General features: G+C 71.0%; 47 protein-coding genes, 2 tRNA genes and 1 pseudogene (1 of these 50 running past the window's edge). 17 read left to right on the top strand and 33 right to left on the bottom strand.

Annotated features, from left to right (window positions below; translation table 11 throughout):
- Positions 1-636, top strand: the 3' portion of a protein-coding gene (locus tag ABZS54_RS11010; protein WP_355533467.1) for a carboxyl transferase domain-containing protein. It extends 810 nt beyond the left edge of the window; the window shows 636 of its 1,446 coding nt (coding positions 811-1,446); the start codon falls outside the window, past its left edge; its stop codon occupies positions 634-636.
- A 161-nt stretch (positions 637-797) separates the two neighbouring features.
- Here the strand turns inward: ABZS54_RS11010 and ABZS54_RS11005 are convergent, their stop codons facing one another.
- Entirely contained in the window at positions 798-1,292 is a 495-nt protein-coding gene (locus ABZS54_RS11005; protein WP_026218798.1) for a DUF3145 domain-containing protein, read from the bottom strand.
- Positions 1,293-1,659: 367 nt separating this feature from the next.
- Between ABZS54_RS11005 and ABZS54_RS11000 the strand changes: the two genes are divergently transcribed.
- Positions 1,660-2,592, top strand: a complete 933-nt coding sequence (locus tag ABZS54_RS11000) for an SGNH/GDSL hydrolase family protein (protein ID WP_355533408.1) — start codon at positions 1,660-1,662, stop codon at positions 2,590-2,592.
- Positions 2,593-2,758: 166 nt separating this feature from the next.
- Here ABZS54_RS11000 and ABZS54_RS10995 read toward each other — a convergent pair.
- A tRNA-Ile gene (locus ABZS54_RS10995) sits at positions 2,759-2,832 on the bottom strand.
- A 385-nt stretch (positions 2,833-3,217) separates the two neighbouring features.
- On the opposite strand from ABZS54_RS10995, the gene ABZS54_RS10990 reads away from it, so the two are divergent.
- Positions 3,218-4,162 carry an NADP-dependent oxidoreductase gene (locus tag ABZS54_RS10990; RefSeq protein WP_355533405.1) on the top strand — a complete coding sequence of 315 codons (945 nt, stop codon included), beginning with the start codon at positions 3,218-3,220 and terminating at the stop codon, positions 4,160-4,162.
- A gap of 33 nt (positions 4,163-4,195) precedes the next feature.
- Here ABZS54_RS10990 and ABZS54_RS10985 read toward each other — a convergent pair whose 3' ends face one another.
- Positions 4,196-5,170, bottom strand: a complete 975-nt coding sequence (locus tag ABZS54_RS10985) for an LLM class flavin-dependent oxidoreductase (RefSeq protein WP_355533402.1) — start codon at positions 5,168-5,170, stop codon at positions 4,196-4,198.
- Positions 5,171-5,277: 107 nt separating this feature from the next.
- On the opposite strand from ABZS54_RS10985, the gene ABZS54_RS10980 reads away from it, so the two are divergent.
- Entirely contained in the window at positions 5,278-5,814 is a 537-nt protein-coding gene (locus tag ABZS54_RS10980; protein WP_355533400.1) for a nuclear transport factor 2 family protein, read from the top strand.
- Positions 5,815-5,875: 61 nt separating this feature from the next.
- On the opposite strand, the gene ABZS54_RS10975 is transcribed toward ABZS54_RS10980, so the two are convergent.
- Positions 5,876-5,948: transfer RNA gene (locus ABZS54_RS10975), tRNA-Asn, on the bottom strand.
- Between the two features lie 162 nt (positions 5,949-6,110).
- Between ABZS54_RS10975 and ABZS54_RS10970 the strand changes: the two genes are divergently transcribed.
- Positions 6,111-6,401, top strand: a complete 291-nt coding sequence (locus ABZS54_RS10970; protein WP_355533397.1) for a YtxH domain-containing protein — start codon at positions 6,111-6,113, stop codon at positions 6,399-6,401.
- A gap of 148 nt (positions 6,402-6,549) precedes the next feature.
- Here the strand turns inward: ABZS54_RS10970 and ABZS54_RS10965 are convergent, their stop codons facing one another.
- The 18 genes from ABZS54_RS10965 to rpsP form a co-directional block, all read right to left on the bottom strand.
- Positions 6,550-8,022: an FGGY family carbohydrate kinase gene (locus ABZS54_RS10965; protein ID WP_355533394.1), complete on the bottom strand. Its 1,473-nt coding sequence runs from the start codon at positions 8,020-8,022 to the stop codon at positions 6,550-6,552.
- Between the two features lie 41 nt (positions 8,023-8,063).
- Positions 8,064-9,191: an RNA polymerase sigma factor gene (locus ABZS54_RS10960; RefSeq protein WP_355533391.1), complete on the bottom strand. Its 1,128-nt coding sequence runs from the start codon at positions 9,189-9,191 to the stop codon at positions 8,064-8,066.
- 125 nt (positions 9,192-9,316) lie between these two features.
- Positions 9,317-11,251 carry a DNA primase gene (gene dnaG / locus ABZS54_RS10955; protein WP_355533388.1) on the bottom strand — a complete coding sequence of 645 codons (1,935 nt, stop codon included), beginning with the start codon at positions 11,249-11,251 and terminating at the stop codon, positions 9,317-9,319.
- Between the two features lie 52 nt (positions 11,252-11,303).
- A complete protein-coding gene (locus ABZS54_RS10950) occupies positions 11,304-12,611 on the bottom strand; it encodes a deoxyguanosinetriphosphate triphosphohydrolase (RefSeq protein ID WP_355533385.1) in 1,308 nt (435 codons plus the stop codon).
- Positions 12,612-12,676: 65 nt separating this feature from the next.
- Positions 12,677-13,525 (bottom strand): RNA polymerase sigma factor WhiG, encoded by an 849-nt coding sequence (gene whiG, locus ABZS54_RS10945; protein WP_020553224.1) that lies wholly within the window; start codon positions 13,523-13,525, stop codon positions 12,677-12,679.
- Between the two features lie 746 nt (positions 13,526-14,271).
- The gene (gene dprA, locus ABZS54_RS10940; RefSeq protein ID WP_355533383.1) at positions 14,272-15,441 is read right to left on the bottom strand and encodes a DNA-processing protein DprA; all 1,170 of its coding nucleotides are present in this window, start codon (positions 15,439-15,441) and stop codon (positions 14,272-14,274) included.
- Positions 15,438-17,048, bottom strand: a complete 1,611-nt coding sequence (locus tag ABZS54_RS10935) for a YifB family Mg chelatase-like AAA ATPase (protein ID WP_355533380.1) — start codon at positions 17,046-17,048, stop codon at positions 15,438-15,440. The genes dprA and ABZS54_RS10935 overlap by 4 nt, the downstream gene beginning before the upstream one ends.
- 2 nt (positions 17,049-17,050) lie before the next feature.
- Positions 17,051-17,446 (bottom strand): YraN family protein, encoded by a 396-nt coding sequence (locus ABZS54_RS10930; protein ID WP_355533464.1) that lies wholly within the window; start codon positions 17,444-17,446, stop codon positions 17,051-17,053.
- 185 nt (positions 17,447-17,631) lie between these two features.
- Positions 17,632-17,958 carry a DUF2469 domain-containing protein gene (locus ABZS54_RS10925; RefSeq protein WP_020553228.1) on the bottom strand — a complete coding sequence of 109 codons (327 nt, stop codon included), beginning with the start codon at positions 17,956-17,958 and terminating at the stop codon, positions 17,632-17,634.
- A 145-nt stretch (positions 17,959-18,103) separates the two neighbouring features.
- A complete protein-coding gene (locus ABZS54_RS10920) occupies positions 18,104-18,673 on the bottom strand; it encodes an NUDIX domain-containing protein (protein ID WP_355533377.1) in 570 nt (189 codons plus the stop codon).
- A gap of 86 nt (positions 18,674-18,759) precedes the next feature.
- Complete coding sequence (gene lepB, locus ABZS54_RS10915) at positions 18,760-19,764, bottom strand: signal peptidase I (RefSeq protein WP_355533374.1); 1,005 nt, start codon at positions 19,762-19,764, stop codon at positions 18,760-18,762.
- A 140-nt stretch (positions 19,765-19,904) separates the two neighbouring features.
- Positions 19,905-20,885 (bottom strand): signal peptidase I, encoded by a 981-nt coding sequence (gene lepB, locus ABZS54_RS10910; protein WP_355533461.1) that lies wholly within the window; start codon positions 20,883-20,885, stop codon positions 19,905-19,907.
- A 130-nt stretch (positions 20,886-21,015) separates the two neighbouring features.
- Positions 21,016-21,906, bottom strand: a complete 891-nt coding sequence (gene lepB, locus ABZS54_RS10905; RefSeq protein WP_355533371.1) for a signal peptidase I — start codon at positions 21,904-21,906, stop codon at positions 21,016-21,018.
- Positions 21,907-22,175: 269 nt separating this feature from the next.
- On the bottom strand, positions 22,176-22,535 hold the full coding sequence (gene rplS / locus ABZS54_RS10900) for a 50S ribosomal protein L19 (RefSeq protein WP_355533368.1): 360 nt from the start codon (positions 22,533-22,535) through the stop codon (positions 22,176-22,178).
- Positions 22,536-22,688: 153 nt separating this feature from the next.
- The gene (trmD, locus tag ABZS54_RS10895; RefSeq protein ID WP_355533365.1) at positions 22,689-23,507 is read right to left on the bottom strand and encodes a tRNA (guanosine(37)-N1)-methyltransferase TrmD; all 819 of its coding nucleotides are present in this window, start codon (positions 23,505-23,507) and stop codon (positions 22,689-22,691) included.
- The gene (gene rimM / locus ABZS54_RS10890) at positions 23,504-24,223 is read right to left on the bottom strand and encodes a ribosome maturation factor RimM (RefSeq protein ID WP_355533362.1); all 720 of its coding nucleotides are present in this window, start codon (positions 24,221-24,223) and stop codon (positions 23,504-23,506) included. Before rimM ends, trmD begins: the two co-directional genes overlap by 4 nt.
- Positions 24,224-24,396: 173 nt before the next feature.
- Positions 24,397-24,636 carry an RNA-binding protein gene (locus ABZS54_RS10885; protein WP_020553237.1) on the bottom strand — a complete coding sequence of 80 codons (240 nt, stop codon included), beginning with the start codon at positions 24,634-24,636 and terminating at the stop codon, positions 24,397-24,399.
- Positions 24,637-24,638: 2 nt separating this feature from the next.
- Complete coding sequence (rpsP, locus tag ABZS54_RS10880) at positions 24,639-25,106, bottom strand: 30S ribosomal protein S16 (protein ID WP_020553238.1); 468 nt, start codon at positions 25,104-25,106, stop codon at positions 24,639-24,641.
- Between the two features lie 261 nt (positions 25,107-25,367).
- Between rpsP and ABZS54_RS10875 the strand changes: the two genes are divergently transcribed.
- A complete protein-coding gene (locus ABZS54_RS10875) occupies positions 25,368-27,074 on the top strand; it encodes a proline--tRNA ligase (protein WP_355533358.1) in 1,707 nt (568 codons plus the stop codon).
- 69 nt (positions 27,075-27,143) lie between these two features.
- On the opposite strand, the gene ABZS54_RS10870 is transcribed toward ABZS54_RS10875, so the two are convergent.
- The 8 genes from ABZS54_RS10870 to ABZS54_RS10835 form a co-directional block, all read right to left on the bottom strand.
- Positions 27,144-28,046 carry a LysR family transcriptional regulator gene (locus tag ABZS54_RS10870; RefSeq protein ID WP_355533355.1) on the bottom strand — a complete coding sequence of 301 codons (903 nt, stop codon included), beginning with the start codon at positions 28,044-28,046 and terminating at the stop codon, positions 27,144-27,146.
- A gap of 114 nt (positions 28,047-28,160) precedes the next feature.
- A complete protein-coding gene (locus tag ABZS54_RS10865; RefSeq protein WP_355533352.1) occupies positions 28,161-28,292 on the bottom strand; it encodes a hypothetical protein in 132 nt (43 codons plus the stop codon).
- Between the two features lie 70 nt (positions 28,293-28,362).
- Positions 28,363-30,081 (bottom strand): alkyl sulfatase dimerization domain-containing protein, encoded by a 1,719-nt coding sequence (locus tag ABZS54_RS10860; protein WP_355533349.1) that lies wholly within the window; start codon positions 30,079-30,081, stop codon positions 28,363-28,365.
- 26 nt (positions 30,082-30,107) lie between these two features.
- Complete coding sequence (locus ABZS54_RS10855) at positions 30,108-30,671, bottom strand: GNAT family protein (RefSeq protein ID WP_355533346.1); 564 nt, start codon at positions 30,669-30,671, stop codon at positions 30,108-30,110.
- Between the two features lie 79 nt (positions 30,672-30,750).
- Complete coding sequence (gene ffh / locus ABZS54_RS10850; RefSeq protein ID WP_355533343.1) at positions 30,751-32,319, bottom strand: signal recognition particle protein; 1,569 nt, start codon at positions 32,317-32,319, stop codon at positions 30,751-30,753.
- A 269-nt stretch (positions 32,320-32,588) separates the two neighbouring features.
- Complete coding sequence (locus tag ABZS54_RS10845; protein WP_355533340.1) at positions 32,589-34,919, bottom strand: [protein-PII] uridylyltransferase; 2,331 nt, start codon at positions 34,917-34,919, stop codon at positions 32,589-32,591.
- Positions 34,920-35,049: 130 nt separating this feature from the next.
- Positions 35,050-35,388 (bottom strand): P-II family nitrogen regulator, encoded by a 339-nt coding sequence (locus ABZS54_RS10840; protein WP_355533337.1) that lies wholly within the window; start codon positions 35,386-35,388, stop codon positions 35,050-35,052.
- Positions 35,385-36,698: an ammonium transporter gene (locus tag ABZS54_RS10835; RefSeq protein ID WP_355533334.1), complete on the bottom strand. Its 1,314-nt coding sequence runs from the start codon at positions 36,696-36,698 to the stop codon at positions 35,385-35,387. The genes ABZS54_RS10840 and ABZS54_RS10835 overlap by 4 nt, the downstream gene beginning before the upstream one ends.
- Before the next feature lie 614 nt (positions 36,699-37,312).
- Between ABZS54_RS10835 and ABZS54_RS10830 the strand changes: the two genes are divergently transcribed.
- From ABZS54_RS10830 to ABZS54_RS10790, 9 genes are all read left to right on the top strand, one after another.
- On the top strand, positions 37,313-38,263 hold the full coding sequence (locus tag ABZS54_RS10830; protein WP_355533331.1) for an ABC transporter permease: 951 nt from the start codon (positions 37,313-37,315) through the stop codon (positions 38,261-38,263).
- On the top strand, positions 38,260-39,186 hold the full coding sequence (locus tag ABZS54_RS10825) for an ABC transporter permease (RefSeq protein ID WP_355533328.1): 927 nt from the start codon (positions 38,260-38,262) through the stop codon (positions 39,184-39,186). Before ABZS54_RS10830 ends, ABZS54_RS10825 begins: the two co-directional genes overlap by 4 nt.
- A gap of 132 nt (positions 39,187-39,318) precedes the next feature.
- On the top strand, positions 39,319-40,386 hold the full coding sequence (locus ABZS54_RS10820) for an ABC transporter ATP-binding protein (RefSeq protein ID WP_355533458.1): 1,068 nt from the start codon (positions 39,319-39,321) through the stop codon (positions 40,384-40,386).
- Positions 40,383-41,840, top strand: coding sequence for an oligopeptide/dipeptide ABC transporter ATP-binding protein (locus tag ABZS54_RS10815; RefSeq protein ID WP_355533325.1), 1,458 nt, complete (start codon positions 40,383-40,385; stop codon positions 41,838-41,840). Before ABZS54_RS10820 ends, ABZS54_RS10815 begins: the two co-directional genes overlap by 4 nt.
- A gap of 208 nt (positions 41,841-42,048) precedes the next feature.
- A complete protein-coding gene (locus tag ABZS54_RS10810; protein WP_355533322.1) occupies positions 42,049-43,650 on the top strand; it encodes an ABC transporter substrate-binding protein in 1,602 nt (533 codons plus the stop codon).
- Between the two features lie 338 nt (positions 43,651-43,988).
- Positions 43,989-45,608, top strand: coding sequence for an ABC transporter substrate-binding protein (locus ABZS54_RS10805; RefSeq protein WP_355533319.1), 1,620 nt, complete (start codon positions 43,989-43,991; stop codon positions 45,606-45,608).
- Between the two features lie 255 nt (positions 45,609-45,863).
- Positions 45,864-47,426 (top strand): ABC transporter substrate-binding protein, encoded by a 1,563-nt coding sequence (locus ABZS54_RS10800; protein WP_355533316.1) that lies wholly within the window; start codon positions 45,864-45,866, stop codon positions 47,424-47,426.
- A 149-nt stretch (positions 47,427-47,575) separates the two neighbouring features.
- Positions 47,576-49,162: an ABC transporter substrate-binding protein gene (locus ABZS54_RS10795; protein WP_355533313.1), complete on the top strand. Its 1,587-nt coding sequence runs from the start codon at positions 47,576-47,578 to the stop codon at positions 49,160-49,162.
- A gap of 347 nt (positions 49,163-49,509) precedes the next feature.
- Positions 49,510-51,054, top strand: a complete 1,545-nt coding sequence (locus ABZS54_RS10790) for an ABC transporter substrate-binding protein (protein ID WP_355533310.1) — start codon at positions 49,510-49,512, stop codon at positions 51,052-51,054.
- 58 nt (positions 51,055-51,112) lie between these two features.
- Here the strand turns inward: ABZS54_RS10790 and ABZS54_RS10785 are convergent, their stop codons facing one another.
- Positions 51,113-52,630 (bottom strand): hypothetical protein, encoded by a 1,518-nt coding sequence (locus ABZS54_RS10785; RefSeq protein WP_355533307.1) that lies wholly within the window; start codon positions 52,628-52,630, stop codon positions 51,113-51,115.
- A gap of 287 nt (positions 52,631-52,917) precedes the next feature.
- Between ABZS54_RS10785 and ABZS54_RS10780 the strand changes: the two genes are divergently transcribed.
- Positions 52,918-53,610, top strand: coding sequence for a bifunctional DNA primase/polymerase (locus ABZS54_RS10780; protein WP_355533304.1), 693 nt, complete (start codon positions 52,918-52,920; stop codon positions 53,608-53,610).
- A 71-nt stretch (positions 53,611-53,681) separates the two neighbouring features.
- Here ABZS54_RS10780 and ftsY read toward each other — a convergent pair whose 3' ends face one another.
- The gene (ftsY, locus tag ABZS54_RS10775; protein ID WP_355533301.1) at positions 53,682-54,866 is read right to left on the bottom strand and encodes a signal recognition particle-docking protein FtsY; all 1,185 of its coding nucleotides are present in this window, start codon (positions 54,864-54,866) and stop codon (positions 53,682-53,684) included.
- A gap of 201 nt (positions 54,867-55,067) precedes the next feature.
- Between ftsY and ABZS54_RS10770 the strand changes: the two genes are divergently transcribed.
- The gene (locus ABZS54_RS10770; protein WP_355533298.1) at positions 55,068-56,063 is read left to right on the top strand and encodes an LLM class flavin-dependent oxidoreductase; all 996 of its coding nucleotides are present in this window, start codon (positions 55,068-55,070) and stop codon (positions 56,061-56,063) included.
- A 106-nt stretch (positions 56,064-56,169) separates the two neighbouring features.
- Here the strand turns inward: ABZS54_RS10770 and ABZS54_RS10765 are convergent.
- Positions 56,170-57,671: pseudogene (locus tag ABZS54_RS10765) on the bottom strand (chromosome segregation protein SMC); the annotation flags it as partial.

Raw genomic sequence — 57,671 nt, 5'->3', positions numbered from 1 at the left:
CCCAAGTGGGCACCGAACATCGTCACCACGCTCGGTCGGCTCGGCGGGCGCACCGTCGGCCTGGTCGCGAACAACCCGTTGCGGCTCGGTGGATGCCTGGACTCGGCGTCGGCCGAGAAGGCCTCCCGCTTCGTGCGCATGTGCGACGCGTTCGGCGTGCCACTCGTGGTGGTCGTGGACGTGCCCGGCTATCTGCCCGGCGTGGGCCAGGAGTGGGACGGCGTGGTGCGCCGCGGCGCGAAGCTGCTGCACGCGTTCGGCGAGTGCGTCGTGCCGCGCGTGACCATGGTCACGCGCAAGGCGTACGGCGGCGCGTACATCGCGATGAACTCGCGCTCGCTGGGCGCGACTCGGGTGTTGGCCTGGCCGACCGCCGAGGTCGCGGTGATGGGCGCGGTCGCCGCCGTGCGCATCCTGCACCGCCGCCGGCTCGCCGAGGTTCCGGACGAGCTGAAGCCGCAGGTCGAGTCGGAACTGGCGGCCGAACACGAGAAGGTCGCGGGCGGCTTGGACCGGGCGATCGAGATCGGCGTCGTGGACGAGGTGATCGACCCGGACGAAAGCCGGATCGCGATCGCGAAGGCGATCGCCGCCGCCCCGCGGACCCGCGGCGCGCACGGCAACATCCCGCTCTAGGACCGCACTCGGCACCAGTACTCCCGCGGGCCCTGATAGGTCCGAAGGCGGAGACGCGAGGGGCCCCTCCGGGATGATCCGGAGGGGCCCCTCGCGTCGGTATGTCTATACGTATGTCTTCTCCCCGGCGGCTCCGGCCGCCGCCGACTCGCCGGCCACCCTCAGACCACCTGGTGCAACCAGCGCACCGGCGTGCCCTCCCCCGCGTAGCGGAAGGGCTCCAACTCGTCGTCCCACGGCTTGCCGAGCAGCTTCTCCACCTCGGAGCGCAGATCGACCTCGCCGCGCGCCGCACGGCCGAGCACCGCGCGCAGTCGATCCTCGGGGATCAGGATGTCGCCGTGCGCCCCCGTGACCGCATGGAAGATGCCGAGGTCGGGGGTGTTGCTGTAGCGCTCCCCCTCGGCGTTGGCCGAGGGCTCCTCCGTGGCCTCGAAACGCAACAGGTGCCACCCGCGCAGCGCCGAGGCAAGGCGCGACGCAGTACCGGGCGCGCCCTGCCAGGACAGTTCGGCCCGCAACATGCCGGGCGCCACCGGCTGGCGGACCCAGTCAAGACTCACGCGCACGCCAAGAACGCCCGCTGCGGCCCACTCGACGTGCGGGCACAGCGCACGCGGCGCGGAGTGCACGTACAGAACTCCACGTGTCGTCACCGGGACCTCCAGGCTTCAAGGACGAGGTTCGCCTTCCCCAGCGGCCTCAACCCTTGTCTCGGGCTGCCTGTTCGGATCCCGGTCTTCCATTGTGCCCCACAGACCACGGATGTACCACAGGCACCAGTTGCTGTCCGTAATCACATGTGGGCAATTGTCCGATGTGAAGGAACAATTCGTTACTCACCGTCTCGGAATGGTGAGCCACTGCACTCAACGTGCCCGGCCGCCGACGGCGCCACTCCCGGCAATGTCGGCCTTCACACGAAGGAGTGACGTACCGTCGATGGACATCGTCGTGTCGATGCTAGGGGTCGGAGGGGGCGGCGTGGGTGGGAAACGACGAGTAGGGGCGGCAACCGCAACGATGGTCGCAGCGTTGTTGACGCTGTCCTCCTGTAAGGACTCGGACGGCGGAAAGAGTGCCGCGCCGGCCGCGGTCGGGGCCAACCAGGCGGCCGAGTCGAGCGGGAGGCAAACCGGGAAGCCCGGCAACCCGAGCGCGGCCGAACAGCCCAACTCGAAGGCCCTGATCCCGACTCCGGATGCGCCGGCGACCGCGACCACACCACCTCGGCCGCGCTCGATGGCGGCCCTGGGTGACTCGATCACCCGCGGCTTCGACTCGTGCTCGCCGCTGCAGGACTGCCCGGAGAAGTCGTGGGCCACCGGCACCTCGGCCGATGTGAACAGTCACGCCAAGCGGCTGGGGCTGCCCGCGGACGCGGTGTTCAACAACGCCGAGACCGGCGCCCGGATGTCGGATCTGGCCGGTCAGGCCCGCGAGGCGGTCCGAGAGCGGGCCGACTACGTGACGATCCTGATGGGCGCCAACGACGCGTGCCGCCGCACCGAGGCCGAGATGACCTCGCCGGGCACGTTCGAGAGCCAGTTCCGCGACGCGCTGCACGTGTTGCGCGAGGGACTGCCGCACACGCGCGTGCTCGTGGTCAGCGTGCCGGACCTGGGCCGGATGTGGGAGACGGGCCACGACGAGATGTTGGCCCGCACGGTGTGGTCGGTGGCGAACGTGTGCCAGTCGATACTCGAGGACCCGCAGTCGGCCAAGCCCGCCGCGTTGGACCGTCGACAGCGGGTGCGTGATCGGGTGACCGCCTACAACGCGAAGCTGCGCGAGGTGTGTTCGACCTGGTCCAACTGCCGCTACGACGGCGGTGTGGTGAACACCCAACGATTCGGCAAGAACGACGTCAGCCACTGGGACTGGTTCCACCCCAGCGTGGCCGGTCAGCGCACGCTCGCGGAGGTGACGTCCCGCCAGGGATACACATGGGGATAGCCCGTACGAGTGATTTGCCTCCCGGAACCCCCGGGAGGCCCGCTAAGCTCTCACTTGACTACGGAAAAGAGTCGCCCAGCCACACACAGCGACGAAGCTTACTGACGAAAGCAGCCGACCGAGACACAACACAGGAAGCACACTGCGCGACGCCGACCTGAATAGGTGGGGCGGGTGGGACTCGAACCCACGGCCAGAGGATTATGAGTCCCCTGCTCTAACCAGCTGAGCTACCGCCCCTCGCCGTCCGCTGCCGGACAACCTGAGGCAGCATAACCGGTCAGGCACGACCATCGCCCGGGGGGATCCTCGCGAGCGTGGTCTCTTCCTGCCCGAAAGTGTTCGCATCCCGCCGCCGGGTCTCGGCGGGGCCGGCGCCCGCCACGCCCGCGGTCGCTGGGGCGACCGTCGCGATTCGCACACTCGCTCGCTCCACCGCGCCGGCCTGCTTCACGACATGCGCCGGCGTCCGGCCGTGGTGTGCCGAGCGCCGTACCGAGTCCCGTCGTCGTGCGCGGCACCGCGATCACGTCCACCCCGGCCCGGGCCGCCGGTCGTTTACGACGCCTCGCGCGCGGTCACTCGGGTGATCCCGGTCATCCGTCACTTGTGCGAGGAGAACACCATGCGCGCCGTCGCCGTGAACGAGTTCGGAGGCGACCCCAAGGTCGTCGACGTGGCGAAACCGACACCCGGCAGGGATGAACTGCTGGTCGAGGTCGCCGCGGCGGCCGTCAACCCGTTCGACTGGAAGGTCGCGGACGGCATGCTCGCCACGTCCATGGAACACACGTTCCCGCTCGTGCTCGGGATGGACTTCGCCGGCACCGTGGTCGACCGCGGTGCGGACGCGGCGCAATTCTCGGTCGGCGACCGGGTGTTCGGCTCGGTACTGCGCGCACCCGTGGGCGCGGTGGGCGCGTACGCCGAATTCCTGACCGTGCCCGCGGCCGGCCTGGTGGCCTCGGCCGCCGGCCTGGACCCGGCCCAGGCCGCCGCGTTGCCCACCGCCGCCGGCACCGCGCTCGGCCTGCTCGAGGCGGGCGGCATCCGGGCCGATCAGACCATCCTCCTGGTCGGCGCGGCCGGTGGCGTGGGCACCTTCGTGACCCAGCTCGCGGCGGCCCGCGACGCCCGGGTGCTCGCGGTCACCCGGGGCGTCGGCGCGGCCGGGATGGGTGCGCTCGGCGCGGCCAAGACCTACGACGCGACCGGTGGCATCGTCGTGGATCGGGTGCGCTCGGACTATCCCGACGGCGTGGACGCGCTCGTCGACCTGGTCTCCGACGCGACCGACTTCGCCGCGTACGCCCGGCTGATCCGGGACGGCGGAGTGGCCCTGTCCACCCAGTTCGTCGCCGACCCGCAGGAACTCGCCGGTCGTGGGGTCGAGGCGATCAACCACAACCAGCGCTCCACGGCAGAGCTGTACGACCGGCTCGCCGACGAGCTGCGCGCACACCGGATCACCGTGCCGATCGAGGCTCGTCTGCCGCTGACCGACGCTGCCGGCGCCATCGCCCGCAGCCGCCTGGGCGGCGCCCGCGGCAAGACGGTGATCCTGCCGTAACCGCTCGCCCGGCGGCGGCGGCCGGACCGCCGGTCAGGCCAGCAGCGGCGCCAACCGCGAGCACAGCGTGGTCACATGGGTGCGCACCATCTCCTCGCCCATGCCGCTGAGCGAAGCGAAGAACCACACCGTCTCGATCGGCGTATCGGCCACGTACGCCCGAATCTCCCGCGCCGCCTCCTCGGGCGTCGCGTGCAGGAAGTGGCCGGGCGCGGCGGACAGTCCCCGCGCCCGCCACCGGTCCGGGTCGATCGGACGCGGCGGCGGCGCGTCGGTGCCCTCGACCGCGTACCGGTGATAGCCGTCCCACTGGTGCGCGAGGTGCCGGGAGACCACCGGCCAGTCCCGTTCGGGGTCCTCGGTGATCCAACCGTTCAGCAGGCCCGCCATCCGGGCGGCCGCCGGGTCGTGGCCCGCCTCGCGCAGTCCGTCCAGGTAGGGCGCGGCCATCGCCGGGTTCGCGGTGAGCAGTGATTCACCGAGCAGCCCGGCCCGGCGCGCGCCCTGCGGCCCCTGGTAGCCGAGCCAGATCCGCGGCCGGCGCTGGACCGGCGACGGCGTGATGGTCCCGCTCTCCCACAGCCGGCGGATCTCGCGGGCGCTCGCGTCGGTTGCCGCGAACCGGGTCCTGAGCGACTCGGTCCGGTCGAAGAGGTCGTACTCGGGCTGCCGGTATCCGGTGCCGATGCCCAGTTCCAGCCGGCCGCCGCCGATCAGGTCCACGATCGCGGCCTCCTCGGCCAGGTGCGCCGGGTGGCGCAGCGGCGCGATGGTGACGCCGGTGCCGATCCGGGCCCGCCGGGTGCGGGCGGCGATCGCGGCGGCCAGGGTGAGCGGCTGGCTGAGGTAGCCGTCCTCGAAGCCGTGGTGCTCGGTGGTCCAGATCGAGTGCACCCCCAGCCGATCCGCCTCCTCGCACAGCTCCAGGGTGAAGGCGTACAGCCGGGACCAGTCCTGCCGCCACTCGACCGGATTGCGCAGGTCCAGGTAGATGCCGACGTTGACCATGCGACGCTCCCCACGGGTGGGTGCCCGGATCGGCCGACCCGGGGCGTCGCCTCGGCCGGTCATCTGACACGGTGATATCTGACTGACCGTCAGCTTACGGAGGCAGCATGTCCGACCCGATCACCGCCCGGCTCGATCGCCTGGAGGCACACGAGCAGATCCGCCAACTCGCCGCCCGCTACGCGCTCGCGCTGGACAGTCGGGACGTGCCGGCGCTGGCCGCGCTGTTCGTGGACGACGTGCGCACGGGTGACGGCGGCGTCGGCCGGGACGCGCTGGCCCGGTGGTTCGACCCGGTACTGCGTCCGTACGGGATCACGTTTCACCTGATCGGGAACCACGTGATCGATCCGGTGGACGAGGACCACGCCACCGGCGTGGTCTACTGCCGCCCCGAACACGAGGTGGGGGACCTGTGGGTGGTGATGCCGATGCAGTACCTGGACCGCTACGAACGGCGAGACGGGCGGTGGTACTTCCGCAGTCGCAAGCCCCGGGTGTTCTACGCGGCGGACGTCCTGGAGCACCCGCTGTCCGTGCCCGACCGGTTCCACTTCCCGAACAACCCGATGATCACGGACGCCCAGCTGCCGCAGGCGTGGGCCTCGTGGCGGGAGTTCTGGGCTCGTTCCGGGAGCGAGTGAGCCGGCATCGATGCGCAACGCACGAGCGCCCGCCGGATGACCCGGCGGGCGCTTGTGAAGGCTCCCGCAATTGGACTCGAACCAATAACCTGCCGGTTAACAGCCGGCTGCTCTGCCAATTGAGCTATGCGGGATTGCGTCGGACCGTTTGGCGGTCGCTGCGTGGAATACATTAGCGCATTCCCGGGGGTGGCCCGCACCAGGGTTTTTCCGGTAGGACCTCACAGGTTGCCCACGCACCGCGCCCGGGTAGGCGCTGACGTGCACGGGCGGGACACACGACCGCGGAGGACATCATGATCAACAAGCTCACCTTCGTCACCGGCCTCGCCATCGGCTACGTCCTGGGGACGAAGGCCGGGCGCGAGCGGTACGAGCAGATTCGGAAGTTGTCCGGCACGGTGGCGGGCAGCCCGCCCGCTCGCAAGGCCGGGCACGCGGCGGCCGGACTCGGCCGCGAGGCCGGCGTCAAGGCCGGTCGGGCCATCGGGGACCACCTGCCCGAGCGGGTGGGACGGCACCTGCCGGACCGGTTCGGCAAGAACGGCACGTCGGTGACGACCTCGCGCTACGGACAGGGTCTGTAGCGGCCCGCAGCGGCCTGTGGACGGGCTGCGGACAGGGCTCTCGGCGGCACCTGGCAGCCCGTGGAGGTTTCGAGCACCCACGGTCGGCGGCGTCGACCGGGTGGGCCGGACATCGGCCCACCCGTCGACGGCGGCGTCCGTGGCCCGGTCACCCCCTGCGGTGACGTCCACCCAGCTCCACGCCCTCGCGCGGCGGCGCTACCGCGCCCGGGTGCAGCCGATCGCGCACCTCGCGATACTGCGCCCGGACCGCGTCGCCGAGCGCGAGTTCCTCCTCGGCGGGTTCCAGGAAGGTGCCCACTCCCGAGGACCACGCCGGCAGCGCCCCGAACAGCGCCCATGCGGCCTGTCTTGCCGCGCCCTGGGCCACGTAGCGTCCGGCGAGCGGCGCCGCGGGCACCGCGGTGGGCAGCCCGAGCAGGGCCGGCGCGACCGCGGACACCGCGGCCGAGCGGGCACCGGGACCGACCAGGATCACCCGGTCCACCGCCACGTCCCGGTCGCGCAGCACGTCCAGCGCGTCCGAGATACCGCACAACATCCCCTCCACCGAGGCTCGCGCGAGCGCCGCCGGGGTCATGCTCTCCTGGCGCAGCCCGGTGAGCGTGCCCGCCGCGTGCGGCAGGTCGGGGAGCCGCTCGCCGTCGAGGTAGGGCAGCAGGACCAGTCCGCACGCGCCGGGCGTGCACTCCAGCGCGACCCGGTCGAACTCGTCGGCGTCCAGCCCCAGCATCGACGCGGTTCCGCGCAGCACCCGGGCCGCGTTGAGGGTGCGGGTCAGCGGCAGGTGGCGCCCGGTGGCGTCGGCGTGGAAGGCGACCACGCCGGTGGGATCGGCCACCGACACCGGGTGCTGCGCGAACGCGGTGCCGGTGGTGCCGATCGCGACCACCACGTCGCCGTCGGACAGGCCCGCGCCCAGCGCCAGCGCCGCCTCGGCGCCGGTGCCGGCCGAGACCAGCACCCCTTCGGGGGTGTGCCCGGCGGCGCCGCCCGGCGCCAGCACGATCGGTGTGCGCGGCACCCGACCGATGGCCAGGTGCAGCAGGTCCTCACGCCACTCGCCCGTGGTGGCGTAGTAGCCGGTGGTGGAGGCGTCCGCGCGGTCGGTGACCGGGTCGGGCGGACAGCCGAGCAGTTGCCAGGTAACCCAGTCGTGCGGCAGCAGCACGGAGGCGATCCGGGCCACCGCATCCGGTTCGAAGCGGGCGAATCGGCGCAGTTGGGCGATCGCCGACGACGAACCCGGCACCGCGCCGGTCGCCGCGGTCCACGCGGCCTTCCCGCCGAGCGCGTCCACCAGGTCCGCGGCGGCTCCGGAGGCGCCGGGGTCGTCCGCGGGCAGCGGATGCCCCAGGACCACACCCTGTGCGTCCAGCGGGACCGCGCCGTGGTTCTGCGCGGCCACCGAGATCGCCGCCACGCCGTCGAGGAGGCCACCCGCCGCGGCCTCGCCGAACGCCCGCAGCCACGCGCCGGGCGTGGTCGCGGCGCCCTCGGCGTACGCGGCGCGCCCCTGGCGCAGGGGCGTACCGGTCGCGGCGTCGCAGACGAGGATGCGCACCTGGCGCGCTGAGCAGTGCACCCCGGCGACGAGGGTGGGTGTCGGGCTTGTCGGCATGGGCGAATTCTGACAGCACCAGGACACCGGAACGGTAGGGATCAGTCGAGATATCCCCGCAGTTGCTCCGAGTAGGACCGCTCGCGGAGTCGGGACAGGGTGCGCGACTCGATCTGGCGTATGCGCTCGCGGGTCACCCCGAAGACCCGGCCGATCTCCTCCAGGGTGTGCGGTTCGCCGTCGGCGAGCCCGTAACGCAGTTGCACCACCCGGCGCTCGCGGTCGCCCAGCGTGGACAGCAGTGCCTCCAGGTGTTCGCGCAACATCAGGGAGGCGGCGGCCTCGGCCGGGGAGGTCGCGTCGGTGTCCTCGACGATGTCACCGAGCAGCACCTCGTCCTCGCCGACCGGAGTGTGCAGGGACACCGGCTCCTGGGCCAGTCGCAGGATCTCGGTGACCCGCTCGGCGGTCAGGTCGAGCACCTCGCCGACGTCCTTGGCGGTGGGCTCCTCGCCGCGTTCCTGGAGCAGTCGGCGCTGCACCCGGATGACCCGGTTGATCAGTTCGACCACGTGGACCGGGACCCGGATGGTGCGGGCCTGGTCGGCCAGCGCCCGGCTCATCGCCTGGCGGATCCACCATGTCGCGTAGGTGGAGAACTTGTAGCCACGGGTGTAGTCGAACTTCTCCACCGCCCGGATCAGGCCCAGGTTGCCCTCCTGGACCAGGTCGAGCAGGCCCAGGCCGCGCCCGATGTAGCGCTTGGCGATCGAGACCACCAGGCGCAGGTTTGCCTCGATCAGGCGGCGCTTGGCCCGTTCTCCGTCGCGGACCAGGGTGGCCAGCGCGTCGTGGACGGCGGGGTCGGTGGGCGGGTCGCCGAGCAGGCGTTCCTCGGCGAACAGGCCGGCCTCGACCCGACGGGCCAGGTCGACCTCGTCCGCGGCGCTCAGCAGCGGCACCCGGCCGATCTCGCGCAGGTATTGGCGCAGCAGGTCGGCGGACGAGCCGCCGGACTCCACCGTGCGCGGGGCGTCCTCGGGTTCGCCGTCGGCGGCCGGTCGTTCGACGCCTTCGGCCGCGGCCGGCGCGGATGGTGTGGGTGGCGCGGTTCCTGGGGTGGCGTGCTCCGTGAGGACGGTGGCCGGGCCCGGTTCAGGCTCATCCGTCCGATCCGTGTGGGTGGGGTCACCGCCGGGCGTTTTCCCCCCTCTGGTGTGCCGATGCACCTTCCCCAGTCTGCTGTACGAGGGGGCCTGTAGCCGAGAGTCCGGCGCGGAATTCTCGCCGGCCGGCGGCGGCTGGGGCACACCGACGTGGCCGGACCGGGCGGGGTCGGTTTCCCGCCGTCGGGTCAGCCGCCGGGGGCGTACAGCGCCTCGGCGCCTCGGTCGAGCAGGGCGCGCTTGTACGTCTCCAGGGTGGTCAGCTCCTGCCAGACCAGCGCGTATTCGTCCGCGTCGCGGACCGGATCGATGCGCAGCAGGCGGGACTTGGCGTCCGCGATCCGGCGTTCGGCGGAGAACACCCGCAGCCGGACCAGGTTGCCGTCGGCGTAGGCCCGGTCCGGGTCGGCGGTGCGGTGCAGGCTCTCCACGGCGAGTTCGGTGACCATGTGCCGGACGGTGTCGTCGGGTGCGGCCGTGCGCACCTCGGCGACCCAGTTCGGGGTCTGCGCGAGCTCGCAGCACACGCCGCCGGCGACAGCGATCGCCGCGCGCACGGCCGCGTACGGCGGCGCGGTGAACTCGTCGACCTCGTAGTGGTCGAACGCCGGCGCCACCAACGCGGGAGCCTGCAACGCGAGCTTGAGCACCTCGCGTTGCACGGCCTGGCACATGTCGCGCGGATCGGGCCGGAAGCCGGCCGGTCGCTGCGGGGCCTGCGGTTGCCGGCCGGGCTGCGCCGGGACCTGGCCCTGCTGAGTGCCCCGCTCGCCGCGTGCGGCGCGCTCGCGCTGCCACCGGTTGACCTGGGCGACCCGGGCGACCACGAATCTCTCGTCCAGGAAGCCGAGCATCGAGTCGAGCCGGACCGCGTAGGTGTGCCGCAGGGCTTGGTCCTTGATGCCCGCGATGACCGGCGCGGCCGCGTCCAGAGCGGCCACCCGGCCCTCGGCGGTGGACAGGTCGTGGCCCTCGATCCGGGACTTGATGGCGAACTCGAAGAGCGGGACGCGTGCGTCGATCAGGCCGAGCACGGCCTCGTCGCCCTGCTCGAGCCGCAGGTCGCACGGGTCCAGGCCGCCCGGCTCGACCGCGACGAAGGTGCGGGTGACGAACTTCTGGTCCTCCTCGAATGCCCGCAGCGCGGCCTTTTGGCCCGCCGCGTCGCCGTCGAAGGTGAAGATCACCTCGCCGCGGAACTCGCCGGAGTCCATCAGCAGCCGACGCAGCACCTTGATGTGCTCGTCGCCGAAGGAGGTGCCGCACGTGGCGATCGCGGTGCCCGCGCCGGCGAGGTGGCAGGCCATCACGTCGGTGTAGCCTTCGACGATGACCGCCCGGCCGGACTTGGCGATCTCCTTCTTGGCCAGGTCCAGGCCGTACAGCACCTGGGACTTCTTGTAGATCGGGGTCTCGGGGGTGTTCAGGTATTTGGGGCCGTTGTCGTCGTCGTAGAGCTTGCGCGCGCCGAAGCCGATCACGTCGCCGGTGATGTCGCGGATGGGCCAGATCAACCGGCCCCGGAAGCGGTCCATCGGGCCGTTGCGGCCCTCGCTGGCCAGGCCGCCCTCGAGCATCTCCTGCGGGGTGAAGCCCTTGCCGCGCAGGAAGCGGACCAGGTTCTCCCAACCCTTGGGCGCGTAGCCGAGCGCGAACCGTTCGGCGGCGTCCTGCTCGAAGCCGCGGTCGGCGAGGAACTGGCGGGCGGTCTCCGCCTCGGGGCTGCCGAGCTGATCGGCGAACCAGCGCGCGGCGATCTTGTGCGCCTCGACCAGGCGGGTGCGTCGGCCCTGCTGGCGGCCCGGCGTGTAGCCGCCCTCCTCGTAGCGCAGCTCGATGCCGTACTGCTGCGCCAGCCGCTCCACGGTCTCCGAGAACGTGGTGTGGTCCAGGCGCATGACGAAGTCGAGAACGTCGCCGCCTTCGCCGCAGCCGAAGCAGTACCAGAGGTTCTTCGCCGGGCTGACCTGGAAGGACGGGGACTTCTCGTCGTGGAAGGGGCACAGCCCCTTGAAGTTTCCTCCGCCCGCGTTGCGCAGTTGCAGATGTTGTTCGGCGATCTCCGCGATGCGTGCCGTCTCGCGGACCCGCCTGACGTCTTCCTCACGGATACGGCCGGCCACGATCGTCGAGTCTACGGGTCCGCGCGGTGCGCGTCGGCGGCGGCCGGGCGGCTCACCGCGAGCTCAGCGCGGCGTGCAGGGTGATCGCGGCGCGGTCGGTGAGCGAGGCCACCTGGTCCACGACCACCCGCAGCCGGGCCGCGTCGTCGGCTGCCCGGTCCCAGTCCTCGCGCAGCGACGCGTCCAGGACCTCGGGGCCGCCGGCCACGAGCAGTTCGACCAGCTCGGTGATCACCGCGCGCTGGCGCTCGCGCAGCCGGTCGGCACCCTCGCGGGCCATCACGTAGCGCGCGGTGACCGCCTTGAGCACGGCGCATTCGAGGCGGATGTCGCGCGGGACGATCAGGTCGGCGGCGTAGCGGGTGACCGGGTCGGTGCCGTACAGCTCGCGGGTGGCGTGTTCGGCGGCCAGGCAGAAGCGGCCGATCAGGCCGCTGGTGGCGTTCTTGAGCCGGGCCTGGGCCCGGCGCGAGCCGTCGTAGCCCACCGGCCAGAAGTCGAGCGCGAGCAATCGGTCCAGCGCCTCGCCGAGTTCGTCGGCCGCGCAGTCGGGGCGGTAGCGGCGCACGGTGAGGTCGAGCAGCTCGCGCCGTTCGCCCGGGTCGCGCAGCCGAACCAGGTCGAGCCGGTGCGATTGCACCGCGTCCTCCAGGTCGTGCACCGAGTAGGCGACGTCGTCGGACCAGTCCATCACCTGGGCCTCCAGGCAACGGCGGTTCGGGTCGGCGTCGGCACGCACCCAGTCGAAGACGGCCCGGTCGTCGTCGTAGGCACCGTAGGAATGTGTGTCCCGGCGGCGCGGCCACGGGTACTTGAGCACCGCGTCCAAGCCGGCGCGGGTCAGGTTCAGGCCCACGCTGCGGCCGTCGGGGCCGAACGTCTTGGGTTCGAGCCGGGTGAGCAGGCGCAGGCTCTGTGCGTTGCCCTCGAAGCCGCCGCAGGTCTTGGCCGCCTCGTCGAGGGCACGTTCGCCGTTGTGGCCGAACGGCGGGTGGCCGAGGTCGTGGGCCAGGCACGCGGTCTCCACCAGGTCGGGGTCGCAGCCCAGGGCCTGGCCCAGCTCACGGCCGATCTGGGCGCATTCGAGCGAGTGGGTGAGCCGGGTGCGCGGGCTGTCCTGGCCTGCGGCGGCGGTCTCGCCGGGGACCACGACCTGGGTCTTGCCCGCGAGTCGGCGCAGCGCGGCCGAGTGCAGCACCCGAGCCCGGTCGCGCTCGAACGCCGTGCGCCCGGGCCGCTTGTTGGGTTCGGGAACCCAGCGGGCGAGGTCCTCGAAGCCGTAGTGGCCCTGTCGGGTTCGATCCTTTGCCCCGGGCCGAGACGCGGGAAGTCCTGTCGTGCCTGCCGTATTGCTGTCCACTTGTCCACATTAAGGAATCGCACCGACATTCGACGAAGGCCGGGCCGCGAACAACGGGGGAACCTTCACCGCGCGTCGGACAACTTGCCGCGCAGTTGGAGCACCGCCTTGGTGTGGATCTGGCAGGTTCGGCTCTCGGTGACTCCGAGCACCTGGCCGATCTGGGACAGGGTCAGGCCCTCGAAGTAGTAGAGCGTCACGACGGTCTTCTCCCGTTCGGGCAGCGCGTTGACCGCCCGGGCGAGCAGGTGCCGCATCTCTCGGCTCTCGGCCACCTCGACCGGGTCGTCGGCGGTGGTGTCCTCCAGCGTGTCCACCAGGCTGAGCCGATCGCCGCCGTCCTGCCCGGTGTGCAGGAGTTCGTCCAGGGCCATCACATTGATCAGCGAGAGCTGGCTGAAGATCGCGTGCAGGTCCTCCAGCGCGATGCCCATCTCGCGGGCGACCTCGACCTCCGAGGGCGTGCGATTGAGCTTGGCCTCCAGGCCCGCGTAGGCCAGTTCGACCGCGCGGGCCTTCTGCCGCACGGACCGGGGGATCCAGTCCAGCGCGCGCAGTTCGTCGATGATCGCGCCTCGGATGCGGCTGATCGCGTACGTCTCGAACTTGATCGCGCGGTCGAGGTCGAACTTCTCGATCGCGTCGATCAGGCCGAACATCCCGTACGAGACGAAGTCTGCCTGGTCCACGTTGGCCGGAAGGCCGACGCCGACGCGCCCGGCGACGTACTTCACGAGCGGCGAGTAATTCAGGATGAGGCGTTCCCGCAGGGTGGGATCGCCCGAGCGCTTGAAGTCGCTCCAGAGGTTCTCCAGCGCGCGGTTGGAAGCGCCACCGTCCTCGACGGTGACGGCCGGTCCGTCCTGGGACGCGGCCGCGGTGGCGCTCTTACGCCCTGGGGTTTGCTTGGGCATACGTGGCCTTGAGTCGTTCCACAAAGACGTGCGTGCAGATCTGGGTCTTCGCGAGCGTAGCGTGACCTGACGACTCCCGAGCGCTACGAATGGCTTGCCCGGCCCGGGTCGGCCGGGTCGCGGCGGTGCGGCCGGGGGCGCGCGGATCACCCCCGGCGGATTCGGGCGGGCGCGCGAAGGCGGCCTCCCCGAGGGCCCGGAGCGACGGTCGGGGCGGCCGGGCCGGCGGTTCGACCGGACGGCGGGCGGTGCGCCGGATTCGGCCCGCGCGGTGCCGCCCACCGGCGATGATCCACCGATCGAGGGGGTACCGGACGCGGCCGGCCCGGGGCGGCGTGCGCGTGTGCCCGACCGTGCTCGGAGTCCGCGCCGTGGCGCGCCCGTGCACGGCGATCGTGCCGGCCCGAACGGGCGTACCCGCCGCACCGGGTGCCCGCTCGGACGTCGACGCGGCCACGAGGTCGCGGGCCGCTACGGGCGTGTCGTCGAACGTCGCCGAGATCGACCGGGCACGCGCGTTCGAGCGGACCGGGGGCGATCTCGTGCCGGGTGCGCGCGAACCGGCCGAACCGCGGTGACCGGTCGCGGTCCGGTCGGGCAAGCGCGGCCGGCTGCGGGGCGATCCGGTCGGGGCCGCGGATGTCCCCTTCCTCGGCCGCAGCCTCGGCCACGTTCTCCTCGGTCACGGGGTATGGCACCTCCTCGATTGGGCCTCCCCTCACGGTGATGATCGCTGCCGCCCCAGGTCAAGCACCGCCACGGCGACGCCACCCCTTCGAGGTGCGATCGACCAGTTCGCGGGCGGCCAGGACGTCGAGATGGCGGCGGGTGGCTGCGGGTGCAACGCCGGCCTCGCGGGCGATCTGCGCCGTGGACGACGCGCCCCGGGTCGGCACCGTCTCCAGGATCCGGCGCGTCGCCGGCGCCAGATCGTCGCCCGGCCGGACCGGGCCGGACAACACCGGCGCGAGGTCGTCGCCGATCAGGCCCACCTGTTCGATCACCTCGGCCGCCCGGGTGATCAGCACCGAGCCCGGCTCGCGCAGCAGCGCGTGCACGCCGGCCGAACTCGGCGAGCCGACCGGCCCCGGCACGCCCATCACCTGGCGGCCCAGCCGCGCCGCCCGGCGCGCGCTGATCAGGGCACCGCTGCGCAGCGCCGCCTCGACCACCACGGTGCCCCGGGTCAGCGCCGCGATCACCCGGTTGCGCTCGACGAAGCGGTATCGGGTGGGATGCGCCCCGGGCGGCAGCTCGGTGACCAGGGTGCCCTCGTCGGCGATCCGGGCGAGCAGCCGTTCGTGTCCGCGCGGGTAGTTCACGTCGATTCCGCACGCGAGCACCGCGACGGTGGGGCCGTCCACCACGAGCGCGCCGCGGTGTGCGGCGGCGTCCACCCCGTAGGCGCCGCCCGAGACCACCGTCCAGCCCGCCTCGGCCAGGTCGGCGGCCAGCGTCGCGGCCACATGCGTGCCGTAGTCGGTGCACGCCCGCGCGCCCACCACCGCCACCGAACGCAGCGCGGCGAGCCGCAGCGGCGCCGCACCGCGCGCCCACAGGCCCAGCGGCCGGGCGTCCCCGAGGTCGTCGAGCTGGGTGGGCCAGCCAGGATCGCCGGGGACCACGAAGGCACCGCCGAGCCCGGCGATCCGCGCCAGATCCCGCTCCGGGTCGTGCCCGCCCAGTCGGACCCGGTAGCCGGCCGGATCCCGCCGGGCCAGCTCGACCGGCAACGCGGCGCCCGCCCGCAGGTCGGCCAGCAGCCGGGCCGCGCCATGGGTGCGCACCGCGCGGCCGAACGCCGCGTCACCCGGCTCCACCAAGCGGGTCAGCGCCGCCCGGGCCACCCGCTCCGCCGCGGCGTCCCGGGCGAGCGGGTCCCACTCGCCCCAGGGCAGCGGCTCCGGCCCCGTCACGGCGCGGGCTCGTCGTCGCCGGCCGAGTCGCCCCGGACGATGCCGGTCCGCAGTTCCAGGGCCGCGTCCACATCGGCCCGGCCGGGCCGCTCGTGCCCGCGCAGGTCGGCGACGGTCCAGGCGACCCGCAACACCCGATCCAGGCCGCGGGCGGTGAGCAGGCCGCGCTCCATGTCCCGGGCGGCCCGATCCAGCGCGTCCGGATCGACGCGCCAGCGGGTGCGCAGCTCGCGCCCGGGCACCTCGGCGTTGACCGCCCACCCGGTCCCGGCCAGCCGCCGTGCGGCCCGCTCCCGGGCCGCGAGCACCCGCGCGGCCACCACCGCCGACCGCTCCCCCGACCCCTCGGGCGCGAACAGCTCGGCCCGGGAGACCGCGTCCACGGTGACCCGCACGTCGATCCGGTCCATCAGCGGCCCGGACAATCGGGAGAGGTACTTGTGCCGCATCAGCACCGAGCACGTGCAGTCCAGGCCGCGCCCGGAGAACCGCCCGCACGGACACGGGTTGGCCGCCATCACCAGCAGGAACCGCGCCGGGAAGCACAACATCCCGCCGCTGCGCGCGACCGTGACCGTGCCCGACTCCAGCGGCTGCCGCAGCGCGTCCAGGACCCGGCCGGCGAACTCCGGGCTCTCGTCCAGGAACAGCACGCCCCGATGGGCGAGAGAGACCGCGCCCGGGCGGGGCAGGCCGTTGCCGCCGCCCACGATCGCGGGCATCGTGGCGCTGTGGTGCGGCGCGCAGAACGGCGGCGTGGTCACCAGCGGCAGGTCCGAGCGCAGCGTGCCGGCGATCGAGTGCACGGCACTGACCTCCAGCGAGGCCGGGCCGTCGAGCGCGGGCAGGATCCCGGGCAGCCGCTCGGCCAGCATCGTCTTGCCCGCTCCCGGGTTGCCGAGCAGGAACAGGTGGTGTCCGCCCGCCGCGCACACCTCCAGCGCCCGCCGGGCCCGGTCCTGTCCGGCGACGTCGGCCAGGTCGGCCGGCCGCGCACCGGCCGGCGCGGGGCCGGCGGCCAGGGTGCCGACCACGGCCAGGGGGTCCGGTCCCAGGCCGATGTCGGCCACCGCGTGTTCCGGCGCGGGCACCGGTTCGCCGCGCAGCAGCGCGAGCAGGTGGCGCAGCGAGGTCACCCCGCACACGGTGATCCCGGGCACCAGTTCGGCCTCCCCGGCCACCACGGCGGGCACCACGACCCGCGCGCAGCCCGCCGCAGCGGCGGCCATCACCGCCGGCAGTACCCCGCGCACCGGCCGCAGGCGCCCGTCCAGGCCCAGTTCGCCGACCATCACCAGGTCCTCGATCACGCGGGGGTCGAGCACCCCCGCCGCGGCCAGCACGGCGGCCGCGATCGGCAGGTCGAACCCGGATCCGGTCTTGGGCACGGTCGCGGGTGACAGGCCCACCGTGAGCCGCCGCTGCGGCCACTCCTCCCCGCTGTTGACCAGCGCGGCGCGGACCCGCTCCCTGGATTCCACGAGGGTCTTGTCCGGCAGGCCCACCAGCGTGAACGTGGTCACCCCGGGCTCCAGGTCGGCCTGGACCTCGACCACCACGCCGTCCACGCCCAGCAGGGTGACCGAGCGGGTGCGTGCGAAGCCCACGGTCAGCACACCCCCCGGACGTGCTCGACCCGGGCCGCCCCGCGCGCGGCCGCGAGCACGGCGACCAGATCGATCCGCACCTCGCGCCCCGGCGGGCCGCCGACCGGGTGGGCCAGCAGCCAGCGCTCCGCGAGCACCCGCAGCCGCTCCGCCTTGACCGCGCCGACCGCCTCCAACGGATGCTCGAAGCCGCCCGCCCGCCGAGTCTTGACCTCGCACACCACGAGCGTGGGCCCGTCCCGGGCAACGATGTCGATCTCACCGTCGCGGCAGCGCCAGTTCCGATCCAGGACGGCCATCCCGGCCTCGATCAGATACCGGGCCGCGACCCGTTCGCCATACCGCCCCACGGCGGTGTTCCGCGACTGCCGGGCCGATCCCACCACGCCCCGCGCCACACCCCGGGGGCCGCTGCCCCGGTCTTCGCCGCCACCCGCATCGTTTCGCACGACGACCACCTCCGGCACCGACAATGCCGGGGCCGGAGGTGGTCGAGAGCGCGTGCGCGACCGGCTGTGCACAACCCCGGTCGTTGTGGATGCCGCCCTTGCGGGTGTGGGACCGCGATCGGCGGCTCAGCCGCTCAGCCGCCGAACCCCTCGTTGCCCGAGGGCATCTCGAACTCGCTCTTGGTCAATTCCTCGACGTTGACGTCCTTGAAGGTGAGAACTCGGACATTCTTCACGAATCGCGCGGGTCGATACATGTCCCACACCCACGCGTCCGCCATGGACAACTCGAAGAAGACCTCCCCGTCGGCCGACCTCACGTGCAGCTCGTACTGGTTGGTGAGGTAGAAGCGCCTTTCCGTCTCGATGACGTACTTGAAGAGACCCACGACGTCGCGGTACTCGCGGTAGAGCTGCAGCTCCATCTCGGTCTCGTACTTTTCGAGATCTTCCGCACTCATGCGCGCCCCTCGCTCCTGCGCTTCGCTGTCGTCTCCCATTGTGTACCGGCGACCCTGGCGGCCACCGGCGCACCATGGCACAACCGTCCGGGAGGCCGCGGGCGGCCCGGATCGCCCGGGTGGGCCCCGGGCCGCCGGCCATCCCTCAGCCGTTCCACCACTCGAACGGCTCGTCGATCAGCTCGCCGGCCAGGAACGCCTCGAGCAGCTCGGGCAGCCGACCGGGATAGAACCGCACCGGGGCGGCCGCGATCTCGGCCGTGGACCACCACACCGCCTCCTGGTACTCGGCCAGCTCCTCGGCCGTCCATTGCGACCGATCCTCGCCGACCTTCGGCGCCCGCTCGGCGATCCGGACCAGGACCACGAACTCGTGTTGCACCCGCCGATGCCCCGGACGCACCCAGGTCACACTCCGCCGCCAAGTGGGCGGTCCCACGTCGGCGGGGGTGATCCGCAGGCCGGTCTCCTCCAAAATCTCCCGGACCGCCGCATCCACGTAGGTCTCGCCGGGGTCGAGGCCGCCGCCCGGCAGGTCGTACCACTGCGACGGGTCGGATTCGGGGACCCGGGTGCGAAACAGCAGCACCCGGCCGTCCGGGTCGAGCAGGACCACACGCACGGCGCGGCGTTCCAGGTCGGGAGCAAGGTCCGCGGGGTAGTCCGGAACCGGCTCCGGCACGTCTCCGGGCCATGACACGGGTTGAGTCGTCATCCACGGATTGTGCCCCGAACACGAACGGCCGGGTCGCCCGGGAGAAGGATTCCCGAGCGACCCGGCCGTACCGAAGCGGCCCGCGGTCAGGCCGGCGGCGCTCCCGAGGGGTCACGCGTGGCCGGCGCCGCCTCGGGTGCGCCGTCCACCCCGGCCCGGCGCCGGCGCCACAGCACCAGCGGCACGGCCCCGATCAGCCCGGCCGCCATCGGCGTGCCGCCGATCACGTCGAGCCCCAGACCCGGCTGATCGAACGTGCCCGGCACGCCGAGCCGGTGGATCCGGTTCAGCGGCCACACCACGGTGAACGCGCGCCCGATCACCTGGTCCTTGTCGACCGTCCCGCTGAACGGTTGGTCCATGTGGTAGCGCGAGTCGGACGAGTTGTCCCGGTTGTCGCCCATCAGCCAGATCCGACCCTTGGGCACGGTCACGTCGAACACCTTCGTCGACGGGGCCACACCCTTCTTGAGGTACGAACTCTCGTCCAACGGCTTCCCGTTGACCATCAGGCGACCCTGGGCGTCACAACACTGCACCCGGTCGCCGCCCACCCCGATCACCCGCTTGATCAGGTCCTTCTCGTCCGCGGACGGCATCAGACCGACCCAGGACATGCCCTTCTGCAACCCGCGCACCACCGCGTTGTCGGACTGCTTCGGGGCCTCCTGCAGCCAGTTGCCCGGGTCGTGGAAGACCACGACCTGACCGCGCTCGGGCTCCGCGCCGAACCACGGCGAGAACTTGTTCACCAGCACCCGGTCGCCGACCTTGATGGTGTTCTCCATCGACTCCGAGGGAATCGAGAACGCCTGGACCAGGAAGGTCTTGATGAGCAGCGCCAGAACGATGGCGATCAGCAGGAGCAGCGGCAGTTCCTTCCAGAACGACCCCTTCTTCTTGCGCCGTTCACCCGAGTCGGAGGCACCCTCGTCGTCCCCGGAGTCCTGCGGGCCGTCCGAGCCACCGGAGCCGCCCGGCTCGTCCGCGTCGGGCGGCGCACCGTCGCCCGGGCCGCCGGGCGTGGGGGTCGGACCCGCCGGCGGGAAGATCGGCGCCGCCTCCGGGGCGGCACCCTCTGGTCGCTTCACCAGATCGGGCGACTGCGCGGGTCCGTCCCCGCTCGTTGGTTGGGTCGGTGGCGCTCCGGGATCGTGCGGCGCGTCGGTCGGATGCCGCTCCTGCGGCACCCGCCCACGATCGTCGTCTCCACCAGCGGATCGCGCTCCGATCACGACTTCCCCCATGGCGCCTCCTCGTACCCGTGCAGGCCGGACGGCACCCGGTCGGGGCTGTCCACCGGCTGCCCACAGCTCTGTCTTGATGATTTCCGACCCGTGCCGCGCACGTTGCCGGGTCGATGTCGGCCCCAGGGGTCCGGCATGCGCCGGCGCGAGCGTACACGTCGGCGTAGCAGGACCAGCGGAACCGCACCCACCATTCCCATAACGACCGGGGTGGGCGGGGGAATCGCAACCGACAGGGCTTTGTTCCCGAACGTTTCCGGAACGGGCAGTCGATGCGCCCGGCCGAACGGCCAGGCCACCACGACGGCCCGGCCGACCACATCGCTCTCCGGGATCGTGCCCTGATAGGGCCGATCCATATGTGCCCGCGAGTCGGCCGAGTCACCGCGATGGTCGCCCATCACCCACAACCGACCCTTGGGCACGGTCACACTGAATCTCTTCTCCGAGGGCGCGTTGCCCCGGTACAGGTACGGCTCGTCCAAGGGGACACCGTTGACGGTGATCCGGCCGGAGGGGTCGCAGCAGGCCACCGTGTCGCCGCCGACCCCGATCACCCGCTTGATCAGGTCCTGTTCGTCGTCCGAGGGCAACATGCCGACGAACACCAGGCCCTGCTTGATCTGTTTGAGCCCGGGCGGCGGGTCGTCCGACTTCTTGTCGCCCAACCACCCGCCCGGATCCGGGAAGACCACCACCTCGCCGCGTTCGGGGGTCCACCCGAACCACGGCGAGAACTTGTCCACCAGCACCCGGTCGCCGACGTTGATGGTGTGCTCCATCGAACCGGACGGAATGTAGAACGCCTGCACGAGGAAGGTCTTGATGAGCAGCGCGAGCGCGAGCGCGATCACCGCCAGCATCGGCAACTCGCGCCATAGCGGCACCACCTTCTCCTTGCGCCGCGAGCGCCGGCCGCGCCGCCGCCGCTTGGGTGCGCCCACCTCGACCGAGGGGGCGGCGATCGGCGGTTCGGCCTCGCCGAGCACCACCGCGGCGGCCGGTGCCGCAGGCGAAGCGCCGGGGGCATGCGCACGCGTGGCCGGCCCGGACGTGCCGGTGTCGGCGGCGCGGCCGCCCTTGGGCTTGCCGCGCTTACCCACGACGGTCGAAGTCCGACTGCTCGAACGTCCTCGGCCGGTCCGCGCCCTGGATCCGACCGAACGGCCAGATGATCCACTGCGCCCGCCCGATCACCCGGCGCTCGGGCACCATGCCGCCGCCCGGGTCGCCGAGGTGGTCGCGCGAGTCGGCCGAGTTGCTGCGGTGGTCGCCCATGACCCACAGCTTGCCCTTGGGCACCTCGGCTTCGAAGGGGAAGTCCGAGGGCTTGTCACCCGGATGCAGATAGTCGCCCTCGTCGAGCGGCACGCCGTTGACGGTGACCCGACCCTGCGCGTCACAACACTTGACCACGTCGCCGCCGATCCCGATCACCCGCTTGACGAAGTCGCTGTCGTCCGGGTTCGTGAAGCCGAACACCCCACCGAGCTTGCGCAGTGCGCCGGTCACCGGGTTGGGCTTGTCGGTGTCCTCGGGCGTGAACGAGCCGCGTCCGTCGAAGACGATCATGTCGCCGCGTCGGATGTCCCCGAATCGGTAGGCGAGTTTGTTGACCAGGACCCGGTCGCCGACCTGCAGCGTGTTCTCCATCGAACCGCTCGGGATCACGAACGGCTGGGCCACCCACGAGTTCACCGCGAGCACGACCACCATCGCCACCGCGACCAGGAGTGGCAGTTCGACCCACGCGGGCATCCGCCGCCGGCGCGGCGCGGGGAGCGCGTCGTCGGGGTCGTCGGCCTTGTCGTCATCGGTGTCGGCGGTGTCGGCGACGGCGTCCGCCGGCTCGACGGGCTCGTCCCGCTCCGCCGCCGAATCGCGGTCGGAATCGGGGACGGAGTCGGCGGCGACGCGCGCGTCCGCGGCGAGCTCCGGGGCGGCTGCGGGTACGGGGTCCGCAGCCGAAGCCGGGGTCCGGTTCACGGCCGAATCCTTTACCAGGATTGGAGACTTCACCGCCTCCGTGACCGTCGCGACGGCCCCCTCGGAGCCGCTCTCGTCGCCGTCCGCGCTCCGTGCCTGCCCCGAGACACGCGAAGGCCGCGCCTCCACGACCTCGGTGGACGAGGTACCGGCGGATTCCTCCGCCGTGGAGGCACGGCCTTTGCTCTGCTCTGCGTCGTCCATCGCGAACGAGCCTAGCGTCCGGGTCGCGTCGACATGGCCGAGGCACCCCGGGTGGAACGTACGGGTCAGCGGCCCGGACGGTCCGTGCGCTTCTCCTTGATCTTCGCGGCCTTGCCGCGCAGGTCGCGCATGTAGTACAGCTTCGCGCGACGGACCGCACCGCGGGTGACCAGCTCGATCTTCTCGATCACCGGGGTGTGCACCGGGAAGGTGCGCTCCACGCCGACGCCGTAGCTGACCTTGCGGACCGTGAAGGTCTCGCGCACGCCGTCACCCTGGCGACGCAGGACGAAGCCCTGGAAGACCTGGACGCGGGACTTGTTGCCTTCGATGACTCGCACGTGCACCTTGAGGGTGTCACCGGAACGGAAGTCCGGGACGTCGTCCCGCAGGGATGCGGCATCGATGTGGTCGAGCTTGTTCATCTCGCGTCGCTTTCTCGTGGGTGCCACAGGTCACCCACGGGTTTCGTGGTCACAGGTGTGGGGTCGCCGCTCCCGAGTGGCGCTCCCCCTGTGGCAGGGGTGCCGTCCGACTCCCGGGGAACCCGGTCCGGATCGGGACATGGCAACAGCGTCTCAGTCTGCCACAGGTGTATCGGCCGGCTGAAACCGGCCGTCCCGCTCGACCCAGCCCAGCTCGGCGAGGGTGGCCCGGTCCTTCTTGTCCACGGCCGCCGGGTCGATCCGGGCGATCAGGTCGGGCCGGTGTGCGGCGGTGCGGCGCAGCGCCTCGTCCCGCCGCCAGCGGGCGATCGCGCCGTGGTTCCCGGACACCGTGATCGGTGGCACCTCGCGGCCGCGCCACTGTGCGGGCTTGGTGTACACCGGTCCCTCGAGCAGGTTGGCCATCGCACCCGGTGCGAACGAGTCGTCCCGGTGCGACTCGGCATTGCCGAGCACGCCGGGCAGCAGCCGAGCCACCGCCTCGACCATGACCAGCACGGCCACTTCGCCGCCGGCGAGCACATAGTCGCCGATGGACACCTCGTCCACCCGCATCCGGGTCGCCGCCTCGTCGAGCACCCGCCGGTCGATGCCCTCGTACCGGGCCGGCGCGAACAGCAGCCACGGCTCCTCGGCCAATTCGACCGCGAGATCCTGGGTGAACGGCCGCCCGGACGGGGTCGGCACGATCATCCGCGGCACCGATGCCGCCGCGCTCGCGCCGCGCTCCAGCACCGCGTCCAGCGCGAGGCCCCACGGTTCGGGCTTCATCACCATGCCGGGGCCGCCGCCGTACGGAGTGTCGTCGACGGTCTTGTGCACGTCGTACGTCCAGTCCCGCAGTTGGTGCAGGTGTACGTCGATCAGCCCCTTGGCACACGCCTTGCCCACCAGGGAGACGTCCAGCGGTGCGAGGTATTCGGGGAAGATCGTGACGACGTCGATCCTCACGAGGGGTCCTGCTCGGGCTCCGCCTTCGACTGCGGCGTCGACCCCGGCTCGGGCTTCGCGTCGGGCTCCGGCTTCGCCGCGGCCCGGGCGGCCTTCGCCTCGGCGCGTTCGGCGGCCGTGAGCTTCTTCGGCTTGGTCTTCTTCGGCTTGCGCTCACGCGGCTCGGTCTCGCCCGCCTCCGGGTCCGGCACCGCGAGCACCGCGTTCTCCGCGTCCAGCAGACCCGGTGGCGGAGTGATCACCGCGCGCTGGTTCTCCAGGTCGATCTCCGGGACGATCTGGTGCACGAACGGGATCATCACCTCGCGACCGTCCGACCGGCGGACCATGAACAGGTCCTGCGAGGGCAGGTGGACGACCTCGGTCAGTTCGCCGATCGCCTCGCCGTCCGCGGTGACCACGTCGAGCCCGATCAGCTGGTGGTCGTAGTACTCCTCGGGGTCCTCGGGCAGTTCCTCGGGGTCGACCTCGGCGATCAGCAGCGTGTTGCGCAGCGCCTCGGCGCCGCTGCGGGTGGTCACGCCCTCGATGGTGAGCAGCAGCCGGCCGCTGTGCACCCGGCCGTCGGCGATGGTCAACGGACCGACCGACGGGGGATCCGTCATCAGCACCGCGCCGGGTGCGAGCCGCACTTCGGGCTCGTCGGTGCGGACCTCGACGGTCACCTGGCCCTTGATGCCGTGCGCCTTGCCGATACGGCCGACCACAAGCTGCACCTGCGACTCCTCGATCTCTGCCCCGAGTGGGACCTCGTGCCCGGGGCAGGAGGGAAAATGCCACGAAGCCGGAAATGCCAAGACTGCGTATGCCCGGACTGCATATGCCAAGAAGCTGCCCGGCGGAAAGCTCCGCCGGGCAGCTCCCGGTTGGACGGTGATGTCCGAGTACGTCAGCGAACCTGGTCGACGTCGACGAGGTCGACGCGGACTCCCCGGCCGCCGAGCGCGGTCACGACGGTGCGCAGCGCACGCGCGGTGCGACCGCCTCGACCGATGACCTTCCCGAGGTCTTCGGGGTGGACCCGAACCTCGAGAATGCGGCCGCGGCGGAGATTACGCGCCCGTACCTTGACCTCGTCCGGATGCTCGACGATGCCCTTGACCAAGTGTTCGAGGGCTTCCTCGAGCACGGTCAGCCCTCGTTAGCGGCGGTCTCGGCGGCGGCTTCGCCCTCGGCGGCCGGAGTCTCGGTCTCGGCGGCGGCCTCGACCTTCTTCTCCTTCTTGGCCTTCGGCGTGGTGGCGCCGTCCTTGGGCTCGTCCATCGCCTCACGGGCGGCGGCCTCGAAGAGCGACTTCTTGTCGGCCTTCTCCGCGGCGACGAGCAGCGGGGCCGGGGCCGGCAGACCCTTGTACTTCTGCCAGTCGCCGGTGAGCTTGAGGATGTGCGCGACCGGCTCGGTCGGCTGCGCGCCGACACCCAGCCAGTAGAGCGCCCGCTCGGAGTCGACCTCGATGCGCGAGGGGTTCTCCATCGGGTGGTAGATACCGATCTCCTCGATCGCCCGACCGTCACGCTTGGTGCGGGCGTCGGCGACGACGATGCGGTAGTGGGGCGAACGGATCTTGCCCAGGCGCTTCAGCTTGATCTTGACTGCCACGAGAGTGGTGTCTCCTGCATCTTGACGTGGGTGAACAGCCGGCATTCACGTGGGGACATGAAGCTCGGCTGATCGTGGACACGGTAAGCATGCGGAGAGAGGGTCCGGCAATGCCCCGGGTACTCAGCTGGCCATTCTGCCAGACTTCCGGCCCGCGGCCAAAGCCGGGCGTGAACTCGGGTGGCCGAGGTACGCGCGGCTTTTAGAATGCAAGCCGCATCGCCCTTCTCCCTCTTCCAGTAGTTAGGTCGCCACGGTCTCATGCGTTGGTCCGAACTGTACGTACCCACCCTCCGCCAGGACCCCGCCGACGCCGACGCGGTCAGCCACCGTCTGCTCGTGCGCGCGGGGTACATCCGGCAGCTGATGGCCGGCCACTACTCGCTGCTGCCGCTCGCGGTACGGGTGCGCGCGAAGGTCGTCGCGATCATCCGCGAGGAGATGAACCGGATCGGCTCGCAGGAAATGATCCTGCCGACCATGCACCCGGCCGAGATCTGGCACAAGAGCGGTCGCTGGGAAGTCATGGGCGACGAGATGTTCCGGCTCAAGGACCGCAAGGGCTCGGACCTCGCGCTGGGCATGACGCACGAGGAGATCTTCACCACCCTCGCGCACGAGCTCAGCTCCTACCGCGACCTGCCGCAGACCTGGTACCAGTTCCAGACCAAGTTCCGCGACGAGCCGCGGCCCAAGAGCGGCCTGATCCGGGTGCGCGAGTTCACCATGAAGGACTCCTACAGCTTCGACCTGGACGCCGAGGGGCTGGACCGCTCGTTCGAGGCGCACCGGCAGGCGTACGTGCGGATCTTCCAGCGCCTGGGCATCCCGGCGATCGCCGTGCAGGCGTCCAGCGGCACCATGGGCGGCAGCGGCTCGACCGAGTTCATGTGCCCGTCGGCGGCCGGCGAGGACCTCGTCGTGCACTGCCCGAAGTGCGACTACGCGGCCAACGTCGAGAAGGCCACATCGCGGCTCGCGGCGATCGAGGACGGCGCCGGACTCGACGCGCCGGAGCGGTTCGACACCCCCGGCATCAAGACCATCGAGAACCTGACCAAGGCGCACGGCGTGCCGGCCGACCGGCAGATCAAGACGCTGGTCTACATGGTCGGCGGGCAGCTCACCCTGGCCCTGCTGCGCGGCGACCACGCGCTGGTCGAGCAGAAGCTGATCGACACCACCGGCTCCACCGACGTGCGCCCGGCCACCCCGGACGAGATCAAGGCCGCGCTCGGCGCCTACCCGGGCAGCCTGGGCGGGGTCGGCGTGCGCGACCTGCCGATCCTGGCCGACCAGGCGCTGCGCGGTCGTCGGGACATGGTCACCGGCGCCAACGTCGACAAGGTGCACGTGCGTGGCGTGGACGTCGAGCGGGACATCGCCGTGGGCACCTGGGCCGACCTGCGCGAGGTGGTGGCCGGCGAGCCGTGTCCCACGTGCGGCACCGGCCTGGAGGTCGAGCAGACCGTCGAGATCGGTCACATCTTCAAGCTCGGCTACAAGTACACCGAGGCTCTCGGCGTGAACGTGCTGGGCGCGGACGGCGAGCGGGTCACCCCGATCATGGGCAGCTACGGCATCGGCGTCGAGCGCGCGATGGCCGCGGTCGTGGAGACGCACCACGACAAGAACGGCATCGTCTGGCCGATCGCGGTGGCGCCGTTCGAGGTCGCGGTCGCGCTTCTCGACGTGGACGACGAGAAGTCGCGCACCACGGCCGAGGAGATCCACACCGAACTGCTCCGGCAGCGGGTGGACACGATCCTGGACGACCGCGCCGAGCGTCCCGGGGTGAAGTTCAAGGACATCGAGCTGGTCGGCATCCCGTTCCGGGTCACCGTCGGCGCCCGCAGCCTGGCCGAGGGCAACGTGGAGATCGTCTCCCGGGCGAGCGGCGAGAAGGCGCTGGTCCCGGTCGCCGAGGCGGTCGAATACGTGCGCAAGCTGGTCCTCGACGCGAGCTGACCTCGCTTCCGGCTCCCCGCCGAGTGCCCCGCCGAGTCGATCGGCGGGGCACTCGCGTTCGGTCGTCCGTCAGGCCGACCGTTCCGGGCGGCGGCCGAAGGCGTGTTCGGCCAGGAGGTCGGCGAAGGATGTGGTGAGCGGGTCGGGGCGGGTGCGGGTGTAGGCGGTGAGGACTCGGCGCACGGGTGGGTCCGGGCGCAGCAGGACGCCGTCGAAGCCGGGCTGCACGATGTCCGCCGGAACCAGCGTCGGACCCAGTCCGGCGGCGGCCAACAGCGGTGCGGCGGCGGTCTGTTCGGCGCGGACGGCGACCGCCGGGTGGAAGCCGGCCGCACCACAGACCCGGTCGAGCAGCTCGGCCAGGCCGTTGCCCGGGGCGAAGTGCACCCAGGAGCGGCCGGCGAGCGCCGCGAGCGCGATGGTGCCGTCGGCGTCGATCGCCGCCGGATCGTCGGCGGCGAGCACCACGACGAACTCCTCGACGCCCAGGTCGCGTACCGGCCCGGGCCAGGACTCGGGCGTCGGGCCGATGGCCAGGTCGGCCCGGCCCGCCGCCATCGCGGCCCGGAGTTCGTCGGTGTGCGCGTACTCGCGCAGCCGGATCCGCACGCCCGGCTGCCGGCGTCGCCAGGCGCGGAGCACGGGCGGCAGGATGCCCAGGCTCACCGAGTAGACCGTGGCGATCTCCAATTCGCCGCCGGCCAGCCCGGCCACGCATTGCGCCGCCGCGTGCAGGCGCTCGGTGTCGGCGAGGGTCGCCCGGGCATGCGGCAGTACGGCGCGGCCCATCGGGGTGAGCCGGATCGCGCGGGGCAGGCGTTCGAGCAGCGCGCCGCCGACGGCTTGTTCCAGGGCCCGGATCTGGTGCGACAGCGCGGGTTGGGTGACGTGCAGCAGTTCGGCGGCCCGGGTGAACGACCCCGTGTCGACCACCGTCACCAGGTATTCGAGCTGTCGTACCGTCGCCTTCATGCACGAATTTTATCGTGATGTTGTATTGCCTGCCTTGGCTGCATGCGGCACCGGGCAACCGCCCGCGCCGCACAACCCGCACCCGGTATCCCGCGCCCGCAATCCGCGACGCCGTCAGCCGAGCCCGAGCAGGGCGCACGCGGACGCCAGTTCGACCGTGCACACCTCGCGCACGTCCAGGCCGGTGAGCGTGGGCAGCACCTGCTTGAGGTTGGCCCGGGTCAGCGCGACCGGTGCGAGCGCCACGGTCGGCACCGCTCCGCAGCCACACCGCGGCACCCGAAACCCGGGTGCCGCGAGCCGGCGGTCGGCGAACTCAGCGCAGCGTGAGTTCGGTGGGCTTCTTCGGTTGTGCCGGGTCGAAGAGATCCAGCAGGGTCACCGCCCGTTCGGCTGTGCCACGCACGGTCCGGGCGTCCTCGCCGGCCAGGGCGCCGCGCAGGTCGGTGCGACCCAGGTGGAGCGATTCCACGGTTTCGCGCGGGAGTTCGAGGACCACCTCGGCGTCCGACGGGATCTCGCGCAGGAAGCGGGCCACGCCGCGGTGGATGTGCAGGGCGACCTCCTCCTCGCCGTACACACCGCCGAGCACCCGCCAGCCCAGCACGGCGTCCACGTCCAGCGCCTCCTCGGCCCGCAACCGGGTCGTGTACAACTCGATCAGCCACGCCGCCGGGATCCGGGCGACCAGATCCCTGGGCGCGAAGACCGCCGCGAAGTTGATCAGCGGCAGGATCGGCTGGATCCGGTCCTCCAACTCGTCCGCGCTGGTCAGGTACCAGTTTCGCCAGTTGATGTTGAGCTGCGCGTAGCCCAGCCGGCGAAAAGCGGCGGCCTTGACCGAGCGCGCGTCCGCGTCCTCGCGGTCGATCCGGGTCAGGTGCGTGGCCAACTCGGCCGCCCACTGGTACTCGCCCGCCGCGTACGCCCGCGTCGCCGCGTCCAGCACCGGTTCCCGGCCGCCCATCAACTCCACCGTCCGGCGCGCGTATTCGGCCCGGGGCAGCGGGTCCAGGTCCACCGGGTCGCCGCCGAACCAACCCAGGTAACCGAAGAAGATCTGCCGCACGGTGTGCTTGACCGTGCCGTAGTACTCCCGCGCGTAAGGCGCGTACGAGGCCAGGTGTTCGGGCAGTTCGACGGTCTCGGCCAACTCGTCCGGGGTCAGCCCCTCGTTCATCCGACGCACCGTCTGGTCGTGGATGTACTGGATGCAGTCCCGCTCCACCGCCAGCACCTCGGCCACCTTCGCGGCTCCCGACACCGGCTGTCCGTGGCTGGGGATCAGGTGCGCGGCCCGATGCGCGCGCAGAGCGTCGATGCTGCGCACCCACTGCATCGGATCGCGGTAGCGACAACCGCGCAGGGTATGGATGTTCGGCAGGGTCGGGCCCTGGATGGTGTCGCCGCACAGGAGCACGTCGCTGTCCGGGAGGTACACGCTGATCGCGTCGTCGGTCTCGCCGGGGTTGTGGAACAGGCGCAGCCGCACGCCCGCCACCTCGGTCTCCAACTCGTCGCCCACCAGCACCGTGGGCATCACGAACGACGGTGTGCCCACCCCCGCGTGCGGGCCGACCGCGTCGTTGACGCCCTCGGTGTCCGAGGGGCCGAGCAGGTTGCCGAGCGAGTACACCGAACGCAGGCCCATGATGTGCAGCGCGGGACCGGACTGGTCGGTCAGACTCGCCAGGAACGTCCGGTGCGCGTACACGTCCACATCCGGCGTCGCGGCCCAGTGGCTCAGCCCGTTCACATGGTCGGGGTGATGGTGGGTGACCACCACGGCCCGGACCGGCGCGTGCGGGTCGCCCAGGTGCGGGCGCAACTCCGCCTCGATCACCGCGGCCAGGTCCGCGCCGCTGCCGGTGTCGACCACCACCAGGCCGTCGGGGCCCTCGATCACCGTCGCGTTGGCCGAGGACCAGCCCACGGCGACGTGTACGTGCTCGGCCACGGTGTACACGCGCTTGGTGAAGTGCGCGGTATGGGCGGCGAGTTCGGGATGAACGGCAGGCTCGACCTCGTACGTCATGGCCGGGCAGCCTGCCATGTCCGGCGCTACGAGGGAAGAATCGTCTTCTCCGCCCCGGGCCACTCCTCCGAGGTCAGCGCGAACCGCTCGTGGTCGCGCCACGCGTCGTTGAGGAAGAGCATCCGCGGGGTGAAGCCCTCGTGTCGAAAGCCCATCCGACGCGCGAGCGCGATCGAACCCTCGTTGCCCGGCTGCACGTTGATCTCCAGCCGGTGCAGCCCCAGGCCGTCCGCCGCGAACACCCGATCGATCACCAGGGCGAGCGCCTCGGTCATCCGCCCGGTGCCCGCGTACGGCTTGTACGCGTCGTAGCCGAGCGAGGCGTTGCAAAAGCGCGAGCGCACGATGTTCGAGACGTTGACCCGGCCGACCAGGCCGGCGTCGGCGAGATCCACCACCAGGAACGTGCGGAAGGTGTCGCTTTGTCGGCGGATCAGGTCCGGCAGGTCGTCCGGGTCGGACGGATTCCAGCGCGCGATGTGGTCCGAGCGGCGGATGGCCTCCGCGGACGCCGTCGCGTCCGACTCCCGCGGCGCGCGGATGCCCACGTGAGCACCGGGCACGGTGTACAGATCCACGACCCCCGTCATCTGCCTGCGTCCCTTCGTCGTGTGATCCGACCGCACCCGGGTCGTCCCCGAGTGCGGTCGTCCCGCGTCGCGTCCGAGCCTACTTCTGGCCCGGCGGCAGGAAGTTCTTGAACTCATCGGGAAGTTCGAAGTCGGCCGCGCCGCCCGCGCCGCCGCCGGCCGGCAGGCCGAACGGGTTCGCCGCGCGCTCCTCGCGCCGCGCCGCCTCGGCCGCCGCCTCCTGCTTGCGCTTCATCGGGTTGCCCGACTGGCGCTTGCCCTTGGCCTGCTTGGGCGCCTTGCCCTTCTTCTTGCCGGCGCCGCCACCCATGCCCGGCATCCCGGGCATTCCCGGCATGCCGCCGCCCTTGGCCATCTGACCCATCATCTTGCGGGCCTCGACGAACCGCTCGATCAGGTTGTTGACCGCGTTGACCTCGGTACCGGCACCCTTGGCGATCCGAGCCCGGCGCGAGCCGTTGAGGATCTTCACGTCCGCCCGCTCGGCCGGCGTCATCGACTTGATGATGGCCGCGACCCGGTCCAGGTCGCGGTCGTCGATGTTGTCGATCTGCTCCTTCATCGCGCCCATGCCGGGCAGCATGCCGAGCAGCTTCGAGATCGAGCCGAGCTTCTTGACCTGCTCCATCTGCTGGAGGAAGTCCTCCAGGGTGAAGTTGTTGCCGCCGCCGTGCAGCTTCTCGGCGGCCTTGAGCGCGAGGTCCTGGTCGTACTTGGCCTCGGCCATCTCGATCAGGCTGAGCATGTCGCCCATGCCCAGGATGCGCGAGGCCATCCGGTCCGGGTGGAAGGCATCGAACTCGTCGAGCTTCTCGCCGCTGGAGGCGAACATGATCTGCCGGCCGGTCACCGACGCGACCGACAGGGCCGCGCCGCCGCGCGCGTCGCCGTCGAGCTTGGAGAGCACCACGCCGTCGAAGCCGACGCCGTCGAGGAACGCCTGCGCGGTGACCACCGCGTCCTGACCGATCATCGCGTCGACGACGAACAGGATCTCGTCCGGCTTGACCGCGTCCCGGATGTCCGCGGCCTGCTGCATCATCTCGGCGTCGATGCCCAGGCGGCCGGCGGTGTCCACCACGACCACGTCGTACTGCTTCGTCTTGGCGAACTCGATCGAGTCGCGGGCGACCTTGACCGGGTCGCCGACGCCGTTGCCGGGCTCGGGCGCGTAGACCGCGACGCCGGCCCGCTGGGCGACCACGGAGAGCTGGTTGACCGCGTTGGGGCGCTGGAGGTCGCAGGCCACCAGGAGCGGCTGGTGCTTCTGCTCCGCGAGCCACTTGCCCAGCTTGCCCGCCAGGGTGGTCTTGCCCGCGCCCTGGAGGCCGGCGAGCATGATCACCGTCGGGCCGGTCTTGGCGAAGCGCAGCCGGCGGGTCTCGCCACCGAGGATCCCGACGAGTTCCTCGTTGACGATCTTGACGATCTGCTGGGCCGGGTTGAGCGCACCCGACACCTCGGCGCCCCGGGCGCGCTCCTTGACGCGTCCGATGAACTCGCGGACCACCGGGAGTGCCACGTCGGCCTCCAGGAGGGCGACGCGGATCTCGCGCGCGGTGGCGTCGATGTCGGCTTCGGAAAGCCGCCCCTTGCCGCGAAGGTTCTTGAAGGTCGCTGCGAGGCGGTCGGAGAGAGTGTCGAACACGTCGGCAGAGGTCCTTCGTCAGATACGGGTGGTGTCGGCCCCAGCCTAACCGCCCGCCGAGCGGTCGTGACGGGGGCACGCGTCCGGGATTCCGCCGCGGACGCCGTGACCGGCGCCGTTCGCCCCCTCGCCGGTTCGGGCGCGGGTGCCGTGGCCGATCCCGGCGCGGATGCCGCGGTCGCTTCCCGCGCGAGTACCTTGGCCGATTCCGGCGCGAGTGTCTCGGACCGCGGCGCGGGTGCTCCGGATCACGCCGCCGGGGTCGCGGATCACGGCGCCAGCGCCTTCTCCAGCGTCTTGGCCAGGCTCCGGGCGTCGGCGGCGGTCAGCGGGCGTCCATTCGGGGCGACCACGTAGAAGGCGTCCACCGCGTCCGCGCCGTGCGTGCCGACCCGCGCCTGACGCACACTCACCCGGGCGTCGGCGAGCGCCTTGCCGATCCGGTGCAGCAACCCGGGGCTGTCGTGCGCGCGCACCTCCAGGACGGTCGCGCTCTGCGAAGCGTCCGCGATCACCTCCACCCGGGCGGGCGCCCGGGTGGTGCCGCGCCGGGGCGGGTAGGCCGCCTCGCGCTTGGCCAGCCGGGCGGCCACGTCCAGGCCGCCGGCCAGGGCCTTGCGCACGTCCTCGCGCAGCGCGGCCGGGTCGGGCAGCCGGCCGAACTCGGTCTCCACTGTCCACACCGTGACGCCCAGGTCCTCGACCACGTCGATCGCGGCCGAGCGCACGGTGAGGCGGTGCAGCGCCAGGACGCCCGCGGACAGCGCCATCAGGCCGACCCGGTCCGCTGCGGCAATGGTCACCTCGGCGCCGAAGGGCAGCGGTTCCAGCCGCACCACCGGAAGTTCGCCGGACACCTCGGCGGTGACGATCCGCTCGGACACCATCGGGGTGGGTCGGCCGGCGAACACCGCCCTGGTCCGGGCGGCGAGGTCCCGGACCAGGGCGTCCCGCCACTCGCTCCACGCGGCGGGTCCGGTGGCGGCGGCGTCGGCTTCGGTGAGCGCGTGGAGCAGATCGAGGGTTTCCACGCTGCCCACCGCCTCGGCGAACGCCGCCACGGTGGTCGGATCGTCCAGGTCGCGCCGGGTCGCGGTGTCCACCAGGAGCAGGTGGTGACGCACCAGCGTGCCCAGCACGTCCACGTCGTTCTTGGCGAAGCCCATCCGCACGGCGGCCTCGCGCGCGATCACCTCGCCGCTCACGCTGTGATCGCCCGGCCAACCCTTGCCGATGTCGTGCAGCAGCGCGGCCACCAGGAGCAGGTCCGGCCGGGCCACCCGGCGGGTGTGCGCGGCGGCCTCGATCACGGTCTCGATCAGATGCCGGTCGACCGTGAAGCGGTGTACCGCGTTGCGCTGCGGACGACAGCGCACCCGGTCCCAGTCCGGCAACAGCCCGGTGATCAGCCGCTTGGATTCCAACGCCTCCCAGACCGGCAATACGTCCCGCCCGGCTCCGAGCAGCGACACGAACGCCTCGCGGGCGGCCGGCGGCCACGGATCGGCCAACGGCGGGCACTCGATCGCGAGCCGGTCCACGGTGTGTCGGGACAGCGGCAGGCCGGCCTGCGCGGCGGCCGCGGCGGCACGCAGCAGCAGCACCGGGTCCCGGGCCGGTTGCGCGGCCTGCGCGAGTACCGCCTCGCCCGCGTACTCGACCACGCCCTCGGCCAGCGGCGTGCGTGCGGACGCCCCCGCGCGGGCCCGGCGCAGCCGGCGTACTCCCGCGCCTGCCTCGCGCGCCGCGAGCACCCGGCGGACCTCGCGCCAGGTCACGTCGGACGCGTAGGCCAGCGCCCGGGCCGCCTCCGAGACCCGGCGCAGCAGGGTGTCCGCGTCCAGCAGGCCCAGCCGCTGGGCGACCGCGTCCTGTTCCTGGAGCAGCAGTCGATCCACGCCCCGCCCGGTGACCAGGTGCAGTGCGTCGCGCACGTCGAGCAGCGTGGCCCGCGCGGTGTCCACCTCCTCGTGCGGCGCGTCCGCGATCCACGAGGCCGAGATCGCCCGCAGCGCGGTCGCGTCGCGCAGGCCGCCGCGGGCCTCCTTGAGGTCGGGTTCGAGCAGGAAGGCGACCTCGCCGTGGCGCCGCGCGCGTTCGCGGCAGGACTCGAGCAGTTCGGGCAGCCGCTTGACCGCCGCCGCACGCCACGCGGTGAACATCGACGTGCGCAGCGCGGCCGTGAGGTCCGGATCGCCGGCGATGTGGCGGATGTCGAGCAGGCCGGTCTGCACCCGCAGGTCCTCGGCGGCGGCCCGGCGGGCCTCGTCGGGAGTGCGCACCGAGTGGTCCAGGGCGATACCCGCGTCCCACACCGGATACCAGATCGCGTCGGCGAGTTCGGTGATCCGGGCGTGGCCCTCGTGCAGCAGGACCAGGTCCAGGTCGCTGCCCGGGGACAGCTCGCGCCGGCCGTAGCCGCCGACCGCGACCAGGCACACGCCCTCGGTCGGCGCGCCCGCGCCGGTGTACAGCTCGGTCAGCCAGCGATCCGACAGCGCGCCGAGCGCCTGCCGGCGGGTCGCGCCGGTGGGGCCGGCGGGGTCGGCCAGCAGGTCGTCCCTGGCTCGGGTGTACCGCGAGGTGGCGGTCGGTTTCATGGGGCCTGCTCCCTCGTTCACACGCGCCGGCGGCGCCGGCCGCCGAGCACCGCGAGTGGTCGACACAAAGGCCGATGGCCGGACCCGTTCCCGAAGACTGCCTTCGGGGCGGGACCGACCATCGGGGGTGCTACAGGGCTTCCGGGCCGCGCTCGCCGGTGCGCACCCGGACCACGCTGTCCACCGGGACGATCCACGCCTTGCCGTCGCCGATCTTGCCGGTGCGCGCGGCCTTGACCAGGACGTCGAGCAGTTCCTCCGCGTCCTCGTCGTCCGCGACGACCTCGATGCGCAACTTCGGCACGAGGTCGACCTGGTACTCGGCGCCCCGGTAGACCTCGGTGTGGCCGCGCTGCCGGCCGTAGCCGCTCGCCTCGGTCACGGTGAGGCCGTGGACGCCGAACGCCTGGAGGGCGTTCTTCACGTCGTCGAGCCGGTGCGGCTTGATCACCGCCGTGATGAGCTTCACGCATCCACCTTCGTGTCGGCGGACGCCGCGGCGCCCGCGCCCGTAGAGGTGCCGATGCCCGCCGGCGATCGGGTGGAACCGCCGAGTGTGGCGAAGTCGTACCCGGTCTCGGCGTGCTCGACCTGGTCGATGCCGGCCACCTCGTCGTCCTCGGACACCCGGAAGCCGATGGTCTTGTGAATGACCGTGCCCAGGATGAACGTGACGACGAAGGAGTAGGCCAGGACGGCACCGACACCGATCAGCTGCTTGCCCAGCTGGTCGAAGCCCCCACCGTAGAACAGGCCCTTGGCGTCGCTCTGGACGTGCCCGGTGGCCAGGAAGCCGGGGGCGAGCGAACCGATGATGCCGCCGACCAGGTGCACACCGACCACGTCGAGCGAGTCGTCGTAGCCGAGCTTGTACTTCAGGCCGACCGCCCAGGCGCACACCGCGCCGGCGACCAGGCCCAGGGCGATCGAGCCGAGCGGGCTGAGCGCACCACACGCGGGGGTGATCGCGACCAGGCCGGCCACCGCGCCGGACGCGGCGCCCAGGGTGGTCAGGTGTCCGTCCCGGATCTTCTCCAGGAACAGCCAGCCGAGCATGGCCGCGGCGGTGGCGATCTGGGTGTTGATCAGGGCCCGGCCGGTGACGCCGTCCGCGGCGAGCCAGGAACCGGCGTTGAAGCCGAACCAGCCGAACCACAGCAGGCCGGCGCCGATCATCACCAACGGCAGGTTGTGCGGGCGCATCGGGTCACGCTTGAAGCCGACCCGCTTGCCGATCACCAGGACCAGGGCCAGCGCCGCGATACCGGCGTTGATGTGCACCGCCGTACCGCCGGCGAAGTCGATCACGCCCTTCTTGAACAACCAGCCGTCCGCGGCCCAGACCCAGTGCGCGATGGGGAAGTAGACCAGGGTGACCCAGAACGCCACGAACACGGCCCAGGCGGTGAACTTGGTGCGGTCCGCGACGGCGCCGCTGATCAGCGCCGGGGTGATGATCGCGAACATCAGCTGGAAGGCCGCGAACACCGTCACCGGAATCGTGTAGCCGTCCCACAACTCCGCGACCCCGATGTCGCGCATGCCGTACCAGTCGAGGTTCCCCACCAGGCCGCCGAAGGCGTCGGTGCTGAACGTCATCGAAAACCCGTAGAGCACCCACAGCACCGTCACGACAGCCAGGCAGATGAAGCTCATCATCAGCATGTTGAGGACGCTCTTCACGCGGACCATGCCGCCGTAGAAGAACGCCAGCCCGGGCGTCATGAGCATGACCAGTGCGGCGCTCAGGAGTACGAATGCGGTGTTACCCGTGTCCATACTCTGCCTCTCTTCTCCGTGGCCCCGGCCGACCTCCGGGAGCTCATGGAAAGGAGCTTCGGGGCGTGAGGTTTCACGCCGTGGCGCGACGTGTTTCGCCGACGTGACGCTTGCCGCACATGTGTTTCCGGCGGATGAACGTCCGCTCACGCCCACGGCCGGCCGGATCGCGCCGGTCCCGGGACCTGCGGCGGAGGGACGCGGGTCACGCGCGCGGCGGGTGTCGGGTGTCTCGCAGGTGAGCGGCGGGTGACCCACGCACAGCCCGTCGACGACATCTGACGCACCGTCAGTTAGTTGGCCTCCGCACCTTATTCCCGCAGGTCGACACGTGCCGTCGGAGGCCGCCGCTCCGGTGCGCGTCGGACGTTTTCGACCCGCTAACGGTTGCGTTGAATCCATTGACATTGATCGCGCCCACTGCCGTAATTAATCACCGCGCTTAACTGACGACCCGTCAAGGCACGTGTCACCACAGGTGATCGGCTCTGGTCGGGATTCGGCGGTTTCGCGCGAGCGCACGACGCACCACGCACCACGCACCACGCACCACCGCACGGCACGTCAACAGACCTCGTCAACCGACCAGACCAGCGAGAGGGGGTGACACCGTCGTGTTGCGCCTGCTCGGTCGCAAGTTGCTGGCCCTGATTCCGGTGCTGTTCCTGGTCACGTTCGCGACCACGGCCCTGCCCGACCTGGTGGACGGCTCACCGGTCGCCCAGATGCTCGGCCCCGGCTCCACGCCCCAGGACCTCAAGGACCTGGAGCACGAGTTCGGGTACGACAAGTCGCTGCCCGTCCGATACGTGACCTGGGTGGGCCACGCGCTCACCGGCGACCTCGGGGAGTCGCTGAAGACTCGAACCCCCGTCATGGACGGCATCACCGAGCGTTTCCCGGTGACTTTGGAACTCGCCGTCTTCGCCCTCCTCATGGCCCTGATCGTGGCCGTGCCGCTGGGCGTGTGGACGGCCGCGAAGGCGGGCGGCCGCGTCGACCGCGTGATCGGCGGCATCTCCTCGGGCCTGCTGTCGATCCCCACCTTCGTCAGCGTGTTCATCCTCGTCTACTTCTTCGCGAACCCGAAGATGATGCTCGCGTTCAAGCCGACGGGCTGGGAGTACATCTCGGTCGACTTCGCCAAGAACATCGAGTTCGCGTTCCTGCCCGCACTGGCCCTGACCCTCGCGGAGATCCCCCAGTTCCAGCGCCTGTTGCGCAGCGACATGCTCGCCACGCTCCAGGAGGACTTCATCCTGACCGCGCGGTCGAAGGGCCTGTCCACGCCGTACGTGCTCTTTCGGCACGCGCTGCGACCCTCGTCCTTCTCGCTGCTGACCGTCTCCGGCCTGACCCTGGGCCGATTGATCGGCGGCACCGTGATCGTCGAGTCCTACTTCGCCATCCCCGGGTTGGGGCAGGGCATGTACCAGGCGATCAACGGCAAGGACATCCCCGTCGTACAGGGCACGGTCGTGGTGATCGCGCTCATCTACGTGCTGTTGAACACGCTCGTGGACATCGGCTACTCCCTCATCGACCCGAGAGTGAGGGCCCGATGAGCACACTCGAAACCGCGCCCGAGCCGGCCCTGGGGGCCGCCGAACCCACCGGGCTGCGTCCCTCGCAGATCAAACGGGCAAAGAGCGGCAAGGCCCGCAAGCGGCCCAGCATCCTGCTCTGGTTCGCCATCGCGTGGATGAGCATCGTGCTGCTGGGCGCGCTGCTGAGCCTGATCGCCCCCGGCGTCTTCCCGCACGAGTACGGCAAGGCGTTCGGCGACGCGAAGCAGAAGCCCTTCGCGGCCTGGCCGGAGTTCCTCGGCACCGACGGCCTCGGCCGCAGCCACCTGACCCGGCTCGCCTTCGGCGCGCGCGTGTCGATGATCGTCGCGGTGGTGTCGGTCGTGGTCGGCGTCGTGATCGGCGGCCTGCTCGGCCTGGTCGCGGCCTACTTCCGCGGCGTCACCGAGATGATCATCGACCTCTTCTCCGACGCGCTGCTCGCCTTCCCGCCGCTGATCCTGCTGCTCGCGCTGTCCTCGGTGTACGAGCCGTCGCAGACCAGCATCACCGCCGGTCTCGCCGTGTTGACCATTCCCGGCTTCACCCGGCTGACCAAGGCGAGTGCGATCGCCCAGTCCAACCGCGAGTACGTCACGGTGGCCAAGGCGATGGGCGCGGGTCCGGGTCGGATCATCTTCAAGGAACTGTTGCCCAACACGTTCCCGGCGGTGATGTCGTACTCGGTGATCGTGATGGCGGTGCTGATCGTCGCCGAGGGCTCGCTGTCCTTCCTCGGCTTGAGCATCCCGCCGCCGATGCCCAGTTGGGGCGGCATGATCAACGCCGCCAAGGACGACCTCGCGCTGTATCCGTCCCAGGTGTTCGTGCCCTGTGGGGTGCTGTTCCTGACGGTCTTCTCACTCAACGTCATCGGCGACCGGCTGCGTGCCAAGTTCGACGTCCGCGACACCAAGCTGTAGCCGAGGGATCGACGGCGGTCCTGCCTCCCACAGGACCGCCGTCGGCCTCGTTCTTCGACCCCCTCACACAGACGGGACCGCACACATGGACGGGATCCAACAGCCGCGCGGCGCGAAGGTGGCGTGGTGACCATGGCGGAGCCGAAGACGACCGGCTCGCCCACGCCGGACGAACCACTGCTGCGGGCCACCGACCTGCGGGTGCACCTGGACACCCCGCGCGGGCTGCTCAAGGCGGTGGACGGGGTCTCCTTCAGCATCGAACGCGGCGAGACGCTCGGCCTGGTCGGCGAGTCCGGCTCGGGCAAGTCGATGCTCGTGCGCTCGCTGATGGGCATCTGCCCCTCGATCGCCAACATCCACGGCAGCGTGCGCCTGGACGGGCGCGAACTGGTCGGCGTACCGCGCAAGGAGGCCCGCAAGATCTGGGGCAACCGGATCGCGATGGTCTTCCAGGACCCGATGACCTCGCTCAACCCCGTGTTGCGGATCGACCGGCAACTCACCGAGTCGATGCGGCTGCACCTGGGCCTGGGCAAGAAGGAGGCCGGCGAGCGCGCGATCGAACTGCTCACGCTGGTCGGCATCCCCGAGCCGGTCAAGCGCGCCCGGCAGTACCCGCACCAGCTCTCCGGCGGCATGCGCCAGCGGGTGACCATCGCGATGGCGCTCGCGTGCGACCCCGACGTGCTGATCGCGGACGAGGCCACCACCGCGCTGGACGTGACCGTGCAGCGGCAGATCCTCGACCTGCTCCAGGAGATCCAGGCCGAACGCGGCATGGGCATGATCCTGGTCAGCCACGACCTGGGCGTGGTGGCCGGGCGGACCGACCAGATCGCCGTGATGTACGCCGGTCGAATGGTCGAACACTCGCCCACCGCCGACCTGTTCGCGCACCGCCGGCACCGCTACACCGAGGCCCTGCTGGGTGCCGTGCCGCGCCTGGACGTGCCCCGCGACCAGCGCCCGCGGGCGATCCCGGGCGCACCGCCGGACCTGGTCACGCTCAAGTCCGGCTGCGCGTTCGCGGCCCGCTGCACGGCGGCGGACGACCTGTGTCGCGAGGAGCGACCCGAGCTCGGCAACGAGCTCGGCGCCCATCGGTTCGCCTGCCATCACCCCGTCGGCGAGGACGTCGCCGCCGTCGAGGGTGTCGAGAGCGGGCAGCCGTCCCTGATGAAGGAGGCCTCCGCATGACCGCCGACGGCACCACGCCGGGCGCGCTCGCCCTGGACGAAAAGCCCGCCGCCGAGACCTCGACGGGCACCGACCCGCTGCTCACGGTCACCGACCTGGTCCAGCGCTTCCGGGTGCCCGGCGGGATGATGAACGCGGTCGCGGGTGTGAGCTTCGAGCTCGGGCGCGGCCGCACGCTGGGCCTGGTCGGCGAGTCCGGTTGCGGCAAGTCCACGTTGGCCCGGGCCATCCTGCAGTTGACCAAGCCGTCCGAGGGCTCGGTCCGGTTCGACGGTCAGGAACTGACCACCCTGCCCAAGGCCGGTCTGCGCACGATGCGTCGGCGGATCCAGATGGTGTTCCAGGACCCCATCTCGGCGCTGAACCCGCGCCGGAAGATCTTCGACATCGTCGCCGAGGGGCTCGTCATCTCCGGCATGCCGGCCGAGGAGATCCGCCCGCGCGTGGAGGCGGTGCTGCGCCAAGTGGGCCTGGACCCGGAGTTGGTCTCCGACCGGCGTCCGCACCAGTTCTCCGGCGGCCAGTGTCAGCGGATCGCCATCGCCCGGGCCATGGTGGTCGACCCCGACCTGCTGATCTGCGACGAGCCGGTGGCGTCTCTGGACGTGTCGGTGCAGGCGCAGGTGCTGGACCTGCTCGACGAGATGAAGACGCGCACCGGCGTGTCGATGATCTTCGTCGCGCACGACCTCGCGGTGGTGCGCAACATCAGCGACGACGTCGCCGTCATGTATCTGGGCACCATCGCCGAGACCGGCGACACCGCGGCGATCTACGACACGCCCGCGCACCCCTACACGCGCGCCCTGCTCGACGCGGTGCCCGCGCCCGACCCTGCGGCGGCGCCAACCGGGCCCTCACTCAAGGGCGAGATCCCCTCGCCGATGAACCCGCCCAGCGGCTGCCGGTTCCGCACCCGCTGCCCCATCGCGCGCGACGAGTGCGCGGCGCATGTGCCGACCCTGCGCGAGATCGCGCCGGGTCACCGGGTCGCGTGCCACTTCCCGCTGGTGGGCGAGGCCGCGGTGTTCGCGCAGACCGCTCCCGCCGTCGAGGCCGAGCCGGCGCCGACGGCCGAGCCGAAGGCGGAGGTCGAGGCGGAGGCGGAGGTCGAGGCGGAGGCGGAGGTCGAGGCGGAGGTCGAGGCGGAGGCGGAGGTCGAGGCGGAGGCGAAGGCGGAGGTCGAGCCCGAGCCGAAGGCGGAGGTCGAGCCCGAGCCGAAGGCCGAGCCCGAGCCGAAGGCCGAGCCCGAGGCCAAGTCCGAGCCTGAACCGAAGGCCGGGGCCGAGACTGAGCCGAAGCCCGTCGCCGAGGCCGAGGCTGAGCCGAAGGACGCGGCCGAGCCGGAGTCTGAGGCCGAGGCTGAGCCGAAGGACGCGGCCGAGCCCGAGCCCGAGTCGAAGGCCGAGTCGAAGGCCGAGCCCGCGAAGCCCGAGGCCGCCGAGCGAGACTGACCGCCGACACCCGACGCGGTACGGCCGACCCCGGCCGTACCGCGTCGCTGTGCGTACACGCACGTGTCCGGGTCGGCCGGACGGGGTCGAATCGGGCATCCCGTCGACGATGCGACACGTGTCGAGTTGTAGCCTCACGGCGCTGACCGCGCTCATCGCGCGGCATCCGGCCATCGGCCGGCCTGCTCCATGCTTGAGGACGTTTTCTGTGGCACACGCACGACCTTTCGCCCTTCGGGCACGCCGTCGCACCGCCGCCGTCATCGCGGCGATCGGTCTGCTGGCCGCGGCCGGCTGCGGCTCCGAGTCCGCTGAGGCCCCCAGCGCGGTGGGCACCCCCCGCGCCGGCGGCTCGCTGGACATCCTGGCCACCTCCGAGGCTCGCAGCCTCGACCCCTTCCTGCCCTCCTACGCCGCACAGGCGGACGGAAACCGGATGGCGGCCCTGTACGACAGCCTGGTCTGGACGAACCCCGTCACCGGCTCCGTGCAGCCGCAGTTGGCCGAGAGCCTGGGCCCGGTCGAGGGCAGCGGCAACAAGATCTGGAGCCTGCGGCTCCGGCCCAACCTCAAGTTCACCGACGGCACGGTCTTCGATGCCGCGGCGGTCAAGATCAACTGGGACACGCACGCGGTGCCCACCACCAAGTCGCGGCAGCGGGACGCGACGGTGGGCATGAAGAGCCAGATCGGCGCCGACGCGCTGGAGCTGCGGATCATCCTGGACAAGCCGAACGGCAACTTCGACCGTCTGGTCGCGCGCAGCCTTTCCTTCATCGCCTCGCCCAAGGCGATCGCCGAGGGCGTCGACAAGCTGGCCGAACACCCGGTCGGCGCGGGTCCGTTCATGCTGCGTCAGGGCGACTGGGTCAAGGGCGACCACCTGACCCTGGTGAAGAACCCGAACTACTGGCAGGGCCCGGCCAAGCCGTACCTGGACAGCATCACCTTCCGCTCCGAGTCCAGTGGCAGCGCGGCGGTCGACAAGGTCAGGAAGGGCAAGGCGGACGTCGCCAACGTCAGCGACGCGTTCACCTTCAAGGCCGCGCGCGACGCGGGCATCGGCATCGAGTCGCTCGCGCTCTCCGGCGGCCAGTTGCTCAGTTTCGACACGTCCGGCGGCCCCACCGCCAACCCCGAGGTGCGACGCGCGATCGTGCTGGCGCTGAGCAGCGAAGAGATCAACAGGCGTGTGTTCGGCGGCGCGGGCACCCCCGCACGCGGCATCTTCAACCAGGCCACCGCGTTGGCCAACCCGCAGCTCTCCGCACCGGAGAACAAGCCGAAGCAGGCCGCGGAGCTGTTCGCCAAGGTGACCGACAACGGCGCCAAGCCGATGCGGCTCAAGTTCTTCGCGCCCAAGAGCGGCGCGATCGACGAGCTCGGCCGGTACATGAAGGAAACGCTGGAGAAGTATCCCGGAGTCGGGGTCGACGTGGAGACCGCCGACCTGTCCGAGTTCGTCAAGCGCTCCAACCTGGCCGAGGCGTTCGACGTCAAGGTCAGCCAGCTGTTGGCCGACGACCCCGAGCCGGTGGTGTATCAGTACCTGCACAAGGGCAGCCCGAGCAACTGCTGCTTCTACGGCGAGGACGTGGTGGACAGGGCGCTCGACGACGCCCGCAATACCACCGACCCGGCCCGGCGTCGGGCCGCCTACACCCAGCTCCAGCTCCAGCTGGACCGGGACATGCCGCTGTGGGTGTACCAGGAGGCGGTCGTGGCGGGCGTGTTCCACTCCGGGGTGACCGGTGTGCAACTGTCCAACGACGGCATCTTCCTCTTCGATCGCATCGGCAAAAAGGGCTGACTGGTCATCAGAAGTACAACAGTGACCCGATCTTGATGGACCAGATCGCCGGAAGGCAGTAGAAAGAGACGGCACCCTTACCAGTCGGTTCGTGGAGGCCGGGAGTCACCTTGGTGATTCCCGGCCTTCACGTGTCTCGCCCAGGGGTCGCAGAAAGTCAAGCAACACGCACCACCGCACCACCGCACGACAGCACAGCCGTAAGGACGCACCACCATGCTCCACCCGGGGCGCCGTCGCCCTCTCCCCCCGAGTCGGCCGACGTCCCCGGCACCAAGCACGTCCGCCGCCCGGCCACAGACGCCCGGACGGTCCGTCAGGTGAAGGTTGGCCCTGCAGTGACTCGTACTTCCCTGTTGTCCCTTCGATCCACGCGCCACCCCCGTCCCCGGCGCCGAATAGCCGTACTGGTCGTCGCGACCGCACTGGCCACCGTCCTCGCCGGTTGCGGGAACGACGACGAGACCAAGCCGTCCGCCGCGGGTACGCCCAAGCAGGGCGGCTCGCTCACGATGAGCCTCCCGGGCGACGCCACCAGCCTGGACCCCTTCTCCACGTCGTATGTCAACGTCGCCGACGGCAGTCGCATGTCGGCGCTCTACGACTCGCTGGTGTGGACGGATCCCAGCACCGGCAGCATTCGCCCGCAGATCGCCGAATCGCTGGCGGTCAACGGCCCCAAAGCCGACACGTGGCGACTCAAGATCCGCCCGAACGTGAAATTCAGCGACGGCACGGTGTTCGACGCCGAGGCCGTCCGGTTCAACTGGGATCGCCACAAGGACCCCAAGGTCGGTTCCTTCCAGCGGGGCGCGGCGAGCGTCATCCTCTCGCTCAACGTCGTCGACCCGCTCACCCTGGACATCAAACTGGTCAGCGAGAACGCGAACTTCGACCACCTGGTGACCCGCAACCTCTCCTACATCGCCTCACCCACGGCGCTGCGGGCCGGCCCCGCCGGGATCGGCGACAAGCCGGTCGGCGCCGGCCCGTACAAGCTGGTGAAGTGGGAGCGCGGGGTCAAGCAGACCTACACCCGCAACCCCGACTACTGGCAGTTGGACAAGGGTCTGCCGCATCTGGACAACCTGACCATCACGGTGGACACCGACGTCAACCACTCGGTCGGCGCGGTCGACGACGGCAAGACCGACCTCACCGTCGCGGTGGACCCGCTCGCCGTGGCGCAGGCCGAGGAAAAGAAGCTGGGCGTGACGCGCATCGGCCTCAACGGCGGCCAGATGGTCGTGTTCAACTTGAACGTCGCGCCGTTCAAGGACCTGCGAGCGCGTCGGGCATTCGTCTACGCGTTCAACGGAATCGACATCAACCAGAAGTTCTTCGGCGGCAAGGGCACCCCCGCCAAGGGCATCTTCGCCGCCTCGTCCCCGGTGGCCAACATCCAGCTCGCGGCGTCGGAGAACGATCCCAAGCGGGCCAAGGAGCTCTTCGACGACGTGACGGCGGGCGGCACCAAGCCGCTCAAGTTCACCTACTGGGTTCCCCAGGCCCCCGCCTCGATCCGGGTCGCGGAGTACATGAAGCAGGTACTCAACAGCTACCCGGGCGTCCAGATGGAGGTCAAGGTCGTCGACATCGCGACCTATATCCGAACCGTCCGAAGCGGCACCACCGAATGGGCGGCGGCTCTCGGCCAGCAATGGATCGACGACCCGGAGCCGGGCATCTACGATCTCCTGCACAGCAGGAGCATGCCGAACAACAGCAGTTACGAGAACGCGACGGTCGACACCGCGCTCGAGGACGCGCGCAGGACGACCGATCCCGCCCAGCGACGTGACGCGTACACGCGTGTACAGCTGCAGGTGAACAAGGACATGCCGTTCTGGGTCTACCAGGAAGCGGTCACCGCCGCGGTCTACAACCCCAGGATCACCGGCATCCAACTGGTCAACGACGGCGTCGTCCTGTGGGACCGGATCGGCACGACCGGCTAGTCGATCGACTCGTCCCGCCCGGGGTCCGTGATCCCGGGCGGGACACCCCGCCGTACCCGGGGCCGGCGAGCGAACGCATTCGGGTCCGCCGCGCGACTCGCGCGAGCCACCGCACCACAGCGCTACCGCACTTCCGGAACGACTGCACGACTGCACAGACGCACGAGGCACGTTCGAACCCCACAGTGATAGGTAGGTAGGCCGGCAGTGGTACCGCACCCGAAGACACCTCTACGACGACCACCGTGTCGCGGCGTGCGCCGCCGACTCTCCCTCGCGCTCGCGCTCGCCGCAGCCACCGTGCTGGCAACGGCCGGCTGCGGCCTGGGCTCCTCCGACTCGGGCGGCTCGACCGGTGAGCCCGAGCACGGCGGTTCGGTGACGATCCTGATGCCCGGCGAGGAGCGTGGGCTCGATCCGTTCACCGCGTCCTACTCCAGCGTGGCCGACTCGAACCGGTTGTCCGCCCTGTACGACGTCCTGGTCTGGACCGATCCGAGCACCGGTGGGGTACGCCCCAAGCTGGCCGAGTCGTTGGTCTCCGACCAGAGTGCGCGGATCTGGACCCTGACCCTGCGCCCCGACGTGCGCTTCAGCGACGGGAGCCCGCTCGACGCCGGCACGGTCAAGGCCAACTGGGAGGCGCATCGCGACCCCACGGTGCGATCGCTGGTCGGCGGTCCGCTGCGCGGCGTGCAGCTGACCGAGCTCGGCCCGCTCCAGCTGCGCATCGAACTCCCCTCCTCCAACGCCAACTTCGACCACATCATCGCGCGCAACCTCTCCTTCGTGGCACCCCGACGCCTGGTCGCCACGCCCGAGGGGCGCTTCGAGCTCAAGCACGCCCCGGTCGGCGCGGGCCCGTTCAAGGTGAAGAGCTGGGAACCGGGCAAGGAGGTCCGGCTGGAGCGCAACCCCTTGTACTGGCAACGGAATCGGCCCTACCTCGACGAGGTGGTCTTCCGGGTGGACAAGGACGTGGAGGGCGGCAACAAGGCGATCCAGGCCAAGCGGGCCGACCTCACTCTGAGTACGGACCCGCAGAGCATCGCGCAGGCCCGCGCGGAGGGGCTGGTCGCCGAGGACGCCCGGCTCAACGGCGGGTTGATGGTCGCCTTCAACGTGCGCAAGGGACCGTTCCAGGATCCGAACGCTCGCCGGGCGACCGCACTGGCGCTCAGCAGCGCCGAGATCAGTCGGCGCTTCTACGGCGGTCGGGCCGAATCGGCGCGCGGCATCTTCGACAGCGCGTCCCCGCTGGCGAACGTCAACCTGGCCGCGCCGGAGAACCGGCCCGAGGAGGCTCGCGCGCTGTTCGCGCAGGTCACCAACAACGGGAAGAAACCGTTCGTCTTCCGCTATCTGGTGCCGGACAGCGCCAAGATGCGCGCCACCGCCGACTACATCCGGCAGACCCTGGAGGGTTATCCGGGCGTGTCGGTGATCGTCGAGGTCACCGACATGGCCTCGCTGGTGACCCGACTGGCGGGCAACGACTTCGACGCCACCGTCTGTCAGCTGTGGGCCGACGACGTGGAGCCGACGATCTACCAATTCCTGTACAGCAAGGCCGGTTTGAGCAACATCACCGGCTACGCGAACGACATCGTGGACACCGCCCTGGAGGACGGTCGGCGCTCCACCGATGCCGGCTCGCGGCGCGACGCTTACACCCGGCTGCAGAACCAGGTCAACCGCGATCTGCCGTTCTGGGTCTACTCGTCGGCGGTGATCGGCACCGTGCACCGGTCCGATCTGGTCGGGATCCAGCTCTACAACGACGGTCTGATCCACTTCGACGCCATCGGGCGGCGCTGATGAGCGGCTGACCCCCACAGACCCGGCCGGGTGGCGTGCGCGGCGCCGAGATCGTTGTGCCGCGCACGCCCCCCGGCCGTGCACCACCGCACCATCACACCCGGTCCGAACGGGGACCGGTGTGTGCCTTGTGACAACGGAGGAGTCACATGAGCAAGCACCTCGGCAACAACGCACGAAAGCGCGCGGCGGCCGTCGCCGGCGTATCGGCTCTGGCGCTGATCCTCGCCGCGTGTGGCGGCGGGGACGACGCTGCCGGCGGCAAGGCCGATCCGAACGCGTCGGCGGGCGCCAAGAAGGGTGGCAATCTGACCCTTCTGACGGTGTCCGACGCACGCAGCATGACGCCGTTCAACGCGTCCTACGCGGCGGTCACCGACCTCAACCGCATGCTCGCGGTCTACGACGCGCTGTTCTACGTGGACAACACGCAGAACAAGGTCCTGCCGCAGATCGGCGAGAGTCTCAAGAGCGACGACGGCGGCAAGGTCTGGACGCTCAAGGTCAAGCCGAACGTCAAGTTCAGCGACGGCACCGCACTGGACGCCGCCGCGGTCAAGTTCAACTGGGAGATGCACGCCAAGCCGGAGGTGCTCAGCCAGCACCGCCCGGCCGCGAGCGGTCTCGGGCTGGAGGTGGTCGACCCGCTGACGCTCAAGATCACCCTGCCGATGCTGAACGCGAACTTCGACCGCACGGTGGCCACCGAGCTGTCCTACATCGAGTCGCCCAAGCAGTACGCGATCGACCCGAAGGGTGAAAAGCCGGTCGGTGCGGGTCCGTTCGTGCTCAAGACCTGGAACCGGGACAGCCAGATGGTGTTCGAGAAGAACCCGAACTACTGGCAGGGCGCGGACAAGCCGTACCTGGACACGCTGACCATCAAGGTGGTCAACGACGTCAAGCAGCAGGTCGACACGATCAAGGCCGGCGGCGCCGACATCACCTTCACGATCGACCCGCAAAAGACCAAGGCCGCACAGGAAGGGGGTCTGGGCGTCACCCCGTTCACCCTCGACGGCGGCCAGATGATCGTCTTCAACACCTCGACGGCGCCGTTCGACGACCCGCGCGCCCGCCGTGCGGTGGCGCTCGCGCTCGACCCGGCCGACCTGAACCAGAAGATGTACGCGGGCACGGCGACCCCGGCCAAGAGCATCTTCCACAGCGGCAAGACCTTCACCGACCCCACCGCCATGCAGCCGAGCCCGAACAAGGACGAGGCGCAGAAGCTCTTCGACGAGCTCGCGACCGAGGGCAAGCCGGTCAAGTTCAACTACCTGGTCCCGGAGAACCCGACCTCCAACGCGACCTCCGAGTACACCATGACCGCGCTCAACGCGTTCAAGAACGTCGAGGTCAAGCTCGACAAGGCCGAGGTCGCCAGCTACTACCTGAGGCTGACGGTGCAGAAGAACTACACCGCCGCGCTGTACCAGATCTGGTCCAGCGACCCGGAACCGGTGCTGTTCAACAGCCTGTTCTCGCAGACCCCGTTGAACTTCACCGGCTACAAGAGCCAGGAGGCGGACGCGGCGCTGATCAAGGGCCGCTCCACCACCGACGAGGCGGCGCGCAAGGCCGCGTACGCGGACCTGCAGAAGGCACTCGTCAAGGATCTGCCGATGCTCGCCTACCAGGAGGCGGTCACCAACATCATCTCCGGCCCGCGGGCCGTGGGTGTCGTCGGCGTCCAGGACGGCGGCATGCTGATGGACCGGGTCGGCCTGAAGTAGTCCGGCACCGCGCCCGGATCATCCCCGGCTGATCCGACGCACCGTCACCATCCGTGCTCGGGAAGCTCGTTCGCCAAGTGCGGACGGGCTTCCCGGCCGGCTCGCGACAGCCGGGGGCGCGGGCGACCCGACACGATTCGACAACCGTCTGTAACGATGTAACAGATCGGCTTACAGGACGTGCAAGTTGCGCCGAGTGGTCCTACGGTGTGCCGCACGCAGTACCGATACGGCTGTTCCCGCTCCACGCTCATGGCTCCCGGTACCACTTGTGTTGTTCCCCGGCGGAGGTGGCAAGAACGTTGTCTGCACGACGCACGACCGCACGTCGCACGACCCTCGTTTCGATGATGGTGGTTCTCGGCATCACCGCCACCGCGTGTGGCGGTTCGGACGACTCCGGATCCACGGGCGGCAAACAGTCGACCGTCCAGGGCGAGGCCAAGGCCGGCGGCAGCATGACCATGCTGGCCGTACAGGACTCCGCCTCGCTCGACCCGTTCAAGGCCGCGTCCGTCGCGGTGGCAGACGAGCCGCGGCTGGCCGCGCTGTACGACCCGCTGTTCTACATCGACGCCGCGGACAACGCGGTCAAGGCGCACCTGGGTGAGAGCCTGACCACCGCGGACAGCGGCAAGACCTGGCAGCTCAAGCTTCGCCCCGGGGTCAAGTTCTCCGACGGCACACCGCTCGACGCGGAAGCGGTCAAGGTCAACTGGGACATGCACGCCAAGGCGGAGACCCAGTCCCAGCACCGCCAGATAGCCGCCGGGCTGACCAGCAAGGTGGTCGACCCGACCACGCTGGAGGTCACCCCGCTGGGCATGCCGAACGCCCAACTGGACCGCGCGATCGCCATCGACCTGACCTACATCGCCTCGCCCGCCTCGCTGGCCAAGGGTCCGGACGAATACCGCAACAAGCCGGTGGGCGCCGGCCCGTTCAAGCTGGAGAGCTGGACCCGCGGCAGCCAGCAGGTCTACGTCAAGAACGAGAACTACTGGCAGAAGGACAAGGGCCTGCCCAAGCTGGACAAGCTGACGATCAAGAACGTGCCGGACGTCAAGCAGCAGTACAACACCGTCAACAGCGGTGGCGCGGACGTCTTCCTGAGCTCCGACAACGCCACCATCGCGCAGGCGGAGAAGGAGATCGGCGTCGTCCAGCGCTCGGTCGACGGCGGCCAGATGATCCAGTTCAACATGAGCAAGCCGCCGTTCGACGACCTGCGGGCGCGCCAGGCGATCACCCTCGCCCTGGACCCGGCCGGGATCCCCAAGACGCTGTCCAACGGCTACGTGCCCGCGAAGGGTTACTTCGCCCAGAAGTCGCCGTTCTTCGACCCGGCGAACGTGCAGGCGGCCCCCGACAAGGCCAAGGCCAAGCAGCTCTTCGACGACCTGGAACGGGAGGGCAAGAAGGTCGAGTTCAGCTACCTCCTGCCGCAGAACCCGTCCTCGGTCAAGGTCGCCGAGTGGATGCAGACCCAGCTGGCCGAGTACAAGAACGTCTCGATGAAGCTGGAGCCGCTGGAGATCGGCGCGTACATCGAGAAGTACGCGCTGCGCCGCGACTTCCAGGCGATGCTCTTCCAGCAGTGGCTGGTCGACCCCGAGCCGCTGACCTTCAACAACTGGTTCTCCAAGAGCCCGACCAACTTCATCGGCTGGAACAACCCGGCGGTGGACGGCGCGCTGGTGGCCGGCCGCACCGCGACCGACCCGGCGGCCCGTAAGAAGGCCTATTCGGACCTGCAGAAGGCGATGGTCACCGATCTGCCGGTGTGGACGTACGCCGAGTCCTCGATCGGGGTCCTGTTCAACAAGAAGATCACCGGCGTCGTGCAGTACAACACCGGCGTCTTCTTCATGGACCGGATCGGGCTGAAGTAGCCCGCCGCAGGCGCCGTTCGGCCCCCGCCCGTCACGCGCGGGCGGGGGCCGACGCGAGTCACGCGGTCGGGAACGGCGCCTCGGGCAGCTCGCGGGCCACCCGGGCGGCCAGTCGACGCACCGCCTGATCGGCCGGGAAACGCCCGGCCAGTGCCTCGACGGTGCGCCGCAGTCGCACGATCAGCCGCTCCGAGCGCACCCGGAAGGCGATCTCCAGGGCCGCCGCGGCCTGCTCGACCGCACGGGCCGGGTCGTGCTCGATCAGGAACACCGTGGCCAGCCCCACGTGCGCGAGCGCGAGGCTGCGCACGAACTCGCCGGTGCCCGACAACAGCCGTACCGCCTCGCTCAGCCGCTCCTTCGCCGGGGCCACGAACACCGGTCGGGTGTAGGCGAGATCGCGATACGCGTGGCCGCTCTCGGACAGTAGTTCGGCCCGATTGAAGTAGCGGATCCAATCCGGCTCGGCCTGCGGCCGGCTGTCCGCCAGCGCCTGTTCGGCCAGTCCCAGTGCCCGCCGACATCGATCCGCGTCGCCCAGCGCGGCGTACGCGCGCCCCTCCAGCGCGTACAGCATCGCCTGGAGCCCGGACCCGCCGGTATCCCGGCTGCCGTACTGGGCCAGGTGGATCAACTCCAGCGCGTCCTCGGCCAACTCGTAGTGGATCATCTGCCGAGACATCACCCCGAGCACGTTGGCCCCGAACGGCGCGTCGTCGCACTCCTTCGCCGCGTGCAGTGCGAGCACCATGTACTTCTGCGCACCCGGTTGCAGGCCGGTGTCGTAGGACATCCATCCGGCGAGCAGCGCGAGTTCGGCGGTCAGACCGAGCAGCCGGGCGCGCACGACGGGCGGGTGCTCGTCGCGCAACAGATCGGTCAGCGCGTTGAGTTGACCGATCACCGCCTTGCGCCGTAGCCCGCCGCCGCCCTGCATGTCCCAGCGCCGGAACAGCCGGACCGACTCGTGCAGGTGCCCGGTGGCGGACGCCGGCAGCCGCGGCCGGCGGCCCCCGAAGCCGGCGCCGAATCCGGTGCCGATCCCGGGCGCGATCGGCGCGGGCAGCAGAGCCGGCGTCGCGGGCAGTGGCGCCGCCCAGCGCTGGAGCGGCTCGACCAGGTCGCGACCCGCCGCCAGGCGCAGCGACGGACCAACGAACTCCTGCCGGCCGAGCAGCAGATCACCGCGGGTGTACTCGCCGAGGATCTCGACCACCGTCTCGAACGTCCAGGGCAGGTCCACACCGAAGTCGCCGTGCGGCTCGTCCGGCTCGCGCAGGCCCAGTTCGTCGATGCCGACCACGCGACCGAACCGTCGGGTGAACAGCTCGGCCAGGATCTGCGGTATCGGTTCGCGCGGCTGCTCGCCGTCCAGCCAGCGGCGCACCCGGGAGGTGTCGGTGCTGACGTGCGGAGCCGACATCGCCCGCGCATGCCGGTTCACCTGACGGGCCAACTCGCCCTTCGACCATCCACTGCGGGCGAACCACGCGGAGAGCCGGTCGTTGGGCTGCCGCCCGCCGTCCGGCTCGTGCTCGTCCGCGGAGCCGCCGTCCCGCGCTCGCGTCGTCGCCACCGCATCGCCCCCATGCCCTCAGCGGTCCGGCCGGTCAGGCGTCGGGCCCCGATGGGAACCGTACGCGCAGGCCCGTTCGCCGAACGTATTCCGACTCGCCCACAGGCGTCTGTCGATGCGGCAAACGCCAGGCTTCGCCACCCCACGCGCCCGCGACGCGCTACGGGGGAGGCCGCGTTTGACTGATCGCCGACACGGTGCCGACGACGGCTGCCGGTCCCGTTCTTATCGCGCGAACCCCGCGGCCGTCGAGATGACTCACTGCGGTCACAGCGTAACCAAAAGTAATGAGTGCCGTTGGGGAGGACATGGACATCATGCTCGGATCGCGCCGGCGAACGCGGGCCGCACTGTGGCAGGCGGTGGCCGAGTTCGCGGAGGAACGCGGCTGGCCGGTGGCCCAGGGCGCGCATCTGGTACGCGACGGACGCGGCATCCACTGCTCGTGCGGGCGCGTCACGTGTGCGGCGCCGGGCATGCACCCGGCGGACCCGCGCTGGTCGGAGCGGGCCACCGCGTCGCCGGCCGCGGTGCGTTACCTGTGGTCACAATGGCCGGACAGCACGATCGTGGTGCCCACCGGTCGGGTATTCGACGCGATCAGCGTGCCGCGCCAGGCGGGCACCCGGGCCCTGGTCCGGCTGGAGCGGATGGGCACCCCACTGGGCCCGGTCCTGGCCACGCCGACCGGGCGGGTCGCGTTCCTGGTCGCACCCGGCGCGGCGGCCGAACTGCCCCATCTGCTCTATCAAATGGGCTGGGACGACGCCGAGCTGGACCTGCGCTGCCACGGCGAGGGCGACTACGTGTTCGCGCCGCCGTCGCCGATGGGCATGCTCGGCCCGGTGGAGTGGATCCGCCGGCCCGAGGGCGGCGACCCGGCGCTCCCGGAGGCCCGCCTGCTCCTGGGCACCCTTGCCTACGCGTGTCACCGCAGGGGCGCCTCCTCGACCGACCGAGGACTGTGGCTGGCCTCCTGAGCCGGCCACGACGAGCGCGGAAAAACGCCGGACGGGCCGTCTCGGCCCGCCCGGCGTTCGAGAGCGATCCGTCAGTCCCCGATCAGCGCGTCCACGAACGCGGACGGCTCGAACGGCGCCAGGTCGTCCGGCCCCTCGCCGAGGCCGATCAGCTTGACCGGCACGCCCAGATCGCGCTGTACCGAAACCACGATGCCGCCCTTGGCGGTGCCGTCGAGCTTGGTCAGCACGATGCCGGTGATGTCCACCACCTCGGCGAACACCCGGGCCTGGACCAGGCCGTTCTGACCGGTGGTGGCATCGAGCACGAGCAGCACCTCGTCCACCGGGCCGTGCTTCTCCACCACCCGCTTGACCTTGCCCAACTCGTCCATCAGGCCGGTCTTGGTGTGCAGTCGGCCGGCGGTGTCCACGAGCACCGTGTCCACACCCTCGGCGATGCCCTCCTTGACCGCGTCGAACGCGACGCTGGCCGGGTCGCCCGCCTCCGGCCCGCGCACCGTGCGGGCACCGACCCGCTCGCCCCACGTCTGCAACTGGTCGGCGGCCGCGGCGCGGAAGGTGTCCGCGGCGCCCAGCACCACACTGCGTCCGTCGGCGACCAGCACCCGGGCGAGCTTGCCGGTCGTGGTGGTCTTGCCGGTGCCGTTGACACCGACCACGAGCACCACTGCCGGTCGGTCGCCGCCCTCGCCGCCGGTGTGCCGGGCGGTCTTGAGGGTGCGGTCCAGGTCGGGGCCGATCAGGGTGAGCAGTTCTTCGTGCAGCAGCGCGCGCAGTTCGGCGGGAGTACGGGTGCCCAGCACCTTGACCCGGGTCCGGAGGCGGTCGACCAGCTCCTGCGTGGGCGCGACGCCGACATCGGCGGTCAGCAGGGTGTCCTCGATCTCCTCCCAGGTGTCCTCGTCCAGGTGCTCGCGCGCGAGCAGCGCCAGCAGACCCTTGCCGAACGTGGTCTGCGAGCGGGCCAGCCGGGCGCGCAGCCGGACCAGCCGCCCGGCCGTGGGCTCGGGGACCTCCAGCGGGACGACTTCCGGCTCGGTCGGCACGACGACCGATGTTTCCGGCAGATCGACCGTGTCGACGGTGCGCCGGGGCGCTTCGACGGGCGGGGCGGCCTCGTCGCCGACACCCGGCTCGACCGGTGGGCGCGGCGGCGCCGGCGGCACGCCCTTGCGGCGCGAGCCGACCACGAACCAGCCGGCGGCGCCGAGGGCGACGAGGGCAATGACGACGATCAGGATCACAGTCTCCATAGGACCTCCAGTCTCCCAGACGGCCCGGCTGCGAACCGCGACCGCTCGCTCTCGGCGGGTCCGTGCCCGGCCGCCCGCCCGTGACCCGGAGACCGTTGAATCCTGACACTGCGTCAGATAGCTTGCCCATGCCAAGTACCGTCCGGCAGATGACACGTGTCCGAGACGGCTTCGGCTCGACCCGGAAGGTGTTCACGCTCCATGGCTGTCACGAATCTGCGGTTCAACCAGGTCCTCCCCGGTCTCGACCGGCAGGACATGTCCGCGCGTTACCGGGCCACCGTCGAGATGGCGGCCTTCGCGGACAAGAACGGGTTCGACATGATCAGCCTGGAGGAGCACCACGGCGCGGACAACGCGTGGAGCCCCTCCCCGCTGAGCACCGCAGGCGCGATCTTCGGCGCCACCGAGCGGATCGGCGTGATCGTCTGCGCGCTGCTCGCCCCGCTCTACGACCCGATCCGGCTCGCCGAGGACATAGCCGTCCTGGACAACATCAGCGGCGGCCGTCTCTCGCTCGTCGCGGGCCTGGGCTACCGGCCCGAGGAGTACGCGGCGCTCGGCAAGGACTGGAAGCGGCGCGGGAAGATCCAGGACGAGGTGCTGGAGACGCTGCTCAAGGCGTGGACCGGCGAGCCGTTCGAGTACCGCGGCACCACCGTCCGGGTCACCCCCAAGCCGTTCACCGACCCGCACCCGATGGTCATGGTCGGCGGCACCGCCAAGGCGTCCGTACGCCGCGCGGTCCGCCTGCGCCTGCCGTTCTACGCCGCGGCGCCGATCCCGGAGCTGGAGCAGTACTACTACGAGCTCGCGGCCGAGGAAGGTTTCGAGGGCGGCTTCGCGATCCTGCCGCCGGTCAAGACCCGGATGATCTTCTGCACCGAGGACCCGGACAAGGCGTGGGCCGAGTACGGCGAGTACTTCCTGCACGAGGCCACCACGTACGCCGGCTGGCAGACCCCGGACATCGCCTCGGTGGTCGAGTCCGCGGCCACCACGGTCGACGCGCTGCGCGAGGAGGGCATCTACTGCTGCCTCACCCCCGACGAGTGCGTCGAGATCGGCCAGAGCGGCGGCCTGACCGACGCGCTGATCCTGCACCCGCTGGTCGGCGGCCTGCCGATCGACGCGGGCTGGGCCAGCCTGCAACTGTTCAACGACAAGGTCATGCCGCGCAACGTCCCGGCGGAGTGACACAGCGACCCGGTGACCCGGTAGCCGCCGGCCCGATGACACGGCCGGCTTGCGAGCAGCGGCGGTCACACCCTCGACTCGACCGGGGTGTGGCCGCCGCTCGGGTTCACCCGCCCGCGGCCACCCCGCTCATCGGCTCCGCATGCTCGGACGCGACCCGCCGGTCCTCTTGGCGCAGCCGCTGACTGATCACCGTGGTGACCCCGTCGCCGCGCATCGAGACACCGTACAGCGCGTCGGCCACCTCCATCGTGCGCTTTTGGTGGGTGATCACGATCAGCTGCGAACTCTCCCGCAGCTCCGCGAAGATCCCGATCAGCCGCTGTAGGTTCATGTCGTCCAGCGCCGCCTCGACCTCGTCCATCACGTAGAACGGACTGGGCCGGGCCTTGAAGATCGCCACCAACAGGGCCACCGCGGTCAGCGAGCGCTCGCCGCCGGAGAGCAGCGACAGCCGCTTGACCTTCTTGCCCGGCGGCCGGGCCTCCACCTCGATGCCGGTGGTCAGCATGTCGTCCGGATCGGTCAGGATCAGCCGGCCCTCCCCGCCCGGGAACAACCGCGCGAACACGCCCACGAACTCGCGCGCGGTGTCGTGATAGGCCGCCGTGAAGACCTGCTCGACCCGCTCGTCCACCTCCTTGACCACCGTCATCAGATCCCGGCGGGTGTTCTTCAGGTCCTCCAACTGCTCGGTGAGGAAGTTGTGCCGCTCCTCCAGAGCTGCGAACTCCTCCAACGCGAGCGGGTTCACCTTGCCCAGTTGCACGTGTGCCTTCTCCGCCGCGCGCAGCCGCTTCTCCTGCTCGGCCCGCACGTAGGGACGCGGCTGCGCCTGTGGTGAATCCGGGTCGCGTTCCTCGCCCTCGGCCGGCGGCGACGGCGGGACGGGCTGGTCCGGGCCGTACTCGGCCAGCAGGCCCTCGGCCTCGATCCCGTGCTCCTCCAGCGACTTCGCCTCCAGCTGCTCGACCCGCAGCCGCTTCTCGGCGCGCAACATCTCGTCTCGGTGCACCGAGTCGGTCAACTTCTCCAGCTCGGCGGCGAAGCCGCGGGACCGGCCGCGCTCGCGGGCCAGCTCCGCCTCGTGCGCGGCCCGGGCGCCCTCCGCCGCGTCGCGTTCGGCCCCGGCCCGGGCCAACGACGCCTCGACATACCGCAGCAGCACCTCGGTGCCCGCGAGCACCGCGCCCGCGATCCGCGCCTCCACCGCCATCCGCTCCCGGCGCCGGGCCGCGCTCGCCCGCGCCTCGCGCTCGGCCCGCGCGCCCCGATCGAGTGCGTCGGCCCGACCGGCCAGCGACCGGCCCCGCTCCTCGTGCGTACGCACCGCGAGGCGGGCCTCCATCTCGGCCTGCCGCGCGGCGCTCGCGGCGCCCGCGAACCGGTCCCGCTCGGCGGTGTCCGGCTCCTCGTCGCCCTCGGCCGCGTTGTACTCCTGCGCCGCCTCCAGCCGAGCCGCGAGCTCCTCGACCTTGAGCTCCTCCTGCGCGCGCGCCGCCTCGGCCTCGGCCACCGCACGCGCCAACCGTTCGGCCTCGCCCGCCGCCGCCCGGGCCTGCCCGCCCAGCCGGCCCAACTGCTGCGCCGCTGCGGCGGCCTTGTGCT

The organism is Embleya sp. NPDC005575 (genome assembly GCF_040605455.1).
Classification (GTDB): domain Bacteria; phylum Actinomycetota; class Actinomycetes; order Streptomycetales; family Streptomycetaceae; genus Embleya.
This window is presented reverse-complemented; position numbering and strand designations above follow the sequence as displayed.

What these genes read in the sequence shown, in the direction of transcription:
- ABZS54_RS10980 (WP_355533400.1), top strand. Translation starts at nt 5,278, where the DNA reads ATGTCCGACCCGATCACCGCCCGGCTCGATCGCCTGGAGGCACACGAG.
- ABZS54_RS10780 (WP_355533304.1), top strand. Translation starts at nt 52,918, where the DNA reads ATGAGTGCCGTTGGGGAGGACATGGACATCATGCTCGGATCGCGCCGG.
- ABZS54_RS10855 (WP_355533346.1), bottom strand. Translation starts at nt 30,671, where the DNA reads ATGACGGGGGTCGTGGATCTGTACACCGTGCCCGGTGCTCACGTGGGC.
- ABZS54_RS10820 (WP_355533458.1), top strand. Translation starts at nt 39,319, where the DNA reads ATGGCGGAGCCGAAGACGACCGGCTCGCCCACGCCGGACGAACCACTG.
- ABZS54_RS10990 (WP_355533405.1), top strand. Translation starts at nt 3,218, where the DNA reads ATGCGCGCCGTCGCCGTGAACGAGTTCGGAGGCGACCCCAAGGTCGTC.
- rplS (WP_355533368.1), bottom strand. Translation starts at nt 22,535, where the DNA reads ATGAACAAGCTCGACCACATCGATGCCGCATCCCTGCGGGACGACGTC.
- ABZS54_RS10970 (WP_355533397.1), top strand. Translation starts at nt 6,111, where the DNA reads ATGATCAACAAGCTCACCTTCGTCACCGGCCTCGCCATCGGCTACGTC.
- whiG (WP_020553224.1), bottom strand. Translation starts at nt 13,525, where the DNA reads ATGCCCAAGCAAACCCCAGGGCGTAAGAGCGCCACCGCGGCCGCGTCC.
- ABZS54_RS10860 (WP_355533349.1), bottom strand. Translation starts at nt 30,081, where the DNA reads ATGACGTACGAGGTCGAGCCTGCCGTTCATCCCGAACTCGCCGCCCAT.
- ABZS54_RS10825 (WP_355533328.1), top strand. Translation starts at nt 38,260, where the DNA reads ATGAGCACACTCGAAACCGCGCCCGAGCCGGCCCTGGGGGCCGCCGAA.
- ABZS54_RS10795 (WP_355533313.1), top strand. Translation starts at nt 47,576, where the DNA reads ATGAGCAAGCACCTCGGCAACAACGCACGAAAGCGCGCGGCGGCCGTC.
- ABZS54_RS10965 (WP_355533394.1), bottom strand. Translation starts at nt 8,022, where the DNA reads ATGCCGACAAGCCCGACACCCACCCTCGTCGCCGGGGTGCACTGCTCA.
- ABZS54_RS10985 (WP_355533402.1), bottom strand. Translation starts at nt 5,170, where the DNA reads ATGGTCAACGTCGGCATCTACCTGGACCTGCGCAATCCGGTCGAGTGG.
- ABZS54_RS11000 (WP_355533408.1), top strand. Translation starts at nt 1,660, where the DNA reads ATGGTCGCAGCGTTGTTGACGCTGTCCTCCTGTAAGGACTCGGACGGC.
- ABZS54_RS10790 (WP_355533310.1), top strand. Translation starts at nt 49,510, where the DNA reads ATGATGGTGGTTCTCGGCATCACCGCCACCGCGTGTGGCGGTTCGGAC.
- ABZS54_RS10815 (WP_355533325.1), top strand. Translation starts at nt 40,383, where the DNA reads ATGACCGCCGACGGCACCACGCCGGGCGCGCTCGCCCTGGACGAAAAG.
- ABZS54_RS10870 (WP_355533355.1), bottom strand. Translation starts at nt 28,046, where the DNA reads ATGAAGGCGACGGTACGACAGCTCGAATACCTGGTGACGGTGGTCGAC.
- ABZS54_RS10875 (WP_355533358.1), top strand. Translation starts at nt 25,368, where the DNA reads ATGCGTTGGTCCGAACTGTACGTACCCACCCTCCGCCAGGACCCCGCC.
- ABZS54_RS10835 (WP_355533334.1), bottom strand. Translation starts at nt 36,698, where the DNA reads ATGGACACGGGTAACACCGCATTCGTACTCCTGAGCGCCGCACTGGTC.
- ABZS54_RS10925 (WP_020553228.1), bottom strand. Translation starts at nt 17,958, where the DNA reads ATGAGTGCGGAAGATCTCGAAAAGTACGAGACCGAGATGGAGCTGCAG.
- ftsY (WP_355533301.1), bottom strand. Translation starts at nt 54,866, where the DNA reads ATGGAGACTGTGATCCTGATCGTCGTCATTGCCCTCGTCGCCCTCGGC.
- ABZS54_RS10770 (WP_355533298.1), top strand. Translation starts at nt 55,068, where the DNA reads ATGGCTGTCACGAATCTGCGGTTCAACCAGGTCCTCCCCGGTCTCGAC.
- ABZS54_RS10845 (WP_355533340.1), bottom strand. Translation starts at nt 34,919, where the DNA reads ATGAAACCGACCGCCACCTCGCGGTACACCCGAGCCAGGGACGACCTG.
- ABZS54_RS10920 (WP_355533377.1), bottom strand. Translation starts at nt 18,673, where the DNA reads ATGACGACTCAACCCGTGTCATGGCCCGGAGACGTGCCGGAGCCGGTT.